Raw genomic sequence first — 55835 nt, 5'->3', positions numbered from 1 at the left:
GGATGTTCTGGGACGCCGCCTGGCGCGTGGAGTCCTGGCCATTCGGCACCGCTCCTGCCCACGCTTCGGAGCCCGCCAAGTGACGATCACCAGCGAAGCCACCACGCCGACACCGGAACCGGTCCCGGCGAACGAAGCGCCGCTCACCCTCGACCAGCCCACCCCCAAGGTCCTGAGCGGCCTGGACCAAGGCACGTTCTGGGCGAACCTGGGCGTCAGCCTGCTCGGCTTCAGCGGCATGCTGGTCGTCCTCGACCCGCTGGGCACCGGCAGCCCGACCTTGTCGTTCACCGCCGCCGTCACCGCGTCCGTCGTCGGCACCCTGATCGGCACCGTCGCCCTCGGTCTTGCCGCGATCACCGGGGCCCGTACCGGCGCGCCCTCGATGGTGCTCCTGCGCGGCCTGTTCGGCGCGAAGGCGTCCTACCTGCCCACCGTCCTCAACGTGCTGCAGATGGTCGGTTGGGCCGTCTTCGAACTGGTGGTCATCTCCACCGGCTTGAAGATCCTGGCCCGCCAGGCCTTCGGCGAACCGGGCCCCGGCTGGCTGTACGTGCTCATCGCGGGCGCGGTGACGACAGCGCTCACGCTGCGCCCGCTCGGCGCCCTGCGCATCATCCGCCGCTACGTCACCATCGCCGTCGTCCTGGCCATCGCCTACCTGGGCTGGGACCTGGCCGGCCGCGGCATCCCGATGGAGGGCGGCTCCTGGAAGGACTTCTGGTTCGCCGCCGACAGCGTGATCGCCGTGTCGATCTCCTGGCTGCCGTTGGTCGCCGACTACTCACGGCACTCCCGCAGCGAGAAGGCGGCGTTCGGCGGCCTGGTCATCGGCCAGACCCTCGCGGGCGTCGCGGGCTCGGTCCTCGGCGTGGCCGCCCTCGCGATGATCGCGTTCGACAGCACCGACCCGTATAAGGTCTTCGACCCATTCACCGCCACCAGCGTCGGCGTGATCTGCTTCGGCGTCCTGGTGCTCCGCGAGGTCGACCAGTCCTTCGCCAACGTCTACTCCACCGCCGTGTCCGCCCAGAACCTGCTGCCCCGGGCGGACCGCCGCATCCTGTGCCTGATCAGCGGCACCCTGGCCACCGCCCTGGCACTCCTGGTGAACATGGACAGCTACGCCAGCTTCCTCTACCTGATCGGCGCGGTGTTCATCCCGATGTTCGCCGTCCTGGTAGTGGACTTCTTCGTCCTCGGCGGCCACCGCACCTGGGACGTCTCCGAACAGGCCCCCACCCGCTGGGTCATGCTGCTGCCCTGGACGCTCGGCTTCGCCACCTACCAACTGATCGCGCCCACGAACATCGCCGGCTGGTCCGACTTCTGGGCCTGGCTGCAGGACGCCGTGGGCCTTACCGTCCAACCATGGATGAGCGCCTCCCTGCTCTCCTTCGCGGTAGCTGCCCTCGCCACCCTGGCAGTGGGCCGCAGGCGTCGGCACATCTCGACCTGAGACCAGCCTGGTCCTTCCCTTCGGGGCAACGCGGCAACAGCTTCCGCTGATTGCCAGAATCAATTGCCCATGGTGACCTGGCCCGAGCCATCCGACGAGGACGAGAAGGACGGGCTGCACTGGAAGACCCGTAACCTCCTCCGCTGGGCAGCCGGACGGCCCTTCGCCTGGGTCGATGACGAGATCACGGACGCCGACCGGACCTGGATGGAGGTACAGCACCTAGGCCCGGCCCTTCCCTATCGCATCGACCCCCGACAAGGCATCACGAGCCAGGACTTTGCCGCTCTCGACGGCTGGCTGCGGCTACACACGGGTTAACGGCCACCGAAGCGGCATGAAGACCCGGTGCCCATCGGGACCGATCAGCCACGCGGCAGTGGCGATCCGAGCAACCAGTTGCCGGGTGCCTCGGTGTCGGTGCTCAGGTAGAACTCTTCGATAGCGGTACGGAACTCGTCGTGGGTGATGGTGCCGCTGCCGTTGCGGTCAAGGCGCTGGAAGGCCGCGCCGGAGGTGCCTGGGTCGATCCCAAGGGCGTCGTACATGCGCACGTACTCATCAGCGGTGAGCATGCCGCTCTTGTCGGTGTCCAGGGCGCGCATGAGTGCGTCGATGATGGGCAACACCAGGCGTTCGACGGTCTTGGCATCGGCGGCGATGTGGGAGTGCATGGCGGTGATGAACTGTTGGCGCCCGATGCGGCCTTGAGTGTCCAGGGCGCCGGCCTCGCCCATGACGTTCCACCAGAGCATGAAGGCGTCGCGCAGCGCGCCCTTGTTGCTCTCGTCCGGGGCTACCGCGGCGAATACCTCGCCGATCTGCTGGAAGTCGCTGCGGGTGAGGTAACCGTCGCCGGTGCGGTCGAACCAGTTGAACAGGGAGGTGAACTTCCGTTCGGTGCTGTCCTGCACCATGGTGGTCTCGTCTCCTTGAACGCGGTGGTTGATCGGGATTCTTCCTACATGAGGCGGCCGAATATGTGGTTGGCCGGCGAGTTGGGATCGTTGCCGTAGAAGAACTCGGCGACGGCTTTGTGGTACTCGCTCCGCGACAGGGCTCCGGAGGAGTCGAGGTCGAGTGCGTTGAACACCTCAGCGCACTCCGCGTCGGTGGCGCGTCCCGTGCTTCCGAAGATGTGGGTGAACTCGGTGCGGCTGATTGCGCCGTCGCCGTTGCCGTCGGCCAGGTCGAAGAATCGGTCTGCGACCGGTGCGAGCTCCTCGGGGTAGTGAGCGCGATCGGCGAAGGCGGCGGCGAACGCTTGGGTGAGCTCTGCCGAGGTCACCCTGTCGTCCTTGTCGGCGTCGGCGGGGGCTATCACGGACACCCAGAACTCGTTCATGGTGTCGTACATCTGCCGTGCCTGAGGTGAGTCGGGGGTGAGGCCCCTGGCCTGGACGTAGCGTTCGCTCATCATGACTACGTCCTGCCGCGTTATCGCGCGGTCGCCGTCGACGTCTGCGGCGCTGAACCACCGCTCGTACTTGCGTACACGCAGCTCATTCATAGGCGCACGGTAGAAGCGCGTCAGCCGCTCGACTAGGCCTATTCCCGGCCGTCGATGTGAGGGCCGGGAGGGCCACTCCTCGATCTCAGTGCCATGGTCTCCGCGTGGCGCCGGAGACCGACCCGGTGCTGGTCCGCGCCGACACCGACCTGACGCATGCGCATGCGCCGATGGCAGCGACCTGCGAGCGCGCGGGGTACCGCACCCCCGCCGGGGGGCGTCGGATCGGCGGAGCCGGCGGAGACGGCGGAGACGGCGGATCAGGTGCCCGGCTTGCGGCCGTAGACGAAGACGTCGTCGCCCTTGCGCAGCATGTTCCAGTACTTCACGGCGTCCTTCTTCGTCATGTTGACGCAGCCGTGGGAGCCCGGCGGGGACCAGACGCTGATGCCGACCGAATGGAATGCCTGGCCGCCGTCGAAGAACTGGCTGTACGGCATGGGCACGTGGTAGATGCTCGACACGTGGTCGATGTTGCGCCAGTAGACCTTCTTCAAGCCCGTGCGGGTCTCGTGGCCGTTGCGGCCGGTGCGCACTGGGACCGGGCCGTACTTGAGGGTCTTGCCGTCCTGGATCCAGCTGAGCTGGAGCGTCAGGTCGACACAGGCGATGCGCCCCTTGTTGGTCGGGCACTTGCCGGCCTTGGTGGGGTTGTTGCCCACGGCTCTCTGCTTGTTCATGAGGTTCATGACGCCCCAGGTGACGCTGCCCGCGTACCCGGCGTTCGGGGTGATCTTGTGTTTGGTCTGGAAGGCCTTGATGGCCTTGCAGTCGGTTGCCGATTGTTTGCCGTCCACCGGGCGGCCGAGGAACTTTTCGACCTGCTTCTGGTACGGGCCGGTCTGTGTCGAGCACGACGCTGCCTGAGCACTGCCCGTGCCGAGCGCCACCGTGAGCGGAGCCACCAGCACGGTGATCCCCAGAGCCACGGCTCCTCGTCTGCGTATGTCCCCCACTGCTGCCCACTCCTCGATCGTCACTGGTCCGCGGGTCGAACCCACCTGCTAGACGACACGGACCCGACGTTCGTTGTAGGACAAACCGACACAGGTATGTAACAGAGGACGGCCGGTCGACGGGACGGCCGCCCGACACAGTCCCCCACGGCGCGAATGACGGTCGTGTCGGTGAGGCCGGGCCGTAAGGCGCAGGCGTGAACTCGGCGGGCCCCTGTTCGGCCCGTATGCGCCGAGAGAGACGTCTGACCCGTGACGCGGACGCACCCTCAGGCAGGGGCGAAGACGTCCTCATCGGCCCCATCGAGGATGAACCCGTTGTCGAAGCGGACCCGCACGCTCACGCTGGGCCCCCGTTCCTGGAAGGCGATCCACGCGGGTTCCAGAGAGGCGATCTTCGCTTCGAGCTGGCTCCTGCTCTCCGTGGGCATCTGGGCCCCGAAGGCGTCGAGCAGCGACTTGAGACGCTCGTACTCGCGCACGTCGTCGCTCTCCTCTTGGTGGCCGACGACCTGCTCGACGGTTCCGCCGGTGCCCGCCGCCAAAGACAGGAACCCGACGACGACCCCCGACACCTCGGCCGAATCGGTCAGCCGGGTGTCCGCTGCCAACACCACACGCTGGCCTACCTTCAGAGTCATCTGCTCCCCATCTCCCCTGCGTCGGCTACGCCCGCCACATCCGCTACATCCGCGCGGCGCAGAAACGCCTCGACGAGGCGGTCGGTGAAAGCTTGGTCGACGGGTTCCGCCGTCACCAGGACGCGGTGGTAGAGCGGTCCCACGAGTTGGTCGATCTCCGCCGCCATGTCAATTCCGGCGGCGAGCTGGCCGCGTTCGACCGCGCGTTCCAGCGGGAGTTGGTCGCGTCGGCGCTGTTCATCGAGGTACCCGGACCGCAGGGCGGCGGCGAACGCGGAATCGTGCTGGGCATGCCCGATGAGGGCCTTGAAGACGGCGCCCGCGTCGGACTGGGTGAGGAACAAGGCCAGTTGACGCAGGTGGGCGCGCAGGTCCGGGGCCAGGTCGCCATGGTCCGGCGGGGTCAGGGCTTCGGCCGCGTCCTGGAGGAAGGCGTCCAGGAGGATTTCGGTCTTGGTCTTCCACCAGCGGTAGACGGTCTGTTTGGCGACGCCCGCCCGGGCGGCGATGCCCTCGATGGTGACGCCGGTGAAGCCCTTCTCGACCAAGAGGTCGTCGGCCGCCTCCAGCACTGCCTGCCGGGCCTGTTCGCTGCGGCCGTGCCGGTTGCCGTGGTGGCGTGCCGCCGGTTTGGGCCCGGCCGCCGCTGCGGCCGTACTTCCTCGTTCCATGTCTGCCTCCTGGGGTCAGAGTAGGCCAGAACCTCTAGACGCTACGCAACGGTGCGTCTAGTCTAGGTTCATGACAGCCACCAGCACCCTCGAAGACCCCCGCGTCGCCTCCGCCCTCGACCGGATGTTCCGGCATGCCGAGCAGGACGAGGCGACCAGCAGGCAGATCCGCGCGGCATGGCCCCAGGGCTCCGCACCCCTCAGCCCGCAGGAACAGGCCGACGCCAAAGCGGAGGTGTACATGCCGATCTCCGCCCAGGGCGGCCGCCTCCTCTACAACCTGATTCGAGCCATCCGCCCCGCCACCGTCGTCGAGTTCGGCACGTCCTTCGGCATCTCCACGCTTCACCTTGCCGCCGCGGTGCGCGACAACGGGGTGGGGCGCGTGATCAGTACGGAACTGAGCGCCGCCAAGGCCGCAGCCGCCCGCCGGACGTTCGCCGAGACGGGGCTTGACGACCTGATCACCGTCCTTGAAGGAGACGCCCGCGACACGCTCACCGAAGTCGCCGACGCCGCGGACTTCGTCCTCCTCGACGGCTGGAAGGATCTGTGCCTGCCCGTACTGCGCCTCCTCGAACCACGCCTCGCGCCCGGCACCCTCGTCGTCGCCGACGACGTCGACCTGGAGGACCTCGCGCCCTACCTCGACTACGTCCGCAACCCCCAGAACGGCTACCAGAGCGTCACGTTCCCCGTGGAGGACGGAATGGAGATCAGCTGCCGCCTCTAGATCTGTGGGACGTAGTAATCAGTCACGGGTGTCGCCTTCTCCGACGGGGCTCCGCCTGGAGGAAGGCGGCGTCCGTTGCGGGACTTGTGTGACGGGTCGGTTCGCGGAGCCTGGGCCGGCAGCGCAAGAAGCCCGACAGCCGCACCTGCCGACAAGGCTTACAGAAACAGCCTTATCCGTGAGTACCTGCGATGGCGGGGCATCCGGCACACCAACCCGGGCACCGCCACCGCGGCGGCGGTCGCCAGTTGGCTCCGAACATGAACTCCTACGCGACCCAGCAGTAGACGCCCTGGTCCTGGCGACGGGCGCTGCTGACCAGAGCAGCCAGATCACTCACGATCGCCTCCGCGATCTCAGTGTCGATGACCTCACCTTCCTCCGCACGCAAATGAGCCCACGAGGCAGCGACGTCACGCAACCTGGAGGGCTCCGCTTCCGCGAGTGCCGTGGACAGGCGAGGCGAGATCGTGAATACGACGCACTCGTCATCGTCCTGGCTGGCGACGACGCGAGGCTCACCGGCATCGACAAGTTCCTCGAAGCTGCCACCAGTCAGAAGACATTCCCATTCGACCACGGCCTCTTCGGGATCGAAGTTGCCGACGGAGAGCGACTCGAATGCCTGTCCCGGCCCAGTCTGGAGGGCCGACCCCGCTGCCATGTCGTCCGGCGCCACGAAGAACTTCACGATGATGCTCATCCGGGCATCATGCCCGACTGCCCGCAATCATGATCGGCCGGGCAGCCCCTGGCTAGGCCAGCTTGCGACCTCGCCCTCGGCGGCCGTCCCCTCCCGCTGCAGCTGACCGGTCAAACCGTCAGCCACACGCGTTCTGTTGGGCCATGAGACCGCCGAGATACCGGAAGGTGCAGGGTCTCGAACGTGGCCCGGGCCCCCGAGGCCGCCGCGGGCGCGAGCCCTACTTCGTGGTGTGGGTGGGGAAGACCTGAACGTCGGTGTATGCACCCTTGATGGCTCCCGCGGTCTCGGGCCACTCCAAGGTCACGGTGTGGGTCTCGTTCGGGGGCGTCACCAGGATGTGGGTCGGGGACGTAAGGCTGTTGCCGCTGCTGTCGATGGTGTAAGCGAGGTTGAAGACAGCGGCGTCACCGGGCTTGAGTGTGGTGATGCGGGGCTGTGCGGAGCCACGTTCGATGGGATTTGAGGTGTGGTCCGCGTCCTTGATGTCCACACCCGCGAATCCGGTCGCCGAGCAGGTGGCCGAACCTCGGTTGATCATCGTGATGTTGATCCTGCCGGACGTCTCATCAGGCGCAGCATCAACAGCGTTAATGGCCAGATCCTCGCTCTTGCAGAAGGAGACCTTGGTGCCGGTCTGCGCCGCACCCTTCGTGGCCACCTTGTCCGCGGCGCCCTTCCCCGAGCCCTTCTGCGAGCCCGCTGTGGCGTTGCTGCCCGCCGCACTGCCGGAGCCCGAGCCGCCTTCCGTCTTCGCGCCGCCGCCGGAAGAGGAGGACGAGGAGCCCTTGGCGGACGCGTCCGCCGCGGAGTCGCCGTTGCCGCAGGCGGTCAGGGACAGGCCCGCGGCCACGGTCAGAGCCGCGGCGGCCACACGCAGCGTGCGACGGCGGTTTCCAGTGGAGGTGGCGTGAGAGCGCATGGAAGGATCCTTTGCTAATTCGTCAGGGGTGCTCCCTCCTGGGAACAACACCCACGTTGCTGCAGGCCGCTACTGCCTCGTTGCCGTCCCGCTAACGTCCGCCTAACAAAGCCCCCCCACCACCCCCGCTCCCACTCTCGCCCCGCAACCGCGCCCCCGCGCATTCCCAGGCAGCACCAGAACCCAAGAGCTGTGCCAGAAGCCCGTACTGACGGCAGCGGGCGGTTGCCGTGCCTTCCGGCACCCGGCCATTGTCAGTGCCTGCTGTCAGGATCACCGGCATGACACCGTTGCTTCTCACCGACATCGAACGAGCCGTTCGCAGCAGTTGGAGTGCCGAAACGTGCACGCCTGAATTCCGTTCACAATGGACCAAGGACAATCCGGCCCGGGACCAGTGCGGAGTGACCGCCATGGTGCTCAATGACTTGCTGGGAGGCGAGTTGATCCGGGGCGAGGTCCACGTCAACGGAGAGCGAGTGGACTACCACTGGTGGAACCGACTGGGCATGGGCATCGACATCGACCTCACCCGCGAGCAGTTCAGGCCGGAGGAGATCGTCACCGAAGGCATCGTGATCCCTCGCCCGCCCGTGACCGAGTGGCGCAGGCTCCGCGAGGAGTATGAGCTTCTGCGTGACCGTGTCTTGGAGAAGCTCCATCAACAACAGGCAACAGCTGCTGCGGATGTGTCTCGTCAGCTGGCGTGAACCTGTTCGGCTCGCAGGCGGGTGGTCTCGTAGGCGGGTGGTGGCGAGGCGGTTCACATCGCACGCACTCCACTCGCCCAACGGCTTGGACCGGACCGGGACGTTGGTCAGTGGTTGGATCGGGAAAGCCATCGCAAGCACGGCCGGACTCGTACCGTATGTGGCACGAGACTTCCGAGGCTCGTCATCACTAATCCAACGTGCCCGAACAGTGCATCTAGCGGTGGAAGGCCGTAGTTGACTCGACTGGAGCGCGCTGGGTCCTCACTCGATTCACCGGTGCGGACTCGTCGGCATAGCCGAAGGAGATGCCGACGAGCAGCCTCCCCCCGGTGACGCCGAGTTCAGTGCGGACGGTGTCGGCGTAGAAGCTCAACAACCCCTGCGGGCAGCTGTCCACGCCGTACGCGGTCATCGCCAGGAGCAGTGTCTGCATGTAGGCGCCGACATCCGCGGCCAGGCGCGCCTGTCCATCGCCGTGGACGAAGAGGAACGCCGCGTGGGGCGCGCCGTAGAACCGCAGGCTCTGCGCGTCGTATGCCGCACGTGCCACGTGGTCATCGGGACCGATGTCCAGCGCCCCGTACAGTTCGGCGCCGAACGCCGCCCGACGCTCCTGGTGCACCTGCGCATACATCTCCTCGGAGTACGGGAAGTCCGCAGTGGTGCGCGCTCCGGCGTGGGCCGTCTGCAAGGCAGCGGTCAGCCGTTGACGGGCCGCTCCGCTCACCACCTCCGCCTGCCACGGCTGGGCGTTGGAGTTGGACGGCGCGGTGCCGGCCAGCGAGAAGATCCTGTGCATCGTGTCGTCGGGTACGGCATCCGGACGAAACGCCCGGGTCGCATGGCGGCCACGTATCAGCTTCTCCGCACAACCGCTCAGCTCAGTGGGGACGAACGTACTCATGGGGCTCCTTGGCGACAGAGACAGCCAATGTAAACGGAGGCGTTTACATCGGTGGCGTCACCCTAGCGCGACCTCCCAGCTGAAGTAAACGGATGCGTATACTTACGGCATGGATACGACCGCGAGTGCGACGTCTACCGCATCCCCTCGACGAGGGCGTGGAGGGCGGGAGCGCATTCTGGCTGCCGCCGCCCGGCTGTTTGCGACTCAGGGCATCAACGCGACCGGCATGGAACAGGTCGCGGACGAAGCTCCGGTGTCCAAGCGGACGCTCTACGCCCACTTTCGCACCAAGAACGACCTTGTCATCGCCCACTTGCAGAGCCTCGTAACGTCGGGGGCCACCCTGGAAGCCGGGCTGACCCGCGAGGACATCCCGCCGCGTGACCGGATCCGCAAGCTGTTCGACCAGGGGAAGGCAGACGCGGATCCGGTGCGCGGGTGTCCGTTCATCGATGCCGCAGCGGAGTTCCCCGACCCGCAGAGCGCAGTGCACTCCTACGCCCGCGAGCAGAAACTGCGCATGGTGGAACTGATCGTCGCCTTGGTGACAGAGCTGGGCTGCCGCCAACCCCGCTCACTCGCCGAACAATTGGCCACCCTCGCGGACGGGGCGGCCAGCCGCGCCATGGTGCTCGACGAAGCGGACTACGGCCGACATGCGTGGGCGGCGGCGGAAGTTCTCCTCGATCAAGCTCTGCCGGGATCAAGCTGAGGGAGAAGAAGGCGGCGCAGGCTTACCCGAAGCGCCAGGGTGCAGGTGATCAGGACCCGGCGTGGGAGGCCGCGTATCGCTGACGGCGGGCCGACACTTTGCCCCACCCAACGCAGTGCAGTACTGCTCCTGGCCACCGCATCCCCCGACAGCCCGCACCGTTCCTCGCCGCGCTCACCGCCGAAGGGCGCCTGGGCCTCGCCGGGGGCGACCTCACGTCCGAGGCCATCGAGTGGTTCAGCCAGTCCCTGGACACTGCGCGGGAGTCACCCGCCCCATCGAGATCTACTCCGGCGCCGAGATCAGCCAAGGCCGGTCTCAGCGGCCGAACTTTGCGAGGGCCGCCGGTGTGACGGGGGTGAAGAAGTTGACCAGGTTGCCGTCGGGGTCGCGGAACAGGAGCGAGCGGTTGCCCCAGGGCAGCGTGGTGGGCTCGGTCACGAAGTCCTCCACGAAGCCGGTCAGGTTCTGGTGCACACGGTCCACGTCGTCGACGCGAAATTCGAGGATGACGCTGTGGTTGTCGGCCGGGCGGGCTGATCCGGGCGCGAACAGCGGGATCGTGCGCGTGCTGCCGATGGCCAGGGTCGCCGAGGCGACCCTGAGCTCGGCGAAGTCCTCGTTGGCCCAGTCGGCGGTCACGCCGGTGGCGCGCTCGTAGAAGTCGACGAGGCGGGCGACATTGCTCGTGATGATCCGGACAGAGACGAAGTGCATGGCTCTTCTCCTGGTCGATGCGGTCGTTGCGTGCTTCCGACCTGAGGCTATGACCAATACCGGGCGAAACCCGCCCGGTATATCGGGGAGACTTGCGCACATGCCTCGTCCCATCGCCCGAGTCCTCACCCTCCTGGAGCTCCTGCAGTCGGGCGGCATCAGAACCGCGTCCGAACTCGCCGACCGGCTCGACGTCGACGAACGCACCGTGCGGCACTACATCAGCCACCTCGTCGACCTCGATGTCCCCGTCGAAGCGGTCCGGGGCCGTTACGGCGGCTACCGGCTCGCCCCCGGCCACCGCATGCCTCCGCTGATGCTCGGCGACGACGAGGCGCTGGCCGTGCTGCTCGGCCTGGTCGCGGGCCGGCGCGCCGGCCTGACGGCCGCCACCGGTACGGCCAGTGATACGGCGACGGCCAAGATCCGCCGCGTACTGCCCGAGCGGTTGCGGCTCAGGCTCGACGCCGTGCTCGCCTCCCTTGCCTTCACCGCCCGGCCCGGCGAAACACTCGCGCCGGACCCGGGAGTCCTGCTGGCGGTCGCCGACGCGGTGAACCACCACCGGCCGATCTCGATCCGCTACACCGACACGAACGGCCGCCCCAGCGAACGCACCCTGCACCCCTATGGGCTCGTCGCCCACTCCGGCAAGTGGTACGTGACGGGGGCGGACCTCTCGTCCGGCGGCCAGGACCGCACATTTCGGCTGGATCGCGTCACCGACGTGCGGACCCTGCCGGGCTCGTTCGAGCCGCCCGCCGGCCTCGACCCGGCCGAGCGCGTTCTGACAGGGCTCGCGACGGCTCCGTACCGGCATGCGGTGACCCTGCGCGTCCACGCCACGGCCGAGCACCTGCACACCCGGCTTCCCTCCAGCGTCGCGCGCGTGGAGGAGCTGCCGACCCGGAAGATCCCGGACGGCGCGGATGCGCCGGATGAGCCGTGGTGCCGCGTAGAGATGCGCGTGGACCGGCTCGACTGGCTGCCTGCCGTACTGGCCTCGATGGACCGGCCGTTCGTCATTGAGCGCCCGGACGAGCTGCGCGAGCTGGTCGAGGCCTTCGCCGAACGGCTCGTGCACTCCGCTCGGGCCGAGTGTTCCTAGCGACCCGACTCATCGAGGTGTCTCAGCGGAAAGCGGCGATGTTGCGGGCGACCCAGGCGTCAAAGGGGCGCGGGGCGCGGCCGAGTACGCGTTGCACGTCCGGGCTGATCCGCAGTTCGGCCGGGGTCGGGGCGGAGATGATGTCCAGGGTGTCGTCGGCGAGTTCGGCGGGCACGAACCGGGTCATTGCGGCCTTGGCCTCGTCGCGGGTGAGTTCGTCGAACCGTACGGGCGATCCGAGCGCGGCGGCGATCGTCTGCGCCTGCTGACGCGGTGTGATCACCTTCGGCCCGGTCAGTTCGTACACCCCTCCGGCGTGCCGCGCGTCCAGCAGGCAGGCCGCCGCGACCTCGGCGATGTCCACCGGGTCGATGACCGGCACGCCCACGTCGCCGAACGGTGCGGCGACCGTTTGCTGCGTACGGACGGACTCCGCCCAGGCCAGGGCGTTGGAGGCAAAGCCGCCCGGGCGCAGGACGGCCCAGTCCAGGCCGGAGGCCCCCAATGCGTCCTCCAGCGCGCGCATGGCGACCCGCGTCGGGCCGAGCGGTCGGGTCGACACGCCCTGCGAAGACAGCAGGACGACCCGGCGGACGCCGCAGGACGCGGCCACGTCGATGATGTCGGCGGGCCGGGCTTCGGGGGCGTGCAGGTCACCCGACAACAGGAGGAACAGCGCCTTCGCGCCCTCCAACACCGGCTTGAGGCTCGCCGGTTCGGCCAGGTCGGCAGCCGCGTGCCGTACGCCGTGCGGCACCGCCGCCGCGCTGCGCGAGACCGCCGTCACCTGCTCGCCCGCTTCGGCCAGAGCCTGCGTCAGAGGCCGGCCCACATTCCCGGTAGCCCCGGTCACCACGATCATGTTCAGCTCCTAGTCTGTTGTGCACTGGCTATGCACGGTGGTTGTGCACCGCGGAAGTTGACGCTAGGAGCCGGGCTTACTTTCCGTAAGAACATACCCAGAGGTAAGCTCCGGACATGAAGGAAGGCGCGCAGCTGACAGGGGCCGAAGCGGGCCCCCGGTATGAGGTGTTTCACACCGACTGCCCCGCGCGGGACATGGTCGACCACGTGACCAGCAGGTGGGGCATCTGGGTACTGATCTCTCTGCGAAACAGCGATCTTCGGTTCTACGAGCTGCGGGACAGCATCCAGGGCGTCAGCGAGAAGATGCTCGCCCAGACCCTGCGCGCGCTGGTCAAGGACGGTCTGGTCTGGCGGGCGGTGGAGCCGACGACGCCACCCCAAGTCACCTACGGGCTGAGCGAGTTCGGGCGGCACATCAGCGAACCGCTGACGGACTTGTTCGACCGGATCACCGAGCGGCTGCCCCCGCCCAGTCCGGCGTAACGCAATCACCCATCACTGCCTCACCATTGCCCCACGATTCCTTTCCGCACTGCCGGGGAAGAGCAGAAGGCCGCCGCTGGCCCACATGCACAGGCTGGTCGCGCCGCTGGAACGCAAGAAACGGCTGGGCACTGGCCGAGGAGGCCAGACACAGTGGTCCGGGCCGCATCTACCGGTTGCCGGACCGTATCGAGCGGGACGCCGACGCAGCCCTGGACGATGTGCGCGACCACGCCCATCTCGTGGAGCCCCGTTGGTCCACGAACAGCCAGTGCTCGTGGGGAGCACGTCACTCCACGAGCAGCGCGTGCTCGTGGGGACCACGTCGCTCCGCCGCAGAACGACTCGCTGTTCCACCTCAGAGACAAAGCGACACGCTCAGGCCAAGGATTCGAAGTAAGCCTTCTGCGCGGGGTAGTAGTCCTCGAAGTCAGGGCGTGGCCCGCCCGTGCGGGCGGCGGTGAGCATGTCCAGGTAGTACTCCCAGCCCGGGCCGGTCTGGCCAAGGTGCTTTGTGGAGGCTAGGTGCTGGATCAGCCGCAGTTCGGTGGTGCCGCCGCTCTCGGCCAGCAGCAGCTCCATCGACCAGGATCCGGCCTCGTCCTCCATCGAGACGGCGAGTCGGCGCGGCGGTTCACAGGCTTCGATGCGCAGGGGGCACCAGGGCGCCGACTCCTCGAACGCCATCTGCACCTCGACGGTGGAGCCGACCGCCCCGTGGCCGCGCCAGGGGCCGAACCAGCGGGCGGTGCGCTCCGCCTCGGTGACGCTCGCCCAGACGTCGTCGACGGAGGCGCGGTAGCTGCGAACAAGGATCAGGTCGTGCCCCGTTGGTGTGGGGATCAGTCGTCCGGTGGGCTCGGGGGTCATGCCGTGTCCTCCTTGGAGTGGCGCGCGGTGGGCTGATCGGTGGCGGGCTCAGCTCGATTACGGTCCCGTCGGGTGCGGTGGACTTCGGTCTCCAACGCCGCCAGGCGCGGCGCCCAGTCGACCCGCTGGGTGTCGAACTGGGCAATCCAAGCGGCGAGGTCACCCAACCGGGAACGGACCAGGGAGTATCGCCGATGACGGCCGATTTGCTGGTCCTCGACCAGGCCGTTCTCCCGCAGTACGCGTAGGTGCCGGCTGATCGCAGGGCGGCTGATGGAGAACCGGGCAGCTATGTCGCCAACCGTCAGCGAGGTGGGGCGCAACATCATCAGGATCTCCCGGCGCACCGGATCGGCGATGGCGTCGGCCACCTTGCTCAGGTCGTCCACGCCCAAAGCGTAACTGATAGGTTACGCGTCCAGAGGAGCAGTCCCAGATCGGATGTGTGCACCAGGCGGTGCCGGACGCAATGGTGCTCCGTCGGTCTGCCCGTCGTTGAATGCACCGTCCGCTCGTCGTGATCTTGTCGGCGAGTCTGGGTCTCGCTCCTCGCCGGCGCATCCTCTACTCAACCGATGGAGCCGGTGGGACTTTGGGCTGGCTCAACCGTGCGGTGAGGCCGGGGTCCACGCGCCGAACCACTGCTCGGCGCCCCACTCCTCGAACCGCTCCACCTCGCTGAACCCCAGCTTCGCCGCGAGGCGCATCGAGCGTTTGTTGGCGATCTGGGTGCAGAGCACCACCGGTTCGCCGGGGAACGCGTTGGCGAACCAGTCGAGTGCCCCTGCACACGCCTCGGCGGCATACCCGCGCCCCCAGGCTCCGGGCAGGAACATGTAACCGAGCTCGGCCTCCCCTGCCTGCGGACGGATGTGTCCCGGACGCTCTGCGTCGCGCCGGTCCAGAAGCGTGATCGTGCCGATCATCTTCCCCTCGAGCGCAATGACGAAGAGACCAGGGCGCCGCCCAGGTACCTCGGGCACCGAGCGTTCGAGCTCATCACGCGGACGAGGGCCACCGAGATGGGCGCGCACCTCGGGCGAGGCGAACAGTTCGATGAACTCCGCACGGTCGCGGGCCTCGGCCTCGCGCAGCACGAGCCTCTGGGTCTCTATCGGAGCAGGTAGCCAGGCGACGGGTCCGAGCTCAGTCATGGCGGGCAACCTACCTCACCCCCGCAACGGTGATCCGAAAGGGCAAGAGCCAGAACGGAGTCGCCTTTCGCCCAACCCCCATCACGGTAGGGGCGACCGACCTGCACACCAGCATCAAGGCACTCATCTGAGAAGCGACCTTGTAAACCGCACACCGTACGCCTTGGGGGACCCGGCGTTGCGGTCGCCTCGGCCGGGTGTTCAGTTGTCGCCGGGTGCGTCCACGAACGTGGCGCCGATCTCCACCAACCGCTCGGCTGCGTAGGTCAAGTCGATCAGGGTTTCAAGGGTGTGGATGCCCGGTGAGACGGCTTCGCCACGCAGACCGAGTTGCCGCTCGATACCGAGGGCGATGCCGAGTGCGGTCAGGGGGCGTTGTCCTGCCGGGTGGGTGAGGTAGCGGCTTGTGCTGAGCGGGGCGCCCGTTGGGCCCACGCCTTCGAGTTCGATCCGGATCTCGGTGGATGAGGGGCCGCCGCGGCGCCGGGCCGCAGATTCACCGACGGCCATGTCGAAGCGGACGTCTGCTGCGCCGGTCGCAAGGGCGAGGCTTGGTACGTCAAGGATGGCGATGCTCTGGCCAGGCAGGACGACGCCGTCGGTACAGGGCACATCCACCTGAGCATCGGAGCCGGTGACCCACGTGAAGACGCCGTCACGGCGCACCGTCCCCGCCGTGGTGACCTTGGCCCACCGCTCCAGGTCCGCTGTTCCCGCGGGCCCTCCGGTGTCCAACTCGTCCAGTACGGCGCCGATCCGGACGCTGTCGACCCGATGGAACTCCCGGGCTATGGCCAGCGTCGCGAGGACGACGGTGCCGGCGCAGAAGTGGCTGGCCACCAGAATCGAGGAGGCGCTTGCCCGCTGCGCGCCCGCGACGATCTCCGGTGCGATCTCCACCAGGCCGCTGGAGATGCTGAGGTAGGGCAACCCGTGGTCCTGTGCGTAGTGCAGCCCGTTCAGGTGGTCGTCCCACAGTGCGGCGACCACCGCCGAATAGCTGTGCTCGGCCGGGAGGCCGAGATCGCTGCGCCGCAGGTCAATGGTCACGGCTGTGGCGACGCCGAGTTCGTCGGCCACCCGCTGTGCGCGGCCGATGTCGCGACCGGCGATCGTCAGTGGCAGGTTCGGGTACCACTGGCGCAGCAGAGCGGCGGTATCCGAGCCCGCCTGCCCCGAACCACCCAGGATCAGTACGGGTTTTGGCTGTTCCACGGTGAGTCCTCGCATCCATGAAGCCGAAGCTACATTTTGTAGCCTACGTTTTGTAACATAGTCTGGAGGACGACACAACGGAGGACCATGGCCACCACCTCGACCCGCCTGTCCAAGCAGGCCAGGCGCGAGCAGCTGCTCGACACCGCCGTGACGATCGTGCGCTCCCAGGGAACCGACGGTCTGACTCTGGTCACCCTCGCGGAGGGAGCCGGGGTGAGCAGGCCGATCGTGTACGACCACTTCGGCACGCGCCCCGGCCTGCTGCTCGCGCTCTACCGACGCCTCGACGAACGCCACCAAGCCGCGATCGCACAGGCGTTGCAGGAGGCCGCACCCATCGCCGAGGTGGTCGCCCGCGTCATCAGCACCGCCTACTTCGCCTGCTCCACGGACATGCCAGAACTCGGCGCCATCTCCGCCGCGCTGAAAGGAAATCCGGAGATGGAGGCGACCCAGCGCGAGATGCTCGACAGTTACACGGAGCTGATGGCCGCCGCCCTGCTGCCGCACTCCGGCCTCGCACCCGAAGCCCTCCGGCTACGGTGCGTCGGAGTGCTGGGCGCGGCCGAGGCGATGGCCGTCGAGCTGAACCAAGGACGGGCATCCGCCGACGACGCGGTCACCGCACTGACCGGCCTCATCACGGGCAGCCTCAACACCCGGACCGACCGTTAGCCGTAGGTCTTCGCTCGGAGTGAGGTCGTTCCTTGTGCCAAGACTCGAAAGCACCTCCTGAGCAGGGGCAATGAGCAGCGGCCGCGAGGCATTCCCGAACCGGCTCGACGCCTGAGCATGCGGCGCCGCATCACCGTCAGCTGGTCAGCTCAAGCAGGTCAAGCACACCTTCAGGTCACCTGGTTCTGGGCAGGGCATCCCCCGTAGACGTACGGGTCGATTTCGTTGCCCTGCCTGTCACTGAGGTGAAAGCAGTGGCCGTTGGCCCACACCGTGACCGAATCGCTCCGATGGTCGACCTCGAACGGCTCGTCACCAAGCCGCGTTCCGGGCCATGAACCATCTACCGAAGAGGAATGAGTGACAACGACGCACTTGTTCTTCGGCAGGATCCGGCGAACATCGCCCCAGGGCTCCAGCATCAGATCCAGCGGCGCCTCACCACCGTTGCCGACCACCAGCCGCGCCGTCCTCCCTGCGAACACGCCCATCACTCCTCCTTGGCCGTTCAGGCAGCCACGCGCGCAACTGCCTCCCGGTCCCCACGCGGCGCGCTCCTCACAGTAACCGTCACGCCTGTTCGGTGAGGAAGGCGATCACAGCCCCCAGGAACTCTGCCTCCCCTTCGACGTTCGCCATGTGCACGGTGGGCAGGACGGTGAACCGTGCGCCGGGGACGGTCGCGGCGAGCTCCTTTCCGTGGTCGGCGGACGTGACGGTGTCGTGCTCGCCCGCGATGACCAGGGTCGGGTTGGGGATGAGGGTGGCCGTGCGGCGCAGGTCGTAGTCGCGCACCGCAGCCCAGCTCCCGGCCACGCCCTCGCGTTGCGTGGCGAGCAGGGTGCGGCGGAAGCCCTCGACTACCTCGTCGTCGCCTCCCAGCATGCTGGCCGGGAACCAGTTGTGCAGGAACATCTCCGCGGTGGCCTGCATGTCGGGGGCCGCCAGCAGGTCGGCGATCGGTTGATCCCACTGATTGGCCGGGCCGAGGTAGGCGGCGGTGTTGGAGAGCACCAACCGGTCGACGCGCTCCGGTACGTGAATCCCCAGCCACTGCGCGACGATTCCCCCCAGAGACAGGCCCAGGACGTGCACTCGCTGCAGGCCCAGGGCGTCCAGTAGCTCCACCACGTCGCGCCCCAGCCGGTCCAGGGAGTATGGGCCCTTCGGGACATCTGAGGCGCCGTGGCCGCGCGCGTCGTAGCGCAGCAGCCGGAAGTGTTCGGTCAGAGCCGACACCTGGCCGTCCCACATGTGGAGGTCGGTACCGATGGAGTTGGAGAGCAGCAGCACCGGCTTGTTCTCGTCGCCGTCGAAGCGGTAGGCGATGCGGACGCCATCGCCGGTGGTGATGGCAGTGCGGGTCTGTGACGTCATGTCAGCTCCAGTGATCTAGCGGCTATGCGCTCAGCCTAGGAACACCCTCTGCAAACTTCTATTACAAAGATTGGAAGAAGCCTGTAGGTTTTCTGGATAATGTCGAACTTCACGCTCCACGAGTTGCAGTGCTTCAACGCCGTCGTGATCGATGGCGGCTTCCAGGCCGCCGCCGAGCGGCTGCACCGCTCACACCCTTCCGTGTTCGCGGCGGTCGCCAAGCTGGAGCGCCAGCTGGGCCTGGACCTGCTGAATCGCTCGGGCTATCGGGTTCAGCTCACCGAGGCGGGGCACGCCTTTCACCGCAAGGTGCGCTTCCTGTTGCACGAGGCCGAGGAACTACAGACGTACGCGGCGCAGTTGGCGATGGGCGAAGAAGCCGAACTGCGCGTGGTGCTCGGGGACCTGTGCCCCCTTCCACCGGTGTTGGAGATGCTCAGCCGCTTCTTCGCGCAGTGCCCACAGACACGACTGCACCTGCAGTTCGAGACAGTCACCGGTCCCTGGGAGCGGCTGCTGGAGGATGAAGCCGACCTGATCGTGCACCGCGTCCCCAAGAGCGACGTGCGGATGGAGTGGATCGATCTCGGCCGCGTCGCGCTGGTGCCCGTCGTGGCGCCCGGTTTCCTGCCCTTTCCTCCGGACGCCGACATCACACCGCAGCGCATGCAGGCCTTCACCCAATGCGTGGTCCGGGACTCGGCGCGGCATCCGTCCGAACAAGGCCATTTCCTGGTTGAAGGCGCACCTCAAAGCTCTGTTCCGGACCACCTCATGAAGAAGGAGCTGATCTTGCACGGCATGGCGTGGGGGCACGTGCCGCGCTTCATGATCGAGAAAGAGTTGCGTGACGGAAGCCTGCTCTCCATCGCCGGACGGCACTTTCCCGGCGTGATCGAGGATCTCTCGGCAGCTCGTCGGCGCGACCGCCCCCACGGACCGATCGCCGACCAGCTCTGGGACTTTTTGGCCCGCCATGCACCGGTTCTCCGGCCGACGCTCGGCCGTGTGCCCAAGGCGAATTGAGCACCGGGACTCGGAAAAGCAGCTGGAAGTGCCGTGTGTCAGCCCATACCCCGCACCTGGCGTGCGGGGACGCCCAGCGGCCATCTTCGGATAGCCCCTGACGGGCTGGCGTGCATGGCTGTCCCGATGACCCCAAGGTGCCGATAGGCCGGCGCGAATGACGGCCTGCCCGTGGCCTGGCACCATGCCCGCGCCGACGGCCCCCGTGGTCAGGCGCTGCGTCGTAGCCGCTCAGCAATGCCATGCGTCAGCTTCATCTGGTCGTCCTCAAGGTTCCACTTCCCCTTCTGGTACGCCTGATTGCTCACCCAGAACACCATGATCCGGTCGCGGCGGAACTTGGCGACGGTCGCCAGCGACCAGTCGTTGCCCCCGTCGTGCCAGGCGACCCGGCCGTCATCGGAATCAACGACGACCCAGCCGTAGCCATAGGCCCCGTCCAGCTCCGGCACTCGCACCTGCGGGGCGAACAGTCTCCGCTTCGCGGTCGCGGACAGGACGCTGTCGCCGGTGAGGGCGCGATGCCAGCGGAACATGTCCCGGGCCGTGGAGAGCATCCCGCCGTTGCCGCGCAGATTCCAGGACGGGCCGTCGGGCGCCCACGGATGGTCCATCGGCCGTCCCTGCGCGCGCCCGTGCCGGTCATACTCGACGGCGACCTGCTCGCGCTTCCACGCGGGCAGCACGTAGCCGGTGCGGGTCATCCCGGCGGGGCGGAACAGGTGCTCGGCCAGGAAGCGTTCGTAGCTCTGGCCCGAGACCTTCTCGACGATCACGGCGAGCACGCTGTAGCCGACATTCGAATAGCGGAACTCCTTTCCGGGAGCCGATCGCAGTGGGGCCTTCAGCACCCCGGCCAGCAACTCCGCGCGCGACAGCGGGTCGTAGTCGTCGCCGAGCGAATCGGGCAGGCCCGCCGTGTGTGTAAGGAGCTGGTGCAAGGTGATGGCCCGTTTGTCCTTGGGCACGGAGTCCAGATGTGCTCCCATCCGGTCGCTCACCCGCAGCTTGCCTCTCATCTCCAGCTTCAGGATCGCGGCGGCGGTGAACTGCTTCGTGATCGACATGACGTCGTACACGGTGTCGCAGGTCGCGGGGGTCTTCGCCGCGCGGTCGGCGAGTCCGCGGGCCGCGCAGTGCTTGAGCTCGCCCCCTCGGGCGGCGGCCACGGTGATACCCGCTCCCTGCGGGAGCTCGCGGTCGAGGTAGCGGTCGATGTCCGGATCCGCCGGGTCCCGGACCGCCGGGGCCTCTCGCGCCTTCCCGCCACCGGACCCTGTTCCGGCCACGGTGTGAGCATCCGAGCACCCGACGAGTGCGAGCACGAGTAACAGTACGAGGGAACCGGGACGGCTCACGTAGGCCTCCAAGACAACGACGACAGATGTGAGACCTAGGCTGATCGCCGCCGCCGAACTCGTTCAACGGATGAGCTGTTCGAGCTTGTGCGAGTCTGCCGAGACACAGGTCAGCGAAGCGCACCGGAACCGGAGGGACCCGCATGACAGCACCACCCGCGCCGCCCCGTACCGCCGAAACTCCCGCGTTCATGGCGGAGTTGCGCCGCCTCAAGGCCTGGTCGGGCCTCAGCTACCGGGAACTGGAGCGCGCGGCTGCCACAGCGGGTGAAGTGCTGCCGTACTCGACGGCAGCGACCATGCTGCGCCGGGACCGCCTGCCCCGTGAGACCCTCCTCGTCGCCTTCGTCGTCGCGTGCGGTCTCGACGCCGACGACACCCGGCGGTGGGTAGCCGCTCGCCGGGAACTCGCGATGGGCGCACAGCCATCTGCCACACCCGTCACACCCCTCATGCCTGTCACACCCGTCATACCCGCCATTCCCGTCATGCCTGCTGCACCTGCCGCAGAGCCGCCCGTGCAGCGGCGCCGACCGCGCTTGCGGCTTGCGGTCGTGGGCGTGGCGACGGCCGTCGCAGTCCTCCTCGGCGCGGGCGCGGCGGCCATCGGCACCACAACCGAGCAGGAAGAGCAGGCGCAGGTGACTAACCAGCAGCCCTGAGAAAGATCCGCTTCCGGTTCACGCATCGGCTGCGGTGGACCGCGGTTTGCACCAGGACTTCCCCCGACAGCGAGACGTACGTAGATGGCTGCGAGGCCCAAAGGGGGCCGCCCCTGCCCCAGTTGGAGTCGGCCGTCAATCCGCCTTCCTGAACAGTTCCGACATCCGGTCCCCCGTCTCCTGGTCGAGCAGCCCCGCCGAGTCCACCCCGATCAGACCGACCCGCTCAGCCAGTTCCCGCCCGTGGACGTCCACGGCGGCCTCGATGAGCCCGGCGAGCGCCTCCAGGGCGCCGCGGGCGCGGGAGCGAGCCACCGCTGCGCAGCCGACGGCGACCAGCCCGGCCGGCCACCACCAGCAGGCCAGCAGGGCGTAGCCCACGGCCCAGGCGGCGAGGCGGGCGGCGGCGCTGAAGGAGTCGTGAGCCGACTGGATGTGGCGTACGGCGGGTTCGGGCAGGATCAGCCACAGGCGCGGCCAGAGGGCGGCAAGGTCCACGCCATAGGCGGCCTCTACGCGGTCTGCCGTCGCCTGCATGCGATCGCCGTACCAGGTGGGGCGGGTGGGTTCGCGCAGTGCCACGCGGTTGCGGGCGTCGATGAGAGCCTGGATCCGCGCAAGGGGCCGGGCCGGGGTTGGCACCGCGTCACCGTCTTCGGCATCTTCATCGGAACCGGCATCGGTGCGCGCGATGGGGTAGGCCGCGTCGAGCTCCTGCTCCCGGCGCCCCCACGTGCGCCTGCGTCGGTCGACGAGGGCGTGCGACAGGGGGTCGCGGGCGTAGCGCAGCCAGTACTGCTCGATCACACCGCCGAGGAACTGCGCGGCGAGTGAGGCCGCGGTCGCGGTGAGCAGGACGAGGGCGATGAGGAGTGCGGCAGTCCCGGTGCGCTCGAGGGCGGGGCGGGCGGCGAGGTCGTCCAGGGTGGTGCGCAGCGCGTCGAGGTCGTTCCAGTGGCGGTGGCCCAGGGTGGTGCCGATGGCCGTGGCCGCGAGGAAGAGGGCGCCGGGCAGGACCAACAGGTTCAGCCAGCGTTCGGTGAGTTTGCCGCCCAGGGTGGCGAGGAGTGGGTTCATGCGGGCGGGGTCACCGTGCGGGGCCCAGTCGGCCCTTGCGCATGCGGGTGTCGTTCACGGCGCAGTGCGGGGCGGGGAGCAGGTCGCGGGCTCGTGCGACGCGGTTGCACTGAGCCGGTCCCGGGCACAGGGCCACCTTGATGTGGGGTGTGATCCCGGGGGCAGCCCCACCCCGGGAGTCGTTGACCAGGCCACGTGCGTCCCCGCTCTGGCGCAGCAGCGTGTCCAGAGCACGGAGATGGGCGGCGAGTTCGTCGGAGTTGGTGCCTGAACGCAGCAAGTCCCGTGCCTGCTCGGCCGTTTCCCTGACTCCGGGCTGCCGCAAGTCTTCCGGTGAGCCGAGCAGCGCACACAGCGCCGCTGCCGCCCTACGGTCGGGTTCTCGGGAGTCGGGAGATGCGGTCATGGTCCAAGTGTGCCGCAGATCAGGCAGAGTTACGGGGGACTTGACGTGCCGTCGCAGGTGACGGCTGGGGGGAGCGAAGCCTTGAGGTACGACCGGGAGTGGTTCTTACAGGCGGTCAGCGTGCGCCTCGACCGGGCTTTTACGGCGGAAGGAGGTTGGGACGCGGACGTGGTGTTCGGTCCTCTCGCGGATGCCGAACTGCGGGGACTGCTGCGGACCTGCGACACGAGCACCGACATGGATGCCCGACACGCGGCCGGCTGGCTCTGCGCCGCCCGGGCGATGGCCGACCCGGGCGATCGCGGAACTGTCCACGGGTGCATGGCAGGGACCTTGCTCTATCCGGTGTGGGTCTCCGACCCGCGGCGGGTGCCGGCGCAGTTGTCGATGGGCTATGCGGCCAACGATCCCGCCATGCACCCCGATCCGGCCGACGCGGACGGTCCCGACGCGTGGGCGGCCCAGGTCGCCGCATTCAAGATCGTCGTGGAGGAGCGGCAGCACAACCCGCCGCCAGGCGCCTCCGAGGCCGTACGACGACTCCACGAAATGGCCGTGGCCTTTGCCGCCCTGCCGCTCTCGCGCGAGGTCCGGCTCGCCAGCGCGATCGGGCTCGGCACCCTCGCCGTCCTGGCGACACCGGAGTACGACCCCTGGTTCCCCGGCCGGCTCAGAAGCATGGCCGACCTCGTGACCCGCACGGGGGCGACCTGGCACTTCGGGGACCTGGCGGACGCGGATCCGGTCCGGTTCGTCCACGGTGCCCTCAAGCGGATTCCGGCCGACTCCCCCGAACGCCTCCGCGTTCTCACCGGTTTGGGCCGCCGACTCCAGGACCGCTATCTGGACTCGCACGACGGCGAGGATCTGCACGAGGCGGTGGGCATCGCGCGGGACGTACTGGCCCAACTGCCGCCCGACGACCCGTATTTGCCTCACTCCCTCAGCGCCCTCGGGGCAGCGCTGGTGCTGTTGCGTCATGTCGAGGGGGCGACGCCCGAGGAGTCCGACGAGGCGGTGGACGTGTGCCGCCTTGCCGCCGCCAGCCATCCGAAGGGGCCTGCGGCGGCGGGACACGACCTGGGCGTGGCGCTCGTCCTCAGGGCGCAGTACACCGGCCGCACAGCGGATCTGGACGAGGCGATCACCGTGTTCACCGAGGCCTTGCGGGTGGCAGGGAACCCGGGTGAGACCGCCTCCTTGCGCAGCGCACTGGGCAACGCTCTGCGCGCCCGTTCCGTCGCGACCGGCTCGCTGGCCGATCTGGACGCGGCGCTCGATCTCACCGACCGCTCCGCGGCCGCCGCCTCCCCGGGGGCGGCTGACGGTCCACAACTGCCGCTCCTCGCTCGCGCGATGGCCCTGTACAACCGCTATCTCCAGAATCCGAAGGCGAACGGGGCGGACCTGGAGGAGGCACTGCGCCAGCTGCGGCACGCCGAGGGGCTCATGCCGCCGGGCCACCCGGACCGTCCCGTAGCGCTCAACGACCTGGGTCTCGTGCTGGTCGCCTGCTATCAACGCTCGGGAAAGCCGGAGGAGTTGAACGAGGCCGTGTCCGCTCACCGGGAGTCGGTGGTACTCACCCCGCAGGGACACGGGTCGCTCGGACTGCGGCTGATGAACCTCGGTGCCGCACTGAATCTGCGGCATATTCTGACCAAGGATGGCGACGACCTGCGGGAGTCCCAGGAGAGCCGGCAACGGGCCTTCGACCTGCCCGGCATGGGCCCGGCGCACCGGGCGGCGCTCTTGAGCTCGACTGGAATGAGCCTCATGGGGGGGTTCGATCGAGCTCCCGATCCCCTGGCCCTCATCCATGAGGTGGTAGGACTCCTGAGGGAGGCGCTCGCCCTCACCCCGCAGGGCGACCCGAAGCTGCCCCGTCGCCGCCACAACCTCGCTATCGCCCTGATGCTCCGCATCTCGAAGACGATGCGGCTCGACGAGGTCCGCGAGGCCCAGGAGCTGGCCGACGCGGCGGTCGCGGCGCTGCCCCCGACCTCCCCCGAACTGCCCGGTGCCCTCACGGTTGCCGCGAACGCACGGGTGATAAGCCCCCTTGCCCTGCTGTGGTCGGGCGCCGGGGACGAGGCGGTCGCGCTGTACCGCCGGGCGGTCGAAGTCACTCCGCCCGGACACCCCACCCGCACGCAGCGCCTGTCGAACCTCGGGCTCGTCCTGCGCACCCCCGGGCCCCGCCGCCGCCGTCGCCGTCGCCCTCCAGCCAATCTGGTCGAAGCGGCCGAGCTGTACCAGCAGGCGGCCCTGGAGCAGCAGTGCGCGCCCCTCCATCGCCTGGACGCGGCCCGGTCCTGGGGCGAGGTTCGAGCGGAGCTGGGTGACTGGGCCGGTGCCCTTGACGGCTACGTCGTGGCGGTCGACCTACTGCACTCGGTCGCACCCCGCCATCTCGTCCGCGACGACCAAGAATTCCTGCTCAGCCGTACCGTCGGGCTTGGTGCCGCCGCTGCTGCCTGCGCGGTGCGCTGCGGACGGCCAGGCCTCGCGGTCAAACTCCTCGAACAGGCCAGAGGCGTGATCCTCTCCCACGCCTTCGACGCCGACAGCGATCTCACGCGGTTGCGAGAGAGTGCGCCTGGCCTCGCCGACCGCTTCGAGGAGCTCCGCCAAGCCCTCGACACGGCAACCGACAGCCAGGGGTTACTCGCCGAGGAATCATCCGGCCCCGCCGACGCCCGCGCCGATGTACGCCAGCAACTGGCCGCCGACTGGCGAGACCTCACCAGCCGGATCCGCGCCGAGCACCCCGAACTGGGCCTGCTGCGTCCGGTGCGGGAGTGGGACGAGGACGAACTGCGCGCCACGGCAGCGGCGGGCCCCGTGATCCTGGTCAACGTCTCCCCCTACGGCAGCGACGCCCTGATCGTCACCGAGCACGCCATCAACGCCGTACCACTCCCCGGCCTCGACCCGCAAACGACGGCAACACGCCGGAAGACCTTCCAGGACGCGCTGATCCGCATCGAGACACCCGGCACCTCGCGCAAGCAGTCGCAGCGCGCGCAGCAGGACGTACGGGACACCCTCGCCTGGCTGTGGCAGACGGTCACCGGACCGGTCCTCGACCACCTACCCGCGGCAACTCGGGTGTGGTGGTCGCCCGGCGGCCTCCTTGGCACGCTGCCGCTGCACGCGGCGGCGCCCCAGGACGCCGCTCCGGGCGCCCTGGACCGGGTTATCTCCTCCTATACCCCGACCCTGCGCGCCCTGCACCACGCCCGCCGGCGCGCCACCCGCCCGACGGGCACCGCAACCCTCATCGTCAGCGCCGCCCAGGCCAGTGGACAGGCCCCGCTGCCCGGCGCCCGCCGTGAGGCCGACCACCTGGCCCGCCTGCTGCCTGGGGCAACGCTCCTCGCGGACGCCTCCGCGACACACTCCGCGGTCGTCTCGGCCCTGCCCCGCCACGCCTACGCCCACTTCGCCTGCCACGCTCTGGGCGACCTGGAACGCGCCTCCGGCAGCCGACTCGTCCTGCACGACCACACCGAACGCCCGCTGACCGTCCGCGACCTGGCCCGTCTGCGGCTGCCGTCTGTCCAACTCGCCTACCTGTCCGCCTGCGACACCCTGCTCACCAGCCCCGAACTCGCCGACGAGGCCGTTCACATCGTCAGCGCTTTCCAGATGGCCGGCTTCCCCCATGTCGTCGGCTCGCTGTGGCACGTCGACGACGACATCGGGGCGGACGTCGCGCTCAGCGTGTACGACACCCTGAGCAGGGGCGACGGCACACTCGACGTCGCCCGCACGGCCGAGGCCCTACACCGCGCCGTCCTCAGCTTGCGCGCCACCTATCCCCACACGCCCAGCCTGTGGGCGTGCCAGGTACACGCGGGCCCCTGATGACTCACCTTGGGAAGATCCGGCTGTCGGGCCCGGCGGGGGCGGGGGTCTGTTGCTGCTCGTGAACTTCGACACCCGCGAGCCGTTCGAGATGCCCATCACCTACGGTCGATAGCCTCCCGCCGTGGGGATCGTTGAGCGGCTGGTGCCGGATGAGTTGTGGCAGTTGTTCCAGCACGTGATCCCGGAAGCGCCGTCGCGACCGCAGGGTGGTGGCTTCTACCGAGCCGCGAGGTCCGGGTCGACCTCCGCGCCCGGCAGGGGCGGTGCCTCGGTGACGTCGAGGAACACCTGGTCGGCCTGCGGCCAGCGTTCGGCCACGCCGGACTTGATGCGCTCCATGACGAGTTCCACCACCTCGCTGTCCCGGCCGGGCGCGAGGTCGATGCGGGCGGCGACGAGCGTCGAGTCCATACCGAGCCGCATCGTGAGCAGGCTCGCGACACGGTCGATCTCGGGCTGCTCGGCGAGGAAGTGGGCTATCTCGTTGCGCAATTCGGGGTCGACGGACTCCCCGATGAGCTGCTCCCTGGCCTCCTTGCCCAAGCGGTACGCCACCGCGATGAGCAGCAGGCCGATCGCGATGGAGGCAGCCGCCTCGTAGACGACCTCGCCGGTCGCCATGTGCAGGCCCATGCCGATCATCGCGAGGGTCACGCCGAGCACAGCGGTACCGTCCTCGGCGATGACGGTGCGCAAGGCCGGGTCGGAGCCGATGCCGCCCTCCTGTCGCCGTACCTGCCACAGCGCGCGGACCAGGGAGCCACCCTCGGCGAGGAAGGCGACCCCGAGCACGACGAGACCGATGATGTAGCCGGTCGTGGTTTCAGAGCTCTCCGCGCGCAGCGCCTCGATGCCCTGGAAGACGGAGAAGCATCCACCGGTGACGAAGATGCCGACGGCAGCGAGCAGCGACCAGAAGAAGCGTTCCTTGCCATAGCCGAAGGGGTGTTGGGGGTCGGCCGGTTTGCGGCTGCGGCGCAGCGCGGCCAGCAGAAAGACCTCATTCATGCTGTCGGCGATCGAGTGGGCCGCCTCTGAGAGAAGCGCGGGTGAGCCCGCGAAGAGTCCGCCCGCCACCTTGGCCACGGCGATGACCAGGTTCGCGGCAAGCGCCACCCACACGGTGGTCTTCGTCTCCTGGTCCTTCGACGACTTGTTGTCTGCGGCCTGCTCGCTGGGCGCTTGCTCGGCCGACGCCGGTATGCTCGACGGTTGCTCGGTCGGCGGCTTGGCGGTCATCAGGCCTCGCAGTTCTTCGGGGTCTCAAGGGGCTGGCAGTGGACAACACGCCGTCGTGTACCCCAGGGGTGTGGCTCCAGACGTGCCGATTCGTCATTGCGGACGTGGGCTGGCTGCGCGGTCTGGCTTCACGAGAGCGGCGTGCTGAAAAGCGGCCTGGGGTGCCAGGCTCCAGCGCGGCCTCAACCGAGTCCGCGGCCCTTCAGTGCCTCGCCGCCCGCCGCAATCGAAAAGGCCTTCCGGCTGTCCCGGTTCGTCCGTTGCTCCAGTTCGTCCGCGGGCGCCAGAACGTGACACGCACCACGCATTGCAGTGATAGCAGCATCATCGGCACCGAAGCCGCCCCTCGCACACCGCAGCGAACAAGACCTATGTCTGCACGGACGTCACCGTGTGATCCACGCCCAGGTGCCATGCCCCTGACAGACTCGGATAAGGTCCGCGTGCACCGTGATCGACTGCCACGCGGCGCGGATCGATCGCTTTCCTCATGTACGGGGGTACATACGTCATGGATTTTGTTTTCCGCATATTCTTCCCGCTGTTCATCGTGCTGATGTTCTGGGCCGCCTACGCGATCGTGCGCCGAACGCGGCAACGGCGCACGGCGTGGGAGAGCGGACTCACCGCGCCGGCGCGGGTGGTGCGCGCCTGGGTCACTGTCCAAATGGTCAACAACGTAGCGCGGCGCATTCAGTGGCACGAATACGACTTCACGACGGCGGATGGTCTGGCCGTCCGCTTCAAGGAATCAGGTGGCCCTGCCAGCCGGGAGCCGGGCGATGAGGCGCTGGTGTACTACCCAGGCGACGAGCCGGACAAGGCCACGGGCTGCGAGCCTCAGCCAGGCAAGGACACGTTCGGGATGGTTTTTGGTCTCGGTGTCCTCGGGGTGGGGGTCGTCATCCTGACCAAGGTGATGATCCAGTACTGGTGACGGCGCACCTCCTTTCGCGGGCAGGGGCCCCGGGCCGCGCGGCGCCTGCGCAGCCGGTGAGAGTCAAGCGCTCAGAGCCGTCCCGCCGACGGCGGGCACGCGCTTGTGGCCCTTTTTTACCCGCGTCGGTGTAGGTACCCAGAGCGGCGAGCTACCTGGACGGCACCAAGCTGCGCCCCCCAGCGGTGTTACTTCACGTTCCACCTCAGAGGCTCGTTGTAATACCCCTGGGAGTAGGTGACCTTGTCCACCTTGTCCCCTTCAGGGACCAGGTAGGGGTCGCAGACAGTACGCTTCTCGCCCTTCTTCCATACGTCCTCGGTCCCGAGTTCTTTGACGCCGTTGAGAAGGTTGCAGTCCTTCGGCGTGCTGCTGAGCGCACCGATGAGGATGAACTTCGTGCCCGGGCCCGACGCGGTCTCGACATTGACATCGCTCATCACCGAAGGCGGCTCTTTGAGCGCGTCGCCCCCGACATGGCGGGCGTTGACGTAGACCCACACGACCTTCTTGCCTGCGTACTTGTCGGGCTCATCAAGCTCGTCAAGATCCTCCGGCTTGCCCTCAACGACCTTCGTCGGCGTGAACACGAACTTGGCCGTCTTCTTGTAGCTGGAAATCTCCTGCTCCGGGCTCGGCTGACCGATCCGCAGTTTCTTCGGAGCCTCAGAAGCTTTGGCGGTGACGTCCTTCGACGACTCAGCCTCGGAGGGGTAGCACGCACTGACGGCACAAACCGTGATCGCGCCGACGGCTATCAGCGCAAGCCGCCGTACGAGACGGGATGCGTGCTGACTCTGGGGATTAGACATGGACGACACCTTATGTTGATCAATCCCCTCTGCTGGAACAGCCCAGCTGCTTCGCCGAGCTCGGTCGCCGCATAGCACCCGTCAACGGCCCATGTACGTCTACCGGTTCAGTGCATCACGGCCCAGTCCTGGGCGGACCTGGCCCGTCGCGTGAAAGGCACGAGCCGTTGGTGCCGCGCGGGCAGCCCATCCTCGGGAGTTGGCCGGCGAGCTGCCTGCGCGCATTGCACAGCAAGCTACGGCAAAGACGTGGTCCGGCTCGGTGGCATGTCCGCGGGGTGCACAGCGACGGCGATCTTTCCGCGGGGGCGTCTGCGACTCTGACCGTCGGAGCCGCCTTCCAACAGGGTGTGCGCCTGGGCGATGTCGGTCAGCGGGAGCACGGTGCCGATGACCGGCCGGAGTTTACCCTGGTCGACCAGTCGGCCCAGGGCCGCGAGCTTGGCCCGGCCGGGGCTGACGAAGAGGAAGTGGTAGGTCGCGTTCACGCCCCACGCGGCAAGCAAGTTCTGCGGTTCGGGGATGTCCACGATGGACACCAACCGGCCTCGGTCGGTGAGGACCTCAGGACTGCGGGCCAGGGTGTCCCCGCCCACCGTGTCCAGCACGACGTCCACCCCGCCCAGCGCGCGGACCTGGGGCACGTAGTCACCGGCCGAGAAGTCGATCGCGATGTTGGCCCCCAGTTCGGTGACGAACTCATGATCCCGTGCACGCGCGGTGGTAACCACCTCGGCTCCCAGCGCGCTGGCGACCTGGATTGCGGCCGAGCCGACACCGCCCGCTCCGCCGTGCACCAAGACCCGCTCCCCCACCCGCACCCCGGCGCGTTCGACCAGCGCCTCCCACACCGTCACGCCCACGAGCGCGAGAGCGGCGGCCTCGACGTGCGACAACCGTGCGGGCTTGCGGGCGACCAGAGCCTGGTCGACCACGTGGAACTCGGCGTAGGTTCCCTGCCCGGCGAACATCGGCGCCAGGTACCAGACCTCATCGCCCGGCAGGAAGTCACCCGCCCCAGGGCCCGCCTCGACCACCACGCCGGACACGTCATTGCCGATCACCGCGGGCAGCGCCAGCTGGTCGCGGTAGTCGCCGCGCCGGGTCTGCAGGTCGAGAGGGTTCACGGACGTGGCCAGCACGCGCACCAGCACCTGCCCGGGTCCGGGAGTGGGTCGTGGCCGTTCTCGGGCGGCGAAGGCGGTGTTCGCGTCGCCGAACCGGACCAGTTCCATCACACGCATCGAGGTCGACATGCGACGACCTTAGATCGACACATCGCGATTTAGCAATATGTACTTGAGTTACGATCACCACGTGTTTACGGAGGAGGAGTTGCTGGCCGTGTTCCGGGCCCTGTCCAACCCGGCCCGTCGGCAGATACTGGTGTGGCTCAAGGAGCCGATGAGTTTTCCCGGCCAGGAGCCCGACGACGTCGAGATCGGCGTCTGCGTGAGCGACATCCAACAACGGGCAGGTCTGGGGCAGTCCACCACCTCGCAGTACCTCGCGATACTGCGCCAGGCAGGGCTGGTGATCGCCACCCGGCGGGGCAAGTGGACCTATTACCGCCGCGACGAAGTGAACATCGCCCGCCTCCTGCAAACCCTGCGCGACGTGTTCTAGATCCCACGCTCTCCAGCTCAGCCCTGCCACGGGCCAAGACTGCGACCATCTCCGGCACCTTCGCCTTTGACGCCATATCCAGCAATGACCCAGCCACGAGGCAGGGCCGGCGAAGGGCCACCGGCGAGAGCCCCGCGGCCTTCACGATGGGAACGAAACCGCTCCCTCAGGCGTGCGGGGTGAGTCGTACGGTCACGATCTGGAACGGCCGCAGAGCGAGAACCAGCCCCTCGGTGGTGCCGACGAGCTCCGGTCCGTCCGAGAGGGGCCGTTCGAGCAAGTCGGTCAACGTGGCTCCGGCCAGCGGAAATCCGGCCCGCAGGGTCGTCGTGGCGCGTCCGCCGAGCGACTCGTAGAGTCGCACGATCACGTCTCCGGAGGAGTCGTCCGCGAGTTTGACCGCCTCTATCACGACACCGCTGTGGTCGACCTCGACGAGTGGTGCGACGGCAGCCGTGCCCGCGACGCTGCGTTCGGCAAGGTTGAAGCCGTAGCCCTCGCGTATGGCGTCGCCCAGGTCGGCGCCGAGCACCAGGCCGTACCGCAGCCGGTGTCCGCCCTGGTCCGCGTCGGGGTCGGGGAAGAGCGGGGCGCGCAGGAGCGAGAGCCTGGCGGTGGTCGTCGTGCCGCCGTCGGGACGGACGTCGCGGGTGACGTCGTGGCCGTAGGTGGAGTCGTTGACCAGGGCCGCTCCCCAGCCTGGCTCGGCAAGGTGCAGGTAGCGGTGGGCGCAGATCTCGAAGCGGGCCGCGTCCCAGCTGGTGTTGGTGTGGGTGGGCCGCTGGACGTGGCCGAAGGGGATCTCGCTGGTGGTGTAGGCGGCCCGAACGTCGAGAGGGAACGCGGCCTTGAGGATCTTCTCTCGCTCCCGCCAGTCGACGGTGGTGTCGATGTCGAGGCGGCAGGAGCCTTCGCGCAGGGTCAGGAGCTGGCGGATACGGGACCGGTTGACGGTCCGGATGACCTCGATGGCGTCGCCGTGGGCGGTGACCTTGTCTGCCTGAGTGAGGTCCTGCACGGTGTTGCGGTAGAACGCGTCGACGTCCCATGCGTCCCACTGGTTGGGGAAGTCCTGGTGGAGTTGGAGGAGGTTGCCCACGGTCCCTGGGGTGAGCGCCTCGCGTCGGGCGCGGCAGTCGTAGGCGGAAGTGATCAGTCCACGGGCGTCGACGGTGATGCGGATCAGTCCGTTGTCCAGGATGAGGCTGCCGCCGTGACTCGCTTGTACGGGTACCGTGCGCGGCGATATGGGGCGGGGTGTGCCGCCGAGGGCGGGCACGCCGTCGCGGTGATGGGGAGCGGCGTTGAAGACGACCTCGCTGCCGTCAGGGTCGGGTGGGCCGGCCAGGGCCCGCTGGGCCGTGTCGATGATGATGTTCAGTTCGCGGGCGGCTTCCCGGTGGGCCTGTTCGGTTTCCCGGTGCACCCAGGCGATGGAGGAGCCGGGCAGGATGTCGTGGAACTGCTGCAGCAGGACCGTCTTCCAGATCCGGTCGAGCGCGGCGTACGGGTACGGCTCGCCCCTCCGCACGGCTGCCGTCGCCGACCACATCTCCGCCTCGCGCAGCAGGTGTTCGCAGCGCCGGTTGCCCTGCTTGGTGGCGAGTTGACTGGTTAGGGTGCCCCGGTGGAGTTCCAGGTAGAGCTCACCGACCCACACCGGCGCGTCGGGGTATTCCTCGTGGGCTTTGGCGAAGAAGTCGGCGGGGCCCTCTACTTCGACCTTCGCGGAGCCCTCCAGGTTCGCCAGCCGGTCGGCGCGCGCCAGCATCTCGCGGGTGGGGCCTCCTCCGCCGTCGCCGTAGCCGAAGGGCACCAGGGAGCGGTTGGCGGCCCCCTTGTCGCGGAAGTTGCGTTCGGTGTGGCCGATGTCGGCCCCGGAGAGGTCGCCGTTGTAGGAGTCGACTGGCGGGAAGTGGCTGAACACGCGGGAGCCGTCGATGCCCTCCCACCAGAAGGTGTGGTGCGGGAACGCGTTGGTGGTGTTCCAGGAGATCTTCTGCGTGAGGAACCAGTCGATGCCGGCGAGCTTCATGAGCTGGGGCAGTGCGGCGTTGTAGCCAAACGTGTCCGGCAGCCACATGTCGCGCGTCTCGATGCCGAACTCCTCCAGGTAGAAGCGTTTTCCGTGGACGAACTGGCGCACCAGGGACTCTCCGCCGGAGAGATTGGTGTCGGGCTCGACCCAGAGACTGCCGGTCGGCAGGAACTGCCCGCTCGCCACCTTCTCCCGCACCCGGGCGTACACCTCGGGGCGCTGTTCCTTGAGCCAGGCCAGTTGTTGGGCCTGTGACATGACGAACCGGAAGCCGGGGTGGTCATCCATCAGCGCGGTCACGTTCGAGACCGTTCGCGCCGCCTTGCGGACGGTTTCGCGTACCGGCCACAGCCAGGCCGTGTCGATGTGGGCGTGGCCGACGGCCGAGATCTGATGGGCGCCCGCGTGTGCGGGTGCGGACAGCGCCGGGACGAGGCACGTCCTGGCATGCCCGGCGGAGCCTGCGATGTCCTGGAGGTCGATCGCGTCGAGAGCCCTGCTGACCGCGTGCCGGATCTGGCTGCGGCGGGTGGAGTCCTCGGGCAGTTGGTGCATCAGCCCGGACAGTACGTCGAGGTCCTGGACCAGCTCCCAGACCGTCTCGTCGAAGACGGCAAGGTCCATCCGCGTCAGCCGGTAGAGCGGTTCTCCAACCGGCTCGGCGGGCCCCTCGCCGCGCAGCCAGGGAGCGATGTCGCCGGCCCGCGTGGGCACGTAGGGGTCGCCCGCGGCGTCGAAGTCGAAGATGAGCGGATTGGCGGCGGCCTCAATGTGAAAATCGAAGCCCTCGCCTCCCTGGGCCTGTTCGGCAATCAGGAGCCAGGTGTTGCGTGGGTTGAGCGCCTTCACCGGTGTCCCGTCCGCCCGGTAGACAAGCCCCTCGGCGGAGAAACCGGGCTGGGTGGCGGCGAAGCCGAGGTCGAGCACGGCTTCGACCCTCTCCCCCGCCCAGTCGTCTGGGACGGTGCCGCGGATTTGGAACCAACTCGTGGACCATGCAGGCCCCCAAGAGGTGCCGGTGGCGATCGGCTCGTAGGGCCCGGCGATGCCTTCCCTCACCGGGAGGGGTTCACCGAAGGTGTGGTGGGCGCTCACTTCGAGGGGGAGGGAGCGTGCGTGGACTGCGGGCCTGAGGCGTTGGTCGAGCACCCGGGCGAGCCGGCGTTCGGTCAGCGTGCGGTCGTCGTGCATGAGACTCCGTCCAAAGTTCCGCGCAGGGCGGCAGACTGGCCCGCCGAGCCCGTCGTGGGACAGCCTTGTCCCGGGAAAAGGGGGGCGGACGGCGGAAGGCCTAGATGTGGTGGGTCCCGTACCGGATGACTTCGATGGGGACCATGGAACGTCGCACGGGCAGCGCGGCGCCGGGGCCGGCGTTGATGCGGTCGATGAGCATCTGGCCGGCCCTGCGCCCGATCTCGTCGGCGTCGTAGGACGCGATCGTCAGCGGGAGCCCGAGAACGTCCGCGAGGTCGAAATCATCGAATCCGGCAAGCGACACCGGAACGTCGAGAGTGCGGACCGCTCGGACGGCACCCTGGGTGAGACGGTTGTTGGTACAGAAGAGGGCAGTAGGGGCATCGGGCTGCTGCAGCAGAGCCACGGCGGCACGCTCGGCTGCGGCCACGTCGGAAGGTCCGCGGCGGATGGTGCGCTCGTCGGGCTCCAGGCCGGCTTCCTCGTGCGCGGCCCAGTAGCCGCGGAACCGTTCGGCGCCGGTGTAGAGCGCCGGCGGGTTGCCGAGGAACCCGATGTGCCGGTGACCGTCCTCGATGAGCCGGCTGGTCGCCGCCTCGGCTCCGCCGAAGTCGTCCACCAGGACGCAGTCGGCCTCCATGCCTGCCGGCGGCCGGGCGGCGAGGACGAGGGGCATGCCGCGCAGCGCGGCCGGTGTCAGGTGCCGGTGGCTGCCGCTCGCGGGCACCACGATCATCCCGTCGACCTGGCTGGCGGCGAGATCCTCCACCAACCCCCGCTCCCGGTCGACCTGTTCGGCGGTGTTGCCGAGCAAGACCCGCAGGCCGTGCGCGTAGGCGACCTCCTGGACGCCGAGCGCCAGCCGTGAGTAGAAGGGGTTGGCCAGGTTGGTGACGACAAGACCGATCATCCCGCTGCCGCCGACCCTCAGACGGCGGGCGGTTTCGTTTCGCCTATAGCCGAGCTCGTCGACGGCGCTCAGTACACGCTGCCTGGTGGCCTCGGTGACCTGGGGGTCGTCCTTGAGGACCCGGGAGACGGTCATCGCGCTGACCTTGGCACGAGCGGCGACATCACGCATCGTCGGCGCGGCGGCGTCGCTCGGTCGGTGCTGCGCCACGGCCGGTCCTTCCTTCGTGCCTTCGCAGGGTCATTGTCATCGGCGGGCTGCCGGAGCTGCGGGCGCCGTCATTCTAGAGAAGTTCTCCGCCTCCCATGCCGTCCGCCCGGGCCGGTGCGGGCCTGTGGCGAGGCGGGGCTGCCTTCTCACGGCGGAGCCACGCAGCCGGAGTCAACAGATGCGGGGCGGGGCGCGACGACTCCGGTCTCCCGCTCCTCGCCTTGGGACCGCCGTTCCAGGGCCCAGTGAGCGGCGCCGATCAAGGGAGCATCGTGAGGCCTTTTGGCGGTGCGCAGGTCCATGGCGGCGATGACGGCAGCCACTTCGTGCCCGGCGGCCTCGGCTCCGGTGGTTAGACCCTCCCGCAGCGCCGGTCCGATGAGGTCCCAGGACGCGGCCATGGAGCCACCGACCACCATCACGTCCGCCCGGAAGGCGCCGCACCACGGCGCCAGGGCACGCCCCAGCGTGCCGAAACATTCAAGGATCACCGCCGAGGCCCGAGAGTCCCCCGTGCGGGCCAGTGCGGCGATGTCGCTGACGTCCGGGCCCTGGGACCCTCGTGCGAGGCCCGCGGCCCTGGCATACCGCGCGCGGATCGCCCGTCGTGAGATGACCTCCTCCAGCGGCAGGCCGTCGACGGCGATGCGGTGGGCCCGGCCGTCGGGCGGCACGGCAGGACCTTCGGTGACGGGCTGTCCGTCGAGCAGGAACGATGATCCGACGCCGGTGCCTAGCGTGATGCACACGGACCGGCTCCGCCTTTCTGCGGCTCCCCCGTGGTACTCGCCGATGGCGAAGGCATCGGCGTCGTTGAGGAAGCGGATGGTGCGCGGATCGGGCAGCCGCTCGCGCAGTTCCGCGCCGACGTCGACATCGTGCAGCGACTCGAACTTGCCGATGCCGCGGAATCGTCCGATTCCGGCGGCGTAGTCGAAGGGCCCCGGTAGGGCGACGCCCCACGGCGCGTCGGCGGGCGCTTGCGTGTGCCGGGCAGCTGCGGCGAAGGAGTCGAGTATCTCCGCGGCGTCCGCGTCGGCGGACACCGGCCTGCGTACGAGGGAATCGGCGACCGGAACACCGTTGGTCATGTCCACCACGGCGGCGGTGACATGCGTGCCGCCGATCTCCAGCACGGGCACCAGGGTCATGACGGCCTCACCAGGGATTTGACGACCTGTACGGGTCGTGTGCCGAGCGGGTGCAGGCGGTATCCGCCCACGGCTGCGGGCACAGTGAGGGTTTCGGCGAACGCCAGGTCGTGACGCCGGCCGTCGGCGGTCTCCACCACCACGCCGTCACCGGCGGCGACGTTGAGGATGTGGAAACGGCCCGCGGTGTCGTCGTCGGCCGGCCCCGTTCCCTCCAGCACCAGGCGGTGGACCGCGTAGAACATCTCGGGAAGTGCGCCAAGGATCTCTTCGCGCCAGCCCGCGCCCTCGCGCAGGACGCGCGGCTGCGGGACGAGGTCCTCGACGACCTCGGTGCCGCGTCGGTCGGTGTCGAGGTTGGCGAAGGCGTGAGCGTGCGACAGCGGCCTGGGCACCCCGGAGTTGGAGCGGCGCAGCCAGTCGTAGAGGCGCAGCGAGTAGAGGTAGGGCGTGGCGCTGATCTCCAGCACGAGGTTGCCCGCGCCCGATGCGTGCGGGGTCCCGGCCGGGATCATGAACAGTTGGCCGGGGTCGGCGGGGAACGTCTGGACGTGGTCCTCGACGTGCAGCGGCGTGCCGTGCGCCGCCGACGCCTCGACTTCCTTACGGAGGATGTCCACGTCCGTACTCTGCCGCAGCCCGAGGAAAACCTGCGATCCGGGGTCGCTCGCCGTGACGTAGTAGGTCTCGTGCTGGGTGTATGACCAGCCGAAGTTCTCCCGCATGTACTGCTCCTGCGGGTGGCAGTGCAGCGAGAGGTTGCCACCCCCGACCGTGTCGAGGTAGTCGAAACGGATGGGGAAGGAGGTGCCGTAGCGTGCGTGCACGTCCGCGCCGAGGAACCGTTCGGGATGCAGGACACACAGCAACTGGAACGGCAGTTCCACCTGTGCCCCGGCGTCCTGGCCGACGAGGACCCCGGCTTCGGGAGCGATCAGCTCGTAGCCCAGTGCGGTGTTGCCGCCCTCGGGCTCGAAGCCGAGCTGCTCGGCGGCCCACTTTCCGCCCCAGGCGGTGGAGTTGAAGTACGGGCGGGTGCGTACCGGCTGCTGGGCTAGGGCGGTCAGGGTGGCGCGGAAGGCCTCTCCGTCCAGGGAAGCAGGCGCCTGCGGGTTCTGTACGTCGACCCAGCGGTCGATCGTGGGCGCCAGTGCGTCGCGGTGGCGGTCGGCGACCGGCCAGTCGGTGTAGAAGAGGCGGCGCAGTTCGCCGGGAGCGTCGTGGTGACCGAGGTTGACGCCCACGGGCAGTGTTCCGGAGGCCACGGCCGATTCGGCGTACCGCTTGGGCAGGTCCGCCCACCAGAGCAGGTCGGGCGAGCACAGGGCGGAGCCGGGGCCGAAGACCAGCAGAATGCCGCTCGCGGGCCGAGCGACGGTCAGCGGTCCTTCGAAGAGGTCGGCCATGGTGAACTCGGCGAGGGGCAGGAAGAACGCGTCGCCGCCGTCGTGAGGGGTGCACAGCCGCTCGACGGCTGCCGGTGACCAGTGCTCGCGCACATCCAGGACCGCCACCTCGGCGCCCTGGGCGCGCAGGGCGGAGGCGAGCCCCTGTGCTGCTGCGTCCCAGTCCAGGGCCGCCGGTCCGTCCAAGGCGAGCACGGTCGGCCGGTCGGGCAGGGTCGCCGCGGCTTCGTCCCACCCTGTGACCACGGTGCCGGTGGCCGCCGGGTAGCGGGGGTTGCGTTCGTAGGGGCGAGGCTCTGAGTGCACAGGTAACTCCAGGAGAGGTGAGCGGGGGCAGCCGGAATGTTATCGATACCAATCATGGTGCACAAGATTGCTGCTCAGCGGCAAGCCATAACCGCTGCCAGAGATGGTGGACAGACGGATTCCCGCAACAGAGTCTTGTTTCGGCCTCATGGTGTCGTTAACATCCTGGCCATCCGAACCGCCGATGCCGTGCGGTACGGCGAGATCTCGCGGAGGGCGTCAGGCCCTCTCACCCACCACACCCCAGAGCCAGGGATCCCGACCGGGATCCACAGGGAAGGGCACCCATGAGATCAATCGGCGGGGCGACGCAGTGGCCGCCCCACCCGCTCGGCCGCCGCAGCCTCCTCGCGGGCATCGGAGCGGGCGCCGCGGTCGCGGTCGCCGGCTGCGCCCGCGGCGACAGCACCGCGGTGAAGCCGGGGACCACCTCGCTCGCCAACGACAACGCCACCTGGGACCAGGGCTATGTCGCGGCCGGGCAGGAGCTGAAGAAACTCACCGGTTACGCGCTGCGGCCGCTGTCCAACCCGAACCCCACGTCGTACAAGCAGGTCACGCAGATCTCGCTGCAGACGACCAAGGCCACCGACATGATCAAGTGGGCCTCGGGCTACTTCCTCAAGTCGTTGGCCCGCACGGGAGAGCTCAGCGATCTCTCCTCGATATGGGCCGATTACGAGGACAGGCAGTGGGTCACCCCTCAGGCTCGTGAGGCGATGTCCTACCGCGGCTCCGTCTACGGGATACCCCTCTACGAGTCGTACTACGTGCTGTTCTACAACACGGCTCTCTTCCGCAAGCACAAGCTGCGGGCTCCCGGCACCTGGGACGAGCTGCTGCACAACGCCGCGGTGCTGAAGAAGGCCGGAGTCATCCCCTTCGTTGCCACCCAGACCGGCAACTGGCCCGCCTACGAGTGGTTCCAGGAGCTGGTCAGCAAGGTGGATCCCGACTTCTACGCGGAGCTGATCGACGGGAAGGCGCAGTACACCGACCCACAGGCGCACAAGGCGCTGCAGATCTGGCAGGACTTCATGCGCAAAGGCTGGATGACGCCGGCGGACTTCGACCAGAACAACGGCCCTGCCGCGCTGAAGGCAGGACGCGTCGGCATGTTCCTGCACGGCTCGTGGCAGTCGCAGGGGATCGCTGCCACGGGCATGAAGCCGGGCGTGGACTTCGACGCCTTCGTTCTGCCCCCCGTCGAAACATCCACCCGCCGCTCCGTGATCACCGAGTCCGGCGTTCTCGCCGTCCCGCGCAAGGCCGTTTCACACGACGCGGCCATGGCCAACGCGGCGCACTGGCTCGACCCGAAGGTCCAGCAGGTGTGGACCGACTTCCTGCAGGACGCCTCGGCCAATCCGCGCTCCCGGCCGGGCAACCCGGTGATGGCGGGCCTCAAAGAGCGCGCACGCAAGGAACGTTGGGCACAGCTTCCCCGCTACGGCGAGTCCGGCCCGCCCAACCTCATCCAGGGAAACACCGATGACCTGGGCAGTTTCATGACCGGCGCATCCTCCCCGCAGGCCACCTTGCGCAGCATGGCCGGCCGGGCGGCGAAGGAATGGGCAGCATGGGAGAGGGACGAAGCATGAGTTCTTCCGTCGAACAACGGCGACCGCTGCTTCCCGGTCCCGGCTCCTCCCCCGATCCGCACCCCGCGGCCCCCACGCCCACGCGCCGCCACCCCCGGCGCCTGCCGGGGAAGCTGGCCGCGGCCGGATTCCTGGCCCCTGCCGTGCTCTTCGTGAGCGCACTGCTGCTGCTCCCGTTCGCCACCACCGTCTACCGGAGCTTCTTCGACGACCGGCGGATCTCCGTCTTCGCCGGGCTCGACAACTACCTCCTCTTCCTCAGCGATCCGACGCTGACCCGGTCGATCCAGAACACCTTGATGTGGGTGGTCGGCTCAGTCGCCCTGCCGATGGTCCTTGGCCTGGCCATCGCGGTGCTGACGCACAGCGGCGGATGGTCCCGAGTGGCCCGCCTGCTCGTCGTCCTTCCCTACGCCCTGTCCGGATCAGCCGTCGCGGTGGTGTGGAACTTCGTCCTCACCACCGACGGCGCCGCGAACCAGGTACTCAAGGCGTTCGGCCTCGATGCACTCGCCCAGGGATGGCTCCTCGAATGGCCGGGCAACACACTGGTCATGATCATCGCCAACACCTGGCAGGCGGCGGGCGTCGCGGTGATCCTCTTCCTGGTCGGACTGCAGACCATCCCGCCCGAGACCCTGGAGGCCGCGTCCCTGGACGGTGCGGCGGGCTGGCGGAAGTTCTGGTACGTCGTCCTGCCCCAGCTGCGGACCGTGTCGGTGATCGTCGTCGGGACCAGCCTGGTCGGCGGCCTCAAGTCCTTCGACCTGATCTGGGTGCTCACCCAGGGAGGGCCCGGCCGGCAATCGGAGACGCTCGCGGTCTCGATGTACCAGGAGACCTTCCTCGCCCTGCACCCCGGAGCAGGCGCGGCGGTCGCGGTCGTCCTCACCGCGATCGTGCTTCTCGCCTCGTGGCTGTACCTGCGGCGCCAGCTGACTCCGAAAGGCAACTGATCATGCCTACTCGCACCCCGCGCAGAAGTGCCCCACGGCCGCGGCCCACGGCAGGCCGGATCGCGCGCAACACGACCCTGGTGATCATCTCCCTGGTGTGGGCACTGCCCACCTGGCTGCTGCTCGTCAACGCCCTGGTGCCGGCCGCCGACTACAGTGGCGCGCCCCACTGGTGGCCCCAAGGGTTCGGCCTCTTCGACAACATGTCGCAAGCATGGACGCAGGCGGAACTGGGCCCCGCCATGGGCAACAGCCTCCTCTACGCCGTCACCAGCGCCGCAGCCGCCATCCTGGTGGCCACCACGGCCGCCTTCGCGACCGTCATCATGCCGGTCAAGCACAAGACGCTGTGGTTCTGGCTGATCTACTCCGGAACCCTGCTGCCGCTCCAGGTCTTCCTGCGCCCCCTCTTCCTGGCCTACGCCGACACCGGCCTCTACGACGCCCAGTTCGGGCTGTTCCTGGTGTACGTGGCGATCGCCATCCCGTTCGCGTACTTCATCATGCGCAACTTCGCGCTGACCCTCGCGCCGGAGATCATCGAGGCCGCCAGGATGGACGGTGCCTCGTGGTGGCGCATCTTCTGGCAGATTCACGTGCCGCTGTCCCGGTCCGCCATGGTGGCCGCCTTCGTCTTCCAGTTCGTCGCCGTCTGGAACGACCTCCTGTTCGGCATCACGCTGTCCACCAGCAGCAACATCCGCCCCGTCATGGCCGCGCTGGCCGAACTTCAGGGCAACTACTCCAATGTCGGGCCGCCGGTCGTGCTCGGCGGCGCGCTGCTGGTCTCGCTGCCGACCGTCGTCCTGTTCTTCTCCGCGCAGCGCTTCTTCGTCAGCAGCCTCAAGCTCCACGGCTGAGCCGCATTCCTTCCGCCCCTCACCGATCCACCTTCTTGAAAGGCAGACCGTGGTGAAGACACCCCTCCCCGCCGCACTGGCCCTCGCCGTCCTCGCCGGAGCGCTGTGGGCGACTCCCGCCGCCGCAGCCGACAGCGACCGGCAGACAGCTCCCTCCACCTGGGCCGAACGCGCCACGGCCAGCTACCGCTCCCTCCAGCAGCACCTCTACCAGGGGCCGCAGGAACACGGCCTGTACCTGGAGAAGACACCGCGTACGGAACAGGAGAACGCCCACTCATACCTCTGGCCCCTGCGTGAGGCGGCCGCCGCCACCGTCGACATGTCCGAACTGCCGCGCATCGGCGACCGCTACGACCGTGACGCCGCCGAGCGGTTCACGACCCTGCGGCTCTACTTCAACCCCCGCGACGGCAGGTCCGGATACGACTCCTACCTGCCCGCCCCGCTCGGCCAGGGCGGCGACGTCTTCTACGACGACAATGCCGTCGTCGGACTCACCTTCCTCGACCAGTACCGGACGACCGGCAACAAGCTCTACCTCGAGCGGGCAGCGGAAACCTACCGAGTCGTCACCCGGGCATGGGACACCGACCCGGCCAAGCCGTGCGCCGGCGGAATGCACTGGGTCGACTCCCCCAGCAACTACATGCGCGCAGCCAACGTCACCGGCCTGTCCGCCCAACTGGCCGCGGAGCTCTACGCCATCGAGCGCGAAGACCACTACCTCGCGAACGCGAAGAAGTGGTACGAGTGGAACTGGTCGTGCCTGCGCCGGTCCCCCGGTCTGTACGACAACAGCCGTGACGACGACGGCAGCACCAACAAGACCCTCTGGTCGTACAACTCCGGCGCGATGATCGGCACCGCCACCACGCTCTACCGCGCCACCGGCGACCGCACATACCTCGACCGCGCGGTCCAGGACGCCGAGGGCTCGCTCGCGTACTGGAAGCAAGGGGACCGGCTGCACGACCAGCCGGCGATCTTCAACGCCTTCTACTTCGACAACCTCCGCATCCTCGACGAGGTACGGCCCAACCGCGAATACCGCAAGACGGCCGCCGCCTATGCCGAGCGGACCTGGAAGGACAACCGGACGCCCACCGACGGCCTGTTCCGCTTCCAGCCCTCCGGCGGCGGCGACCACGCCCCGGACGCACAGGCCGAAACCCTCCACCAGTCCGCGATGATCCAGATCTTCGCCGGGCTCGCCACCGACCGTTCCTGACCCCTCGTCGCCCCACGCCTCGAACAGCACGCCCCGGCACCACACACGAGTGGAGACCTCTCCCATGCCCCGCCCCGCACTTGCCCGTCCCTCCTGGTGGGACTCGAACATGGCCCGAGACATCCTGCGCGAGCGCGCGGTGTCCGCCGAGGGGCTCCTCGGCGGACACCGGATCACGATCTCCTGCGAACCTCTCCTTCGCCACGACGGCGCGGGCGGCCTGCTGCAGTCCGTCCGCGTCACGGCCGGCCGGCCGCTCACCCGCGCCCGCGTCACCACCCTCACCGGCCAAACCCTGCGCTGCGAGGTCCTGCCGGGGCCGGGGTCGGACACCCGCCTCCTGGTTCCCGAAGCGGACACGCCCACGACCGTCCTGGTCGAGCTGCCCGAGCTGGCCGACGGAGAGAGCGTCGAGGTCCTGCTGACCCCACAGCGCCACTGGACGCTGCACCTGGTCCAGCACGCCCACCTGGACATCGGTTACACGGACCCGCAGAGCACCGTGCTCGCCGAGGGGCGCAAGTACCTCGACTCCCTGCTCGAACTGTGCCGCACCACGGACGAGTGGCCCGACGCGTCGAAGTTCCGCTGGGCGGTCGAGGGCTTCTTCAGCTACGAGAACTGGTCACAGAACCGGCCGCCGCGACAAGTAGCGGAATTCCTCGACCGAGTCCGCGAGGGGCGCATCGAACTGGCCGCGATGCCCTTCAACCTGCACACAGAGACCTGCTCCACCGACGAGCTGCACGAACTGCTGCGCCCGATACGCCAGTTGCGGGAACAGCACGGCATCGACATCACCACCGCCATGCAGACGGACGTACCCGGTCAGGTCGTCGGACTTCCCGACGTCCTGGCGGCCAGCGGGATCCGCTATCTCTCGGTCGCCCACAACTGGGCGGGACGCGCGGTCCCGCACCACGTCGGGGGCCAGGATCTGCCGCGCCTGTTCCGCTGGCGGGCCCCCAGCGGCAGCGAGGTGCTCGTCTGGCGCACGGACACCCCGCACGGCCTCGCCTATATGGAGGGGTCGATCCTCGGCTTCGACGAATCCTTCGACCGCGTCGACGATCTGCTGCCGAACTACCTCTCCGCCCTGGCCAGTCATCAGTATCCGCACGAGGGCCGCGGAATCCCCGGATTCCCCATCCTGGACGAGGAGTTCAAGGGCGACCCCTACCCGTGGGACATTCTGCACCTGCGGGTCCTGGGCAAGTTCGCCGACAACGGACCGCCGCGCCGCATCATCGCGGACACCGTGCGCCGGTGGAACGAGGAGTGGGCCTTCCCCGTCCTGCGCACCTCACGCAACGAGGACTTCTTCAAGGACGCCGAGGAACGCCTCGGCGACCGGCTCGAGACCTTCGAGGGCGACTGGACGGACTGGTGGGTCGACGGCGTCGGCGCGGGTGCCGTGCCGCTGGCCGCCACGCGCGACGGGCAGGCGGCGCTCGCCGACGCACAGACCGTCGCGGGCTACGCCCAGATCCTGGGCGCGCCGGACGCGGCACGGATCACCGGGGCCGCGCCTGAGGTGTACCGCGCGGCCTCCCTGTTCAACGAGCACACGTGGGGTGCGGGCGACCCCTGGACGCACGGCGACCACGGCCACGCCTCGGGCGAGCCGCAGTGGCACTGGAAGTACGCCCAGGCCCTGCACGCCCACGACGGCGCACGCACCCTGCTCGACTCCGCGAGCGCGGCACTGGGGGAACGGCTGTCTCCGCGCGCAGGGACGCTCGCCGGCTACTACATCGTCAACACGTGCAGTTGGCCGCGGTCCGAGGCGGTCCGCCTCTTCCTGCCGGAGAGCACCGTGCCCCTCGATGACCCGGTGCGGGTCGTCGACTCCCGCGACGGCACACCTCTGGCGGTGACGCAGGAGGAGCAGAGCAACGAACTGCACCGGGCGGCCGGGCGTTTCCTCCTGTTCCGGCTGGCTGACGTACCGGCCCACGGGGCGGTACGCGTGGACGTCGAGTCCGCTGCCGCGGCCGGGCACGTGGTGGAGGAGCCCACACCGGGCGAAGCCCCCACGGTCCTGGAGAACGAGTATCTGCGCGTCCACGTCGACCTGGCGTCCGCCTGCATCGACTCGATCCTGGACAAGCGGACGGGAGCCGAGCTGGTCCGGCAGGACTCCACCGTCGGCTTCAACGGCTACCTGTACGACGAGTACGCGACGGCCGGCGGCTTCAACCACCAGTCGAGCAAGACCACGGCCAACGCCTCGATGCATCTGCTGGCCACGCGGAATACGGCTTCCCCGGCGGCCTTGGTGGAACGGACGTCGGACGCGACCGGGCAGACGCTGGTCTACGAGTGCGCCCCGGCCGGCACCCGGCGACTGCGGGTCAAGGTCCACCTGCCGCATGCGAGTGCACGGATCGACCTGGAGAACCGGATCGACAAGGCCGCGACGCTGACCAAGGAGAGTGCGTTCTTCGCCTTCCCCTTCGCGATGGGTTCTCCGGTCCTACGGATGGAAGCCACGGGTGGAGTCACCGGAACGGGGCTGCCCACGGTGCCCGGTTCGGCCCGGCACATGCGGGCGATCCGCCGCTGGGTCAGCCTCCAGGAGGACGGCACCAGCGCCGCGCTGGCCACCCAGGATGCGCCGCTGATCCAGGTGGGCGGGGTGGCCATCCCGTATGTGCCCTACCCGCAGTCACTGGCCCAGGAAGAGCCGGGCACGGTGTTCTCGTGGGTTCACAACAACATCTGGGACACCAACTTTCCCTCGGAGCAGGCCTTCGACCACGTCTTCCGCTACAGCGTCGGATGGCAGGAGACACCCGCCGCAGGTGGTGCGGTGCTCGGCATGCGCACGGCCGCCGTCGGCAGCCGGCCACTGATACCCGTACGAGCCGGCCGTGCCCCTGAACCCCACCCCAGCGCCTCCCTCGCGCTGCTGGCACTGGATGACCCACGCGTGCGGGTCGTGGGCCTGACGGTGCCGCAACCGGGACGCCTGCTGGTGCGGTTGCAGTCCTTCGCCGAGGAACCTCTCACGTGCCGACTCACACCCGGCTTCGCCGTCACCGCCGCGACGTCGGCCGACTATCTCGGCTCCGCGGGTCCCGCACTGCAGGCCGACACCGACGGCTCCCTGCCGGTACCCGTGCCGCGGCTCGGCACCACGGCAGTGTTGCTGACACCGGCGGATACGCACGACCTTGAGTGACGTTGCCCGCACCGAGGGGCTCTGTTCGGCCGCGCGGTCGAACGGGGCCCCTCTCTCGTACACGGGCAGGGCTGATTCAACACCGTGGCGAGCTCAAAGGGACATCGGTCCGATCGAGTGGATTCGCAGGGACGCCTACCGCAGGAGGGCCTTCCATCGGGCTCGGGATGGTGCCGTTGCACCCTCATCCCCGATCCGGAAGAAGTGCACCGACATGCGACGTACTCACTCCCGACGCCTGCTCGCAGCTGCGATCTTGGTGGCGTCCGTACTGGCCCCGATGGGGGCGGTTCCCGCTGCTGCTGGTACTGCCACCCGCCAGGCGGATGTCGACCGTCACGACCAGGACAAGCACCATCCGAGTGGCTTCAGCCGCGACATGACCTCGCGGCTGGACAAGGCCGTCGAAAAGGTCCGCCGGGAGGCCAACATCCCCGGCGTCGCCGTCGGGCTATGGATGCCGGGCAAGGGACGCTACGTACGCGCGAGCGGGGTTGCCGACACCGCCACCGGTAGGCCGATGACCACCGACCTCTACACGCGGATCGGCAGCGAGACCAAGACCTTCACGGTCACCGCCTTGCTCAAGCTCGTGGACGACGGGCGGATCCGGCTTGACGACCCGATCTCCCGCTACGTCCGCGGCGTGCCGAATGGTCACCGCATCACGCTGCGCCACCTCGCCGAGATGCGCAGCGGCCTGTTCCCGTACACCGACGACCCGGATTTCGTGCACGATCTGCTGAGCGACCCGGGCCGCTCGTTCGGCCAACGGGAAGTCCTCGCGTACGGCTTCAAGCACCGCAATACCTTCGCGCCGGGCAAGCAGTTCCAGTACTCCAACAGCAACCTGGTCCTTCTAGGTCTGGTGATCGAGAAGGTCACCGGTCATCGCGTCGCCGACGTCATCCACAAGCGGGTGCTCCACCCGGCCCACCTCGATCACACGCTCTTTCCCAGCGGCCCCGAGTTCCCCGAGCCGCACGCGCGCGGCTACACCAACCAGACGCTGAGCGGAAAGGTCGAGGACTCCACCGACTGGAACCCCAGTTGGGCCGGAGCTGCCGGGGCGATGATCTCGAACCTGCACGACCTGCGCCGTTGGGCCAAGACCGTCGCCACTGGGACGCTGCTCCGCCCGGAGACCCAGAGGCAGCGGCTTCGGATGCTGCCGACCGGCCACCCCGGTACGAGCTACGGTCTCGGCATCTTCAAGACCGGCGGCTGGATCGGGCACAACGGCTCCATCCCGGGCTACGAGAGCGTGACGGTCTACCTTCCCTCGCAGAAGGCGACCTTGGTTCTGCTGCTCAACACCGACATCACGCATGAGGGCCAGGAGCCGTCCTCGCTGGTCGCCCGAGCGATCACTGAAGTCGTCACCCCCGACAACGTCTACGACCGCCCGGTCCCCCGCGCTGGTGCCGCATCAGCCAACGTTCACCCTGGTGCGACATCTCGCCCCACCCGTCACCCGTAGGCGTCCACTGCCATAGTCGGGGCATGAACGGTGACTTCTTGGTCCGGCACCATCACCAGTTGACCGCGTGGCTGAGGGATGGTGACGCTGAAAGCCTCGACGCATTCCTGGGCGCGCACCACGATGCCTTCGAGCTCGTGACGACAGATGGAGTGATCCTCGACCTTGAGACGCTGCGAGGCTCCCTGCGCAGTGCGGGCGGCAGCCGGCCTGGATTGTCGATCGAGGTCGAGGAGATCACCAGCGTCACCCCCGAGGTGTACCGGTTCCTGGAGCGCCACAGCGTGGACGGCGCTGTCCTGGACGTGCGGGTGGTGACGGCCGTGATGGGGGACGGGTTGCTGCTCAGTGTGCAGGAGACCGCCCGCCGGTAAGGACAGACGTTGCCTGATGCGGCCCCTGGAAGCCACTGTTGCAGAGCGACGACCAGGGACAGCTGCTGACGTTCCGCGGCGAGGGCCTGCCCCTGGCTTGCACCGCAGACGAGCCTGCCGTGGGAGAGCGGATCACTCCCCGCCCTCAAGGTCGCCCTCTGTCTCCAAGTACGCCTGGCGCAGGGCATCGAGAGCCGCTGCGTCCGGCTTCTCCCACATACCCCGCGACTCCGCCTCGAGGAGCCGTTCGGCGATGCCATGCAGCGCCCATGGGTTGGCCTCTTGGAGGAACTGGCGGTTGACCGGGTCCATGACGTAGGTCTCAGTGAGCTTGTCGTACATCCAGTCGGCAACCACGCCGGTCGTGGCGTCGTAACCGAACAGGTAGTCCACGGTGGCGGCTAGTTCGAAAGCGCCCTTGTAGCCGTGGCGGCGCATCGCCTCGATCCATTTGGGATTGACCACGCGGGCCCGGAAGACTCGGGACGTCTCCTCGACGAGGGTGCGGGTGCGGACCGTCTCGGGGCGGGTGGAGTCGCCGATGTACGCCTCGGGGGCGCTGCCACGCAGGGCACGGACGGTGGCGACCATGCCCCCGTGGTACTGGAAGTAGTCGTCGGAGTCGGCGATGTCGTGTTCGCGGGTGTCCGTGTTCTTCGCGGCGACCGCGATGCGCTTGTACGCGGTCTCCATCTCGTCGCGGGCCGGGCAGCCGTCGAGCTCGCGGCCGTAGGCGTAGCCGCCCCAGACGGTGTAGACCTCGGCGAGGTCGGCGTCGGTACGCCAGTCACGGGAGTCGATGAGCTGGAGCAGGCCGGCACCGTAGGTGCCGGGCCGGGAGCCGAAGATACGGGTGGTGGCGCGACGTTCGTCGCCGTGCGCTGCGAGGTCGGCCTGGGCGTGGGCGCGCACGTGGTTGGCTTCGGCGGGTTCGTCGAGGGAAGCGGCCAGGCGTACGGCGTCGTCCAGCAGGCCGATGGTGTGCGGGAAGGCGTCACGGAAGAAGCCCGAGATGCGCAGCGTCACATCGATGCGGGGGCGGCCCAACTCCGCGGACGGGATGATCTCCAGGCCCGTCACACGGCGGGAAGCATCGTCCCAGACCGGGCGCACGCCCAGCAGGGCCATGGCTTCGGCGACGTCGTCCCCGGCGGTGCGCATCGCGCTTGTGCCCCACAGGGAGAGACCCACGGACGTGGGCCAGTCACCGTTGTCGGCGCGATAGCGCTCAAGCAGGGAGTCCGCGAGGGCCTGTCCGGTCTCCCAGGCCAGGCGGGAGGGGACGGCCTTGGGATCGACCGAGTAGAAGTTGCGGCCGGTCGGCAGGACGTTGACCAGGCCGCGCAGGGGTGAGCCGGAGGGCCCCGCCGGCACGAAACCGCCGTTCAGGGCGTGGACGGCGTGGTCGAGTTCATCGGTGGTCGCCGACAGGCGGGGGACCACCTCGCGGGCTGCGAACTCCAGGATGGCGGCGACCTGTTCGCCGTGTTCGGTGGGGACGGCGACACAGTCCCAGTCGGCTTCCTCCATCGCCTCGACCAGGGCGCGCGCCTTGTCCTCCGCCTCGTCCGCGGTGGTGCGGGTCGCAGCCGACTCGTCGAGGCCGAGGGCTTCGCGCAGCCCGGGCAGCGCCGTCGCGCCGCCCCAGATCTGGCGGGCGCGCAGGATGGCGAGAACGAGATTGACTCGGTCCCCGCCCTGCGGCGGCGCACCGAGTACGTGCAGGCCGTCGCGGATCTGGGCGTCCTTCACCTCGCACAGCCAGCCATCGACGTGCAGCAGGAAGTCGTCGAACCCGTCGTCGTCGGGGCGGTCGGCCAGGCCGAGGTCGTGATCCAGCTTGGCGGCTTGGATGAGGGTCCAGATCTGGGCCCGGATGGCCGGGAGTTTCGCCGGGTCCATGGAGGCGATCTGGGCGTATTCGTCGAGGAGCTGTTCCAGGCGCGCGATGTCGCCGTAGGAGTCGGCGCGCGCCATCGGCGGGACGAGGTGGTCGATGAGGGTGGCGTGGACGCGGCGTTTGGCCTGCGTGCCCTCGCCGGGGTCGTTGACGAGGAAGGGGTAGATCAATGGCAGGTCACCGAGGGCTGCGTCCGGGCCGCAGGCGGCGGACAGGCCGGCGTTCTTGCCGGGCAGCCACTCCAGATTGCCGTGCTTGCCAAGATGGATCATGGCGTCGGCGCCGAAGCCGCCGTCTTCCTGTGCGGCGGCGATCCAGCGGTACGCGGCCAGGTAGTGGTGCGAGGGTGGCAGATCCGGGTCGTGGTAGATGGCGATGGGGTTCTCGCCGAAGCCGCGCGGCGGCTGAATGACGATCAGCAGATTGCCGTGGCGCAGAGCGGCCAGGACGATGTCACCCTCGGGGTTGCGGCTGCGGTCGACGAACATCTCGCCGGGCGCCGGGCCCCAGTGCTCCTCGACGGCGGCCCGCAGCTCCTTGGGCAGCGTGGCGAACCAGCGCCGGTAGTCCGCCGCCGGCACGCGCACGGGGTTCTTGGCGAGTTGTTCCTCGGTGAGCCAGTCCTGGTCGTGGCCACCCGCCTCGATGAGCGCACGGATCAGGTCGTCGCCGTCACCGGAGGCGAGGCCGGGCACATCCGTCGCGCCGAAGTCGAAGCCCTCCTCGCGCAGGCGGCGCAGGAGCGCGACCGCGCTGGCGGGGGTGTCCAGGCCGACCGCGTTGCCGATCCGGGAGTGTTTGGTCGGATACGCGGACAGCACCAGGGCGAGCCGCTTCTCGGCGGCCGGGATGTGCCGAAGCCGCGCGTGGCGCAGGGCGATTCCGGCGACGCGGGTGGCGCGCTCGGGGTCGGCGACGTAGGCGGGCAGACCGTCCGCGTCGATCTCCTTGAAGGAGAAAGGCACCGTGATGAGACGGCCGTCGAACTCGGGGACGGCGATCTGGCTGGCGGCGTCCAGCGGGGAGACACCCTCGTCGTTCTCGGCCCAGGCGGCCCGCGAGCCGGTGAGGCACAGGGCCTGCAGGATCGGCACGTCCAGGGAGGTCAGGGCGCCTGCGTCCCAGGACTCGTCGTCGCCGCCGGCGGAGGCCTGGGCGGGCTTCGTGCCGCCGGCCGCGAGGACCGTCGTGATGATCGCGTCCGCGGCCCGCAACGTCTCGATGAGTTCCGGTTCGGGAGCGCGCAGGGACGCCACGAACAGGGGCAGCGCGCGTCCGCCCGCCGCTTCCACGGCATCGCACAGGGCGTGCACGAAGGCGGTGTTGCCGCTCATGTGGTGGGCGCGGTAGTAGAGCACGGCCACGGTGGGGCCGTCGTCCGGCGTCTGGCGGGTGGACCGCTCCAGGGGCCCCCAGGAGGGTGCTGGTGCGGGTGCGTCGAAGCCGTGGCCGGTGAGCAGCACCGTGTCGGACAAGAAGCGGGCCAGCTGTTCCAGGTTGGCCGGGCCGCCATGGGCCAGGTAGGCGTGGGCCTCGGCGGCGATCCCGACGGGGACCGTGGAGGCGGCCATGAGCTGGGCGTCCGGTGCCTGTTCACCGGTGAGGACCACCACAGGACGCCCGTCGGCGAGCAGCAGGTCGAGCCCGTCCTGCCATGCGCGGATGCCACCGAGCAGGCGTACGACGACCAGGTCCACGCCGTCCAAAAGTGCGGGCAGCTCGTCCAGGGTCAGCCGGGACGGGTTGGCGAAGCGGAAGCTCACCGGGCCGGTGGCAGCCCGGGCGCTGAGCAGGTCCGTGTCGGACGTCGACAGGAGCAGGATGGAGGAATGCGTGGGGTGTCCCCCGGAAGAATGCGGCATGCGCTGGCGGCCTTCCTCGGGGTGTCCGCGCCCCGGGCGGTGTCGGACGGCGGGAGTTCCTGGCTCGCCCGACCCTCACGGATCGGGCTCACAGTGGCGGGACCGCGCCGGATTCGCACCGGGCTTCCTCCCTGTCGCCGTCGTGGCGATGGCAGACCTGATGATCCACCAGGAGCATAGTAAGGGTCGACGTCTCGGTGCGGGGAGTACGTCCAGTGTGATGGTCGGTATGCTCGCCGCCATGCCCTCGGCCCCCCTCCATCCCTCGTCCCAGGCCACAGCCGCTTTTCGGGACCGCGATGACGCATGCCCGGGCGCCTTGCGGCTGCACTCCGCGAACGACGGGGCGCTCGCCCGCGTACGCCTGCCCGGGGGCGTTCTGCGCACCGATCAGGCCGCGGCGCTGGGACGTGCCTCTCTCGAACTCGGGGATGGTGATGTTCATCTCACCTCACGCGGCAACGTCCAGTTGCGTGGCCTGGACGCGTCCGACGGCGAAGAGCTGGCGCGGCGTCTGGCCGCTGCGGGACTGCTGCCATCGCCCCGACACGATCGGGTCCGCAACATCGTGGCGTCGCCGCTGTCCGGTCTCGATGGCCGCGAACACTTCGACGTACGGCCGTGGTTGACCGCGCTCGACGGCCTGCTGTGCGCGAGTGACACGGCGAGCGGGCTTTCGGGGCGGTTCCTGTTCGCCTTGGACGACGGACGCGGTGACGTCGCCGCGCTCGACGCCGATGTCACGCTGCGTGCCACGCCGGACGAAGGAGCCCTCCTGCGCATGGAGGGCTGCGGCGTGCTGCGCGTGGCCGCCGACGACGGGCCTCGCTCCGCACTTCTCGCGGCCGAGGTCTTTCTCGAGGCGAGCGGCGGGCAAGCATGGCGTGCGGCCGAACTGCCCGCCGAGATCGGGGACTTGACCGCTTCGGTCGTACGTCGTCTGGTGTCGTGCGGCATACCGGTTTCCGGGCCGGACAAGACCCCTTGGCCCCTTGCGACGAAGCCGGAGCCGGAGCCGGGCATCGTCACCGCACCCGACGGCGCCACGACCCTGTCCGTCCTGGCCCCGCTCGGCCGCATATCGGCCGCCCAGTGGGTCAAGTTGACGAGCACCGCTTCCCGGGAGCTGCGCCTGACACCCTGGCGTGGTGTGGTCCTGCCCCACTCCCCCGCCGAGCTCCTGCCCGGCCTCGCCGCGGCCGGGCTCGTCACCTCCCCGGCCTCCGCCTTGGCAGGCGTCGGCGCGTGCATCGGGCGTCCGGGCTGCGCGAAGGCGAAGGCCGACGTCCGGGCTGACGCCGCCGCGACGAGTACGGACACGGGGGGTGCGGGCGGCCGACTCCCGGTGTACTGGTCGGGATGCGAGCGCCGCTGCGGACACCCACGCGGGGACCACGTGGACGTGGTCGCCGGGCACGGCGGCACCTACCAGATCTCCGTCCACCGTGCCGGCCGCACGCGGACCGTCACCACGCACGACAACCCCTCACAGCGGGCCGCCGCCCTGGCAGTGGCCCGCCAGGACAACGCATGACTAGGAGCACGGTGTTCGAGTACGAGAAGGACGGCCCGGCGATCTACCGGCAGTCCTTTGCCATGATCCGCGCCGAGGCCGATCTGGTGGGCCTGCCCGCCGACGTGGCCCAGGTCGCCGTTCGGATGATCCATGCCTGCGGGATGGTCGACCTCGTCCGCGACGTCACCTACACCCCGGACGTCGTCTCCCGCGCCCGTGCCGCCCTGCGCGCCGGGGCGCCCATCTTCTGCGACGTCCAGATGGTGGCCAGCGGCGTGACCCGCAAGCGGCTGCCCGCCGAAAACGACGTGCTGTGCACGCTCTCCGACCCGTCCGTCCCCGAACTGGCCGCCACGTTGGGCACCACGCGCAGCGCGGCCGCCCTGGAACTGTGGCGCGACCGCCTCGAGGGCTCCGTGGTCGCCGTCGGAAACGCACCCACCGCGCTCTTCCGACTCCTCGAGATGATCGAGGAGGGGGCGCCCCGGCCCGCCGCCATCATCGGCGTCCCGGTCGGCTTCGTCGGCGCGGCCGAGTCGAAGGACGCGCTGGCCGACCATCCCTTGGGCCTGGAGCACTTGGTGGTACGCGGCCGTCGCGGCGGCAGCGCCATCGCGGCCGCCGCGCTCAACGCCATCGCAAGCGAGGAAGAGTGACCGTGAGCGGCAAGCTGTACGGCGTCGGGCTCGGCCCCGGTGACCCGTCCCTGATGACCCTGCGGGCCGTCGAGGTCATCGCCGAGGCGGATGTGATCGCCTACCACAGTGCCCGGCACGGCCGGTCCATCGCCCGCTCGATAGCGGCGAAACACCTGCGCGCCGACCACATCGAGGAACCGCTGGTCTACCCGGTCACCACCGAGACCACCGACCACCCCGGCGGCTACAAGGGCGCCATGGAGAACTTCTACACCAAGGCCGCGGCCCGCCTGGCGACCCACCTCGACGCGGGCCGCACTGTCGCGGTGCTCGCCGAGGGCGATCCGTTCTTCTACGGCTCCTACATGCACATGCACAAGCGGCTCGCCGACCGCTTCGACACCGAGGTCATCCCCGGTGTCACCTCCGTGTCCGCCGCGTCGGCACGCCTGGGCACGCCGCTCGTCGAGGGCGAGGAGGTCCTGACGATCCTGCCGGGCACCCTGCCCGAGGAGGAACTGACCGCCCGCCTCGCCGCCACGGACACTGCCGTGGTCATGAAGTTGGGGCGCACGTTCCCCAAGGTGCGCGGCGCTCTGGAGAGTTCGGGGAAACTCGGCCGGACCCGGTATGTCGAGCGGGCCACCATGAGCGGGGAGCGCCTGGCCGAACTGGCCGACGTGGAGCCGGAGACGGTCCCGTACTTCTCGGTCGCCGTACTGCCGAGCCAGGTCGACGCCCCCTGCCCCGAACGGGAACGCGGCGAGGTCCTCGTGGTGGGCACCGGTCCTGCCGGCCCGCTGTGGCTGACCCCCCAGACTCGAGGCGCCCTCGCGGACGCCGACGACCTGGTCGGCTACACGACCTATCTGGACCGCGTACCGGTGCGTCCCGGCCAGCAGCGGCACGGCTCCGACAACCGCGTGGAGGCCGAGCGCGCCGAATTCGCCCTGCAACTGGCCCAGCGCGGACGTCGGGTGGCCGTCGTCTCCGGGGGTGACCCGGGGGTGTTCGCGATGGCCACGGCCGTCCTGGAAACTGCTGCCGAGAAGGAGTACGCGGACGTTCCGGTGCGCGTCCTGCCAGGCGTGACCGCCGCCAACGCGGCTGCCGCCCTCGCGGGCGCCCCGCTCGGGCACGACTACGCGACGCTGTCCCTGTCCGACCGGCTCAAGCCCTGGGAAGTGATCGCCGAGCGGTTGCGTGCGGCGGCGACTGCCGACTTGGTGCTCGCCCTGTACAACCCCGGCTCACGCAGCCGCACTTGGCAGGTCGGCAAAGCCCGCGAGCTGCTCCTTGAGTACCGGGCGCCCGATACTCCTGTCGTGGTCGCGCGGGACGTCGGCGGACCCGACGAGCGGGTGCGCATCGTGCGCCTCGCCGAACTGGACCCTGACGTGGTGGACATGCGCACGATCCTGCTGGTCGGCTCGTCCCAGACGCGGGCCGTGCAGCGCGGGGACGGCGAGGAGATCGTCTGGACGCCACGCCGCTACCCAGAGGCGTGAATCGGCGGTGGGGGGGGGGGGGGGGGGGGGGGGGGGGGGGGGGGGGGGGGGGGGGGGGGGGTAGGGGGGGGGGGGGGGGCTTATTAACGACACAGATG

General features: G+C 69.0%; 51 protein-coding genes, 1 pseudogene and 1 riboswitch (1 of these 53 running past the window's edge). Of the genes and pseudogenes, 25 read left to right on the top strand and 27 right to left on the bottom strand.

What is annotated here, in order from left to right; all coding sequences use genetic code 11:
• From tenA to ACZ5U5_RS16890, 3 genes are all read left to right on the top strand, one after another.
• On the top strand, positions 1-83 hold the final stretch of the coding sequence (gene tenA / locus ACZ5U5_RS16900; RefSeq protein WP_469021911.1) for a thiaminase II. 607 nt of this gene lie to the left of the window's left edge; 83 of the gene's 690 nt are visible here — the last part of the coding sequence; its start codon lies beyond the left edge, outside the window; the stop codon is at positions 81-83.
• Positions 80-1459: a purine-cytosine permease family protein gene (locus tag ACZ5U5_RS16895; protein WP_469021908.1), complete on the top strand. Its 1380-nt coding sequence runs from the start codon at positions 80-82 to the stop codon at positions 1457-1459. The genes tenA and ACZ5U5_RS16895 overlap by 4 nt, the downstream gene beginning before the upstream one ends.
• A 69-nt stretch (positions 1460-1528) precedes the next feature.
• Entirely contained in the window at positions 1529-1780 is a 252-nt protein-coding gene (locus ACZ5U5_RS16890) for a hypothetical protein (RefSeq protein WP_469021906.1), read from the top strand.
• A 44-nt stretch (positions 1781-1824) separates the two neighbouring features.
• Here ACZ5U5_RS16890 and ACZ5U5_RS16885 read toward each other — a convergent pair whose 3' ends face one another.
• From ACZ5U5_RS16885 to ACZ5U5_RS16865, 5 genes are all read right to left on the bottom strand, one after another.
• On the bottom strand, positions 1825-2376 hold the full coding sequence (locus tag ACZ5U5_RS16885) for an EF-hand domain-containing protein (protein ID WP_469021903.1): 552 nt from the start codon (positions 2374-2376) through the stop codon (positions 1825-1827).
• Between the two features lie 44 nt (positions 2377-2420).
• The gene (locus ACZ5U5_RS16880; protein ID WP_469021901.1) at positions 2421-2969 is read right to left on the bottom strand and encodes an EF-hand domain-containing protein; all 549 of its coding nucleotides are present in this window, start codon (positions 2967-2969) and stop codon (positions 2421-2423) included.
• A gap of 260 nt (positions 2970-3229) precedes the next feature.
• The gene (locus tag ACZ5U5_RS16875) at positions 3230-3925 is read right to left on the bottom strand and encodes a L,D-transpeptidase (protein ID WP_469021898.1); all 696 of its coding nucleotides are present in this window, start codon (positions 3923-3925) and stop codon (positions 3230-3232) included.
• A gap of 269 nt (positions 3926-4194) precedes the next feature.
• Positions 4195-4566, bottom strand: a complete 372-nt coding sequence (locus ACZ5U5_RS16870) for a hypothetical protein (protein WP_469021895.1) — start codon at positions 4564-4566, stop codon at positions 4195-4197.
• Positions 4563-5237 (bottom strand): TetR/AcrR family transcriptional regulator, encoded by a 675-nt coding sequence (locus ACZ5U5_RS16865; RefSeq protein ID WP_469021893.1) that lies wholly within the window; start codon positions 5235-5237, stop codon positions 4563-4565. The genes ACZ5U5_RS16870 and ACZ5U5_RS16865 overlap by 4 nt, the downstream gene beginning before the upstream one ends.
• A gap of 70 nt (positions 5238-5307) precedes the next feature.
• On the opposite strand from ACZ5U5_RS16865, the gene ACZ5U5_RS16860 reads away from it, so the two are divergent.
• Positions 5308-5970, top strand: coding sequence for an O-methyltransferase (locus ACZ5U5_RS16860; protein WP_469021890.1), 663 nt, complete (start codon positions 5308-5310; stop codon positions 5968-5970).
• A 268-nt stretch (positions 5971-6238) separates the two neighbouring features.
• Here the strand turns inward: ACZ5U5_RS16860 and ACZ5U5_RS16855 are convergent, their stop codons facing one another.
• Together ACZ5U5_RS16855 and ACZ5U5_RS16850 are read right to left on the bottom strand one after the other, a co-directional pair.
• Complete coding sequence (locus ACZ5U5_RS16855) at positions 6239-6673, bottom strand: hypothetical protein (protein WP_469021887.1); 435 nt, start codon at positions 6671-6673, stop codon at positions 6239-6241.
• A 220-nt stretch (positions 6674-6893) separates the two neighbouring features.
• Complete coding sequence (locus tag ACZ5U5_RS16850; protein ID WP_469021885.1) at positions 6894-7595, bottom strand: DUF4232 domain-containing protein; 702 nt, start codon at positions 7593-7595, stop codon at positions 6894-6896.
• A 281-nt stretch (positions 7596-7876) separates the two neighbouring features.
• Between ACZ5U5_RS16850 and ACZ5U5_RS16845 the strand changes: the two genes are divergently transcribed.
• Positions 7877-8305, top strand: coding sequence for a YunG family protein (locus ACZ5U5_RS16845; protein WP_469021883.1), 429 nt, complete (start codon positions 7877-7879; stop codon positions 8303-8305).
• A 217-nt stretch (positions 8306-8522) separates the two neighbouring features.
• Here ACZ5U5_RS16845 and ACZ5U5_RS16840 read toward each other — a convergent pair whose 3' ends face one another.
• Positions 8523-9212 (bottom strand): nitroreductase, encoded by a 690-nt coding sequence (locus ACZ5U5_RS16840; protein ID WP_469021881.1) that lies wholly within the window; start codon positions 9210-9212, stop codon positions 8523-8525.
• A 109-nt stretch (positions 9213-9321) separates the two neighbouring features.
• Between ACZ5U5_RS16840 and ACZ5U5_RS16835 the strand changes: the two genes are divergently transcribed.
• Positions 9322-9927 (top strand): TetR/AcrR family transcriptional regulator, encoded by a 606-nt coding sequence (locus tag ACZ5U5_RS16835; protein ID WP_469021878.1) that lies wholly within the window; start codon positions 9322-9324, stop codon positions 9925-9927.
• A 318-nt stretch (positions 9928-10245) separates the two neighbouring features.
• On the opposite strand, the gene ACZ5U5_RS16830 is transcribed toward ACZ5U5_RS16835, so the two are convergent.
• The gene (locus ACZ5U5_RS16830) at positions 10246-10644 is read right to left on the bottom strand and encodes a VOC family protein (protein WP_469021876.1); all 399 of its coding nucleotides are present in this window, start codon (positions 10642-10644) and stop codon (positions 10246-10248) included.
• A gap of 100 nt (positions 10645-10744) precedes the next feature.
• Between ACZ5U5_RS16830 and ACZ5U5_RS16825 the strand changes: the two genes are divergently transcribed.
• Positions 10745-11752, top strand: a complete 1008-nt coding sequence (locus ACZ5U5_RS16825) for a helix-turn-helix transcriptional regulator (RefSeq protein WP_469021873.1) — start codon at positions 10745-10747, stop codon at positions 11750-11752.
• A gap of 22 nt (positions 11753-11774) precedes the next feature.
• Here ACZ5U5_RS16825 and ACZ5U5_RS16820 read toward each other — a convergent pair whose 3' ends face one another.
• Positions 11775-12614, bottom strand: a complete 840-nt coding sequence (locus ACZ5U5_RS16820; RefSeq protein ID WP_469021870.1) for an SDR family oxidoreductase — start codon at positions 12612-12614, stop codon at positions 11775-11777.
• A gap of 116 nt (positions 12615-12730) precedes the next feature.
• Here ACZ5U5_RS16820 and ACZ5U5_RS16815 point away from each other — a divergent pair, with 116 nt between their 5' ends.
• Positions 12731-13102 carry a winged helix-turn-helix transcriptional regulator gene (locus tag ACZ5U5_RS16815; protein WP_469021868.1) on the top strand — a complete coding sequence of 124 codons (372 nt, stop codon included), beginning with the start codon at positions 12731-12733 and terminating at the stop codon, positions 13100-13102.
• 64 nt (positions 13103-13166) lie between these two features.
• A pseudogene (locus ACZ5U5_RS16810) lies at positions 13167-13335 on the top strand (IS701 family transposase); the annotation flags it as partial.
• A 145-nt stretch (positions 13336-13480) separates the two neighbouring features.
• Here ACZ5U5_RS16810 and ACZ5U5_RS16805 read toward each other — a convergent pair.
• The 4 genes from ACZ5U5_RS16805 to ACZ5U5_RS16790 form a co-directional block, all read right to left on the bottom strand.
• Positions 13481-13972, bottom strand: coding sequence for an SRPBCC family protein (locus ACZ5U5_RS16805; protein WP_469021865.1), 492 nt, complete (start codon positions 13970-13972; stop codon positions 13481-13483).
• Positions 13969-14361: a metalloregulator ArsR/SmtB family transcription factor gene (locus tag ACZ5U5_RS16800; RefSeq protein ID WP_469021863.1), complete on the bottom strand. Its 393-nt coding sequence runs from the start codon at positions 14359-14361 to the stop codon at positions 13969-13971. Before ACZ5U5_RS16800 ends, ACZ5U5_RS16805 begins: the two co-directional genes overlap by 4 nt.
• 213 nt (positions 14362-14574) lie before the next feature.
• Complete coding sequence (locus ACZ5U5_RS16795; protein ID WP_469021861.1) at positions 14575-15126, bottom strand: GNAT family N-acetyltransferase; 552 nt, start codon at positions 15124-15126, stop codon at positions 14575-14577.
• A gap of 201 nt (positions 15127-15327) precedes the next feature.
• Positions 15328-16341, bottom strand: coding sequence for a saccharopine dehydrogenase (locus tag ACZ5U5_RS16790; protein WP_469021858.1), 1014 nt, complete (start codon positions 16339-16341; stop codon positions 15328-15330).
• 87 nt (positions 16342-16428) lie between these two features.
• Between ACZ5U5_RS16790 and ACZ5U5_RS16785 the strand changes: the two genes are divergently transcribed.
• Positions 16429-17019: a TetR/AcrR family transcriptional regulator gene (locus ACZ5U5_RS16785; protein ID WP_469021856.1), complete on the top strand. Its 591-nt coding sequence runs from the start codon at positions 16429-16431 to the stop codon at positions 17017-17019.
• A gap of 170 nt (positions 17020-17189) precedes the next feature.
• On the opposite strand, the gene ACZ5U5_RS16780 is transcribed toward ACZ5U5_RS16785, so the two are convergent.
• A complete protein-coding gene (locus tag ACZ5U5_RS16780; RefSeq protein WP_469021853.1) occupies positions 17190-17510 on the bottom strand; it encodes a hypothetical protein in 321 nt (106 codons plus the stop codon).
• A 79-nt stretch (positions 17511-17589) separates the two neighbouring features.
• The gene (gene pcaD, locus ACZ5U5_RS16775) at positions 17590-18396 is read right to left on the bottom strand and encodes a 3-oxoadipate enol-lactonase (RefSeq protein ID WP_469021850.1); all 807 of its coding nucleotides are present in this window, start codon (positions 18394-18396) and stop codon (positions 17590-17592) included.
• Positions 18397-18495: 99 nt separating this feature from the next.
• Here pcaD and ACZ5U5_RS16770 point away from each other — a divergent pair, with 99 nt between their 5' ends.
• Positions 18496-19422: a LysR family transcriptional regulator gene (locus ACZ5U5_RS16770; protein ID WP_469021848.1), complete on the top strand. Its 927-nt coding sequence runs from the start codon at positions 18496-18498 to the stop codon at positions 19420-19422.
• A gap of 209 nt (positions 19423-19631) precedes the next feature.
• Here the strand turns inward: ACZ5U5_RS16770 and ACZ5U5_RS16765 are convergent, their stop codons facing one another.
• Positions 19632-20711: a serine hydrolase domain-containing protein gene (locus tag ACZ5U5_RS16765; protein WP_469021845.1), complete on the bottom strand. Its 1080-nt coding sequence runs from the start codon at positions 20709-20711 to the stop codon at positions 19632-19634.
• A 212-nt stretch (positions 20712-20923) separates the two neighbouring features.
• On the opposite strand from ACZ5U5_RS16765, the gene ACZ5U5_RS16760 reads away from it, so the two are divergent.
• Positions 20924-21442: a hypothetical protein gene (locus ACZ5U5_RS16760; protein ID WP_469021843.1), complete on the top strand. Its 519-nt coding sequence runs from the start codon at positions 20924-20926 to the stop codon at positions 21440-21442.
• A 135-nt stretch (positions 21443-21577) separates the two neighbouring features.
• On the opposite strand, the gene ACZ5U5_RS16755 is transcribed toward ACZ5U5_RS16760, so the two are convergent.
• The gene (locus ACZ5U5_RS16755) at positions 21578-22519 is read right to left on the bottom strand and encodes a hypothetical protein (RefSeq protein ID WP_469021840.1); all 942 of its coding nucleotides are present in this window, start codon (positions 22517-22519) and stop codon (positions 21578-21580) included.
• A 10-nt stretch (positions 22520-22529) separates the two neighbouring features.
• Positions 22530-22925, bottom strand: a complete 396-nt coding sequence (locus ACZ5U5_RS16750) for a hypothetical protein (RefSeq protein WP_469021838.1) — start codon at positions 22923-22925, stop codon at positions 22530-22532.
• 168 nt (positions 22926-23093) lie between these two features.
• Between ACZ5U5_RS16750 and ACZ5U5_RS16745 the strand changes: the two genes are divergently transcribed.
• A complete protein-coding gene (locus ACZ5U5_RS16745; RefSeq protein WP_469021835.1) occupies positions 23094-26795 on the top strand; it encodes a CHAT domain-containing protein in 3702 nt (1233 codons plus the stop codon).
• A 219-nt stretch (positions 26796-27014) separates the two neighbouring features.
• Here the strand turns inward: ACZ5U5_RS16745 and ACZ5U5_RS16740 are convergent, their stop codons facing one another.
• Complete coding sequence (locus ACZ5U5_RS16740; RefSeq protein ID WP_469021833.1) at positions 27015-28037, bottom strand: cation diffusion facilitator family transporter; 1023 nt, start codon at positions 28035-28037, stop codon at positions 27015-27017.
• A gap of 511 nt (positions 28038-28548) precedes the next feature.
• Between ACZ5U5_RS16740 and ACZ5U5_RS16735 the strand changes: the two genes are divergently transcribed.
• The gene (locus ACZ5U5_RS16735; protein ID WP_469021830.1) at positions 28549-28974 is read left to right on the top strand and encodes a hypothetical protein; all 426 of its coding nucleotides are present in this window, start codon (positions 28549-28551) and stop codon (positions 28972-28974) included.
• Between the two features lie 188 nt (positions 28975-29162).
• On the opposite strand, the gene ACZ5U5_RS16730 is transcribed toward ACZ5U5_RS16735, so the two are convergent.
• Positions 29163-29786 (bottom strand): hypothetical protein, encoded by a 624-nt coding sequence (locus ACZ5U5_RS16730; RefSeq protein WP_469021828.1) that lies wholly within the window; start codon positions 29784-29786, stop codon positions 29163-29165.
• A gap of 236 nt (positions 29787-30022) precedes the next feature.
• Positions 30023-31042: a zinc-binding dehydrogenase gene (locus tag ACZ5U5_RS16725; RefSeq protein ID WP_469021826.1), complete on the bottom strand. Its 1020-nt coding sequence runs from the start codon at positions 31040-31042 to the stop codon at positions 30023-30025.
• Between the two features lie 61 nt (positions 31043-31103).
• Between ACZ5U5_RS16725 and ACZ5U5_RS16720 the strand changes: the two genes are divergently transcribed.
• Positions 31104-31412, top strand: coding sequence for an ArsR/SmtB family transcription factor (locus tag ACZ5U5_RS16720; RefSeq protein WP_469021823.1), 309 nt, complete (start codon positions 31104-31106; stop codon positions 31410-31412).
• A 166-nt stretch (positions 31413-31578) separates the two neighbouring features.
• Here the strand turns inward: ACZ5U5_RS16720 and ACZ5U5_RS16715 are convergent, their stop codons facing one another.
• The 4 genes from ACZ5U5_RS16715 to ACZ5U5_RS16700 form a co-directional block, all read right to left on the bottom strand.
• Entirely contained in the window at positions 31579-34641 is a 3063-nt protein-coding gene (locus ACZ5U5_RS16715; RefSeq protein ID WP_469021820.1) for an alpha-mannosidase, read from the bottom strand.
• Positions 34642-34741: 100 nt separating this feature from the next.
• Positions 34742-35725: a LacI family DNA-binding transcriptional regulator gene (locus ACZ5U5_RS16710; RefSeq protein WP_469022461.1), complete on the bottom strand. Its 984-nt coding sequence runs from the start codon at positions 35723-35725 to the stop codon at positions 34742-34744.
• A 185-nt stretch (positions 35726-35910) separates the two neighbouring features.
• Positions 35911-36915 (bottom strand): ROK family protein, encoded by a 1005-nt coding sequence (locus ACZ5U5_RS16705; protein WP_469021818.1) that lies wholly within the window; start codon positions 36913-36915, stop codon positions 35911-35913.
• Positions 36912-38627 (bottom strand): class I mannose-6-phosphate isomerase, encoded by a 1716-nt coding sequence (locus ACZ5U5_RS16700; protein ID WP_469021815.1) that lies wholly within the window; start codon positions 38625-38627, stop codon positions 36912-36914. Before ACZ5U5_RS16700 ends, ACZ5U5_RS16705 begins: the two co-directional genes overlap by 4 nt.
• A gap of 287 nt (positions 38628-38914) precedes the next feature.
• Here ACZ5U5_RS16700 and ACZ5U5_RS16695 point away from each other — a divergent pair, with 287 nt between their 5' ends.
• The 7 genes from ACZ5U5_RS16695 (at position 38915) to ACZ5U5_RS16665 (ending at position 48313) form a co-directional block, all read left to right on the top strand.
• A complete protein-coding gene (locus ACZ5U5_RS16695) occupies positions 38915-40228 on the top strand; it encodes an ABC transporter substrate-binding protein (RefSeq protein ID WP_469021814.1) in 1314 nt (437 codons plus the stop codon).
• A complete protein-coding gene (locus tag ACZ5U5_RS16690; RefSeq protein ID WP_469021812.1) occupies positions 40225-41184 on the top strand; it encodes a carbohydrate ABC transporter permease in 960 nt (319 codons plus the stop codon). The genes ACZ5U5_RS16695 and ACZ5U5_RS16690 overlap by 4 nt, the downstream gene beginning before the upstream one ends.
• A 2-nt stretch (positions 41185-41186) precedes the next feature.
• Positions 41187-42044 carry a carbohydrate ABC transporter permease gene (locus tag ACZ5U5_RS16685; protein WP_469021809.1) on the top strand — a complete coding sequence of 286 codons (858 nt, stop codon included), beginning with the start codon at positions 41187-41189 and terminating at the stop codon, positions 42042-42044.
• A gap of 52 nt (positions 42045-42096) precedes the next feature.
• Positions 42097-43275, top strand: a complete 1179-nt coding sequence (locus ACZ5U5_RS16680; RefSeq protein WP_469021807.1) for a glycoside hydrolase family 76 protein — start codon at positions 42097-42099, stop codon at positions 43273-43275.
• Between the two features lie 64 nt (positions 43276-43339).
• Complete coding sequence (locus ACZ5U5_RS16675; protein ID WP_469021804.1) at positions 43340-46459, top strand: glycoside hydrolase family 38 N-terminal domain-containing protein; 3120 nt, start codon at positions 43340-43342, stop codon at positions 46457-46459.
• Positions 46460-46673: 214 nt separating this feature from the next.
• Entirely contained in the window at positions 46674-47939 is a 1266-nt protein-coding gene (locus ACZ5U5_RS16670; protein WP_469021801.1) for a serine hydrolase domain-containing protein, read from the top strand.
• A 23-nt stretch (positions 47940-47962) separates the two neighbouring features.
• The gene (locus tag ACZ5U5_RS16665) at positions 47963-48313 is read left to right on the top strand and encodes a nuclear transport factor 2 family protein (RefSeq protein ID WP_469021798.1); all 351 of its coding nucleotides are present in this window, start codon (positions 47963-47965) and stop codon (positions 48311-48313) included.
• Positions 48314-48445: 132 nt separating this feature from the next.
• Here the strand turns inward: ACZ5U5_RS16665 and cobN are convergent, their stop codons facing one another.
• Complete coding sequence (gene cobN / locus ACZ5U5_RS16660; protein ID WP_469021796.1) at positions 48446-52075, bottom strand: cobaltochelatase subunit CobN; 3630 nt, start codon at positions 52073-52075, stop codon at positions 48446-48448.
• 37 nt (positions 52076-52112) lie between these two features.
• A riboswitch (cobalamin riboswitch) is annotated at positions 52113-52241 on the bottom strand.
• A gap of 75 nt (positions 52242-52316) precedes the next feature.
• Here cobN and cobG point away from each other — a divergent pair.
• Genes cobG through ACZ5U5_RS16645 form a run of 3 tightly spaced genes read left to right on the top strand, consistent with a single transcriptional unit; the run spans position 52317 to position 55737 of the window.
• Positions 52317-53609 (top strand): precorrin-3B synthase, encoded by a 1293-nt coding sequence (cobG, locus tag ACZ5U5_RS16655; protein ID WP_469021794.1) that lies wholly within the window; start codon positions 52317-52319, stop codon positions 53607-53609.
• 11 nt (positions 53610-53620) lie between these two features.
• On the top strand, positions 53621-54247 hold the full coding sequence (locus ACZ5U5_RS16650; protein ID WP_469022459.1) for a precorrin-8X methylmutase: 627 nt from the start codon (positions 53621-53623) through the stop codon (positions 54245-54247).
• Positions 54248-54249: 2 nt separating this feature from the next.
• Positions 54250-55737, top strand: coding sequence for a precorrin-2 C(20)-methyltransferase (locus ACZ5U5_RS16645; protein WP_469021791.1), 1488 nt, complete (start codon positions 54250-54252; stop codon positions 55735-55737).
• The last annotated feature ends 98 nt before the right edge of the window (positions 55738-55835 follow it).

The sequence above is a fragment of the Streptomyces sp. NPDC033177 genome (assembly GCF_055577715.1).
The sequence above is the reverse complement of the archived record's forward strand: the minus strand, read 5'-3'. Positions and strand labels throughout refer to the sequence as shown.

Bases quoted from the DNA above. Each gene is read 5' to 3' on its own strand.
- ACZ5U5_RS16695 (WP_469021814.1), top strand. From the start codon at position 38,915: ATGAGATCAATCGGCGGGGCGACGCAGTGGCCGCCCCACCCGCTCGGC.
- ACZ5U5_RS16860 (WP_469021890.1), top strand. From the start codon at position 5,308: ATGACAGCCACCAGCACCCTCGAAGACCCCCGCGTCGCCTCCGCCCTC.
- pcaD (WP_469021850.1), bottom strand. From the start codon at position 18,396: ATGACGTCACAGACCCGCACTGCCATCACCACCGGCGATGGCGTCCGC.
- ACZ5U5_RS16750 (WP_469021838.1), bottom strand. From the start codon at position 22,925: ATGACCGCATCTCCCGACTCCCGAGAACCCGACCGTAGGGCGGCAGCG.
- ACZ5U5_RS16845 (WP_469021883.1), top strand. From the start codon at position 7,877: ATGACACCGTTGCTTCTCACCGACATCGAACGAGCCGTTCGCAGCAGT.
- ACZ5U5_RS16735 (WP_469021830.1), top strand. From the start codon at position 28,549: ATGGATTTTGTTTTCCGCATATTCTTCCCGCTGTTCATCGTGCTGATG.
- ACZ5U5_RS16795 (WP_469021861.1), bottom strand. From the start codon at position 15,126: ATGACTGAGCTCGGACCCGTCGCCTGGCTACCTGCTCCGATAGAGACC.
- ACZ5U5_RS16880 (WP_469021901.1), bottom strand. From the start codon at position 2,969: ATGAATGAGCTGCGTGTACGCAAGTACGAGCGGTGGTTCAGCGCCGCA.
- ACZ5U5_RS16850 (WP_469021885.1), bottom strand. From the start codon at position 7,595: ATGCGCTCTCACGCCACCTCCACTGGAAACCGCCGTCGCACGCTGCGT.
- cobG (WP_469021794.1), top strand. From the start codon at position 52,317: ATGCCCTCGGCCCCCCTCCATCCCTCGTCCCAGGCCACAGCCGCTTTT.
- ACZ5U5_RS16830 (WP_469021876.1), bottom strand. From the start codon at position 10,644: ATGCACTTCGTCTCTGTCCGGATCATCACGAGCAATGTCGCCCGCCTC.
- ACZ5U5_RS16725 (WP_469021826.1), bottom strand. From the start codon at position 31,042: ATGTCGACCTCGATGCGTGTGATGGAACTGGTCCGGTTCGGCGACGCG.
- ACZ5U5_RS16885 (WP_469021903.1), bottom strand. From the start codon at position 2,376: ATGGTGCAGGACAGCACCGAACGGAAGTTCACCTCCCTGTTCAACTGG.
- ACZ5U5_RS16840 (WP_469021881.1), bottom strand. From the start codon at position 9,212: ATGAGTACGTTCGTCCCCACTGAGCTGAGCGGTTGTGCGGAGAAGCTG.
- ACZ5U5_RS16890 (WP_469021906.1), top strand. From the start codon at position 1,529: ATGGTGACCTGGCCCGAGCCATCCGACGAGGACGAGAAGGACGGGCTG.
- ACZ5U5_RS16705 (WP_469021818.1), bottom strand. From the start codon at position 36,915: ATGACCCTGGTGCCCGTGCTGGAGATCGGCGGCACGCATGTCACCGCC.
- ACZ5U5_RS16715 (WP_469021820.1), bottom strand. From the start codon at position 34,641: ATGCACGACGACCGCACGCTGACCGAACGCCGGCTCGCCCGGGTGCTC.
- ACZ5U5_RS16815 (WP_469021868.1), top strand. From the start codon at position 12,731: ATGAAGGAAGGCGCGCAGCTGACAGGGGCCGAAGCGGGCCCCCGGTAT.
- ACZ5U5_RS16785 (WP_469021856.1), top strand. From the start codon at position 16,429: ATGGCCACCACCTCGACCCGCCTGTCCAAGCAGGCCAGGCGCGAGCAG.
- ACZ5U5_RS16710 (WP_469022461.1), bottom strand. From the start codon at position 35,725: ATGCGTGATGTCGCCGCTCGTGCCAAGGTCAGCGCGATGACCGTCTCC.
- cobN (WP_469021796.1), bottom strand. From the start codon at position 52,075: ATGCCGCATTCTTCCGGGGGACACCCCACGCATTCCTCCATCCTGCTC.
- ACZ5U5_RS16740 (WP_469021833.1), bottom strand. From the start codon at position 28,037: ATGACCGCCAAGCCGCCGACCGAGCAACCGTCGAGCATACCGGCGTCG.
- ACZ5U5_RS16755 (WP_469021840.1), bottom strand. From the start codon at position 22,519: ATGAACCCACTCCTCGCCACCCTGGGCGGCAAACTCACCGAACGCTGG.
- ACZ5U5_RS16865 (WP_469021893.1), bottom strand. From the start codon at position 5,237: ATGGAACGAGGAAGTACGGCCGCAGCGGCGGCCGGGCCCAAACCGGCG.
- ACZ5U5_RS16685 (WP_469021809.1), top strand. From the start codon at position 41,187: ATGCCTACTCGCACCCCGCGCAGAAGTGCCCCACGGCCGCGGCCCACG.
- ACZ5U5_RS16855 (WP_469021887.1), bottom strand. From the start codon at position 6,673: ATGAGCATCATCGTGAAGTTCTTCGTGGCGCCGGACGACATGGCAGCG.
- ACZ5U5_RS16805 (WP_469021865.1), bottom strand. From the start codon at position 13,972: ATGACCCCCGAGCCCACCGGACGACTGATCCCCACACCAACGGGGCAC.
- ACZ5U5_RS16870 (WP_469021895.1), bottom strand. From the start codon at position 4,566: ATGACTCTGAAGGTAGGCCAGCGTGTGGTGTTGGCAGCGGACACCCGG.
- ACZ5U5_RS16730 (WP_469021828.1), bottom strand. From the start codon at position 29,786: ATGTCTAATCCCCAGAGTCAGCACGCATCCCGTCTCGTACGGCGGCTT.
- ACZ5U5_RS16780 (WP_469021853.1), bottom strand. From the start codon at position 17,510: ATGGGCGTGTTCGCAGGGAGGACGGCGCGGCTGGTGGTCGGCAACGGT.
- ACZ5U5_RS16770 (WP_469021848.1), top strand. From the start codon at position 18,496: ATGTCGAACTTCACGCTCCACGAGTTGCAGTGCTTCAACGCCGTCGTG.
- ACZ5U5_RS16825 (WP_469021873.1), top strand. From the start codon at position 10,745: ATGCCTCGTCCCATCGCCCGAGTCCTCACCCTCCTGGAGCTCCTGCAG.
- ACZ5U5_RS16675 (WP_469021804.1), top strand. From the start codon at position 43,340: ATGCCCCGCCCCGCACTTGCCCGTCCCTCCTGGTGGGACTCGAACATG.
- ACZ5U5_RS16665 (WP_469021798.1), top strand. From the start codon at position 47,963: ATGAACGGTGACTTCTTGGTCCGGCACCATCACCAGTTGACCGCGTGG.
- ACZ5U5_RS16820 (WP_469021870.1), bottom strand. From the start codon at position 12,614: ATGATCGTGGTGACCGGGGCTACCGGGAATGTGGGCCGGCCTCTGACG.
- ACZ5U5_RS16670 (WP_469021801.1), top strand. From the start codon at position 46,674: ATGCGACGTACTCACTCCCGACGCCTGCTCGCAGCTGCGATCTTGGTG.
- ACZ5U5_RS16760 (WP_469021843.1), top strand. From the start codon at position 20,924: ATGACAGCACCACCCGCGCCGCCCCGTACCGCCGAAACTCCCGCGTTC.
- ACZ5U5_RS16835 (WP_469021878.1), top strand. From the start codon at position 9,322: ATGGATACGACCGCGAGTGCGACGTCTACCGCATCCCCTCGACGAGGG.
- ACZ5U5_RS16690 (WP_469021812.1), top strand. From the start codon at position 40,225: ATGAGTTCTTCCGTCGAACAACGGCGACCGCTGCTTCCCGGTCCCGGC.